Origin of the sequence: Pseudomonas sp. NBRC 111138 (assembly GCF_001320835.1) — a bacterium.
In the GTDB taxonomy this organism is placed as follows: Bacteria; Pseudomonadota; Gammaproteobacteria; order Pseudomonadales; family Pseudomonadaceae; genus Aquipseudomonas; species Aquipseudomonas paracarnis.
On record NZ_BCBO01000076.1, the window covers coordinates 1 to 51,752 of the forward strand.

The 51,752-nt window shown below is 57.8% G+C and carries 65 protein-coding genes, 1 tRNA gene and 2 pseudogenes (1 of these 68 running past the window's edge); 18 read left to right on the top strand and 50 right to left on the bottom strand.

Annotated elements, in window-relative coordinates:
* Nucleotides 1-117: 117 nt before the first annotated feature.
* Complete coding sequence (gene gabP, locus APH41_RS13955; protein ID WP_034125525.1) at nucleotides 118-1,509, bottom strand: GABA permease; 1,392 nt, start codon at nucleotides 1,507-1,509, stop codon at nucleotides 118-120.
* Nucleotides 1,510-2,064: 555 nt separating this feature from the next.
* On the opposite strand from gabP, the gene APH41_RS13960 reads away from it, so the two are divergent.
* The 5 genes from APH41_RS13960 to APH41_RS13980 all read left to right on the top strand — a co-directional run bounded on the left by APH41_RS13960 (nucleotide 2,065) and on the right by APH41_RS13980 (nucleotide 6,270).
* Nucleotides 2,065-2,838, top strand: coding sequence for an ABC transporter ATP-binding protein (locus tag APH41_RS13960; protein ID WP_010213906.1), 774 nt, complete (start codon nucleotides 2,065-2,067; stop codon nucleotides 2,836-2,838).
* A gap of 13 nt (nucleotides 2,839-2,851) precedes the next feature.
* The gene (locus APH41_RS13965; RefSeq protein ID WP_014716503.1) at nucleotides 2,852-3,604 is read left to right on the top strand and encodes an ABC transporter substrate-binding protein; all 753 of its coding nucleotides are present in this window, start codon (nucleotides 2,852-2,854) and stop codon (nucleotides 3,602-3,604) included.
* 74 nt (nucleotides 3,605-3,678) lie between these two features.
* A complete protein-coding gene (locus APH41_RS13970; RefSeq protein WP_005783890.1) occupies nucleotides 3,679-4,374 on the top strand; it encodes an ABC transporter permease in 696 nt (231 codons plus the stop codon).
* A gap of 38 nt (nucleotides 4,375-4,412) precedes the next feature.
* Nucleotides 4,413-5,102, top strand: a complete 690-nt coding sequence (locus tag APH41_RS13975) for an ABC transporter permease (RefSeq protein ID WP_032803763.1) — start codon at nucleotides 4,413-4,415, stop codon at nucleotides 5,100-5,102.
* Complete coding sequence (locus APH41_RS13980) at nucleotides 5,083-6,270, top strand: methyltransferase (protein ID WP_054919527.1); 1,188 nt, start codon at nucleotides 5,083-5,085, stop codon at nucleotides 6,268-6,270. Before APH41_RS13975 ends, APH41_RS13980 begins: the two co-directional genes overlap by 20 nt.
* 241 nt (nucleotides 6,271-6,511) lie before the next feature.
* On the opposite strand, the gene bcsQ is transcribed toward APH41_RS13980, so the two are convergent.
* Nucleotides 6,512-7,408, bottom strand: a complete 897-nt coding sequence (gene bcsQ / locus APH41_RS13985; protein WP_054896622.1) for a cellulose biosynthesis protein BcsQ — start codon at nucleotides 7,406-7,408, stop codon at nucleotides 6,512-6,514.
* A gap of 329 nt (nucleotides 7,409-7,737) precedes the next feature.
* Between bcsQ and APH41_RS13990 the strand changes: the two genes are divergently transcribed.
* From APH41_RS13990 to APH41_RS14000, 3 genes are all read left to right on the top strand, one after another.
* Nucleotides 7,738-7,813: transfer RNA gene (locus APH41_RS13990), tRNA-Thr, on the top strand.
* A gap of 598 nt (nucleotides 7,814-8,411) precedes the next feature.
* Nucleotides 8,412-8,954 carry a Panacea domain-containing protein gene (locus APH41_RS13995; RefSeq protein ID WP_054919530.1) on the top strand — a complete coding sequence of 181 codons (543 nt, stop codon included), beginning with the start codon at nucleotides 8,412-8,414 and terminating at the stop codon, nucleotides 8,952-8,954.
* On the top strand, nucleotides 8,945-9,412 hold the full coding sequence (locus APH41_RS14000) for a hypothetical protein (RefSeq protein WP_054919533.1): 468 nt from the start codon (nucleotides 8,945-8,947) through the stop codon (nucleotides 9,410-9,412). Before APH41_RS13995 ends, APH41_RS14000 begins: the two co-directional genes overlap by 10 nt.
* Before the next feature lie 279 nt (nucleotides 9,413-9,691).
* Here APH41_RS14000 and APH41_RS14005 read toward each other — a convergent pair whose 3' ends face one another.
* Nucleotides 9,692-10,459 (bottom strand): DNA adenine methylase, encoded by a 768-nt coding sequence (locus APH41_RS14005; protein WP_054919691.1) that lies wholly within the window; start codon nucleotides 10,457-10,459, stop codon nucleotides 9,692-9,694.
* A gap of 35 nt (nucleotides 10,460-10,494) precedes the next feature.
* Nucleotides 10,495-10,806 (bottom strand): annotated as a pseudogene (locus APH41_RS14010) (DUF4113 domain-containing protein); the annotation flags it as partial.
* Between APH41_RS14010 and APH41_RS28150 the strand changes: the two are divergent.
* Nucleotides 10,796-11,032, top strand: a pseudogene (locus APH41_RS28150) (SOS response-associated peptidase family protein); the annotation flags it as partial. The pseudogenes APH41_RS14010 and APH41_RS28150 sit on opposite strands and share 11 nt — an antisense overlap.
* Nucleotides 11,033-11,093: 61 nt before the next feature.
* The gene (locus APH41_RS14015; protein WP_156359052.1) at nucleotides 11,094-12,317 is read left to right on the top strand and encodes a hypothetical protein; all 1,224 of its coding nucleotides are present in this window, start codon (nucleotides 11,094-11,096) and stop codon (nucleotides 12,315-12,317) included.
* A 1-nt stretch (nucleotide 12,318) separates the two neighbouring features.
* Here APH41_RS14015 and APH41_RS14020 read toward each other — a convergent pair whose 3' ends face one another.
* The 25 genes from APH41_RS14020 to APH41_RS14145 all read right to left on the bottom strand — a co-directional run bounded on the left by APH41_RS14020 (nucleotide 12,319) and on the right by APH41_RS14145 (nucleotide 36,739).
* A complete protein-coding gene (locus APH41_RS14020) occupies nucleotides 12,319-12,810 on the bottom strand; it encodes a hypothetical protein (RefSeq protein WP_054919541.1) in 492 nt (163 codons plus the stop codon).
* Between the two features lie 310 nt (nucleotides 12,811-13,120).
* Nucleotides 13,121-16,252, bottom strand: a complete 3,132-nt coding sequence (locus APH41_RS29385; RefSeq protein WP_054919543.1) for a hypothetical protein — start codon at nucleotides 16,250-16,252, stop codon at nucleotides 13,121-13,123.
* Nucleotides 16,252-17,835: a hypothetical protein gene (locus APH41_RS14030; protein ID WP_156359053.1), complete on the bottom strand. Its 1,584-nt coding sequence runs from the start codon at nucleotides 17,833-17,835 to the stop codon at nucleotides 16,252-16,254. Before APH41_RS14030 ends, APH41_RS29385 begins: the two co-directional genes overlap by 1 nt.
* A gap of 81 nt (nucleotides 17,836-17,916) precedes the next feature.
* The gene (locus APH41_RS14040) at nucleotides 17,917-18,135 is read right to left on the bottom strand and encodes a hypothetical protein (protein WP_054919548.1); all 219 of its coding nucleotides are present in this window, start codon (nucleotides 18,133-18,135) and stop codon (nucleotides 17,917-17,919) included.
* A gap of 44 nt (nucleotides 18,136-18,179) precedes the next feature.
* On the bottom strand, nucleotides 18,180-18,428 hold the full coding sequence (locus APH41_RS14045) for a hypothetical protein (RefSeq protein WP_054919550.1): 249 nt from the start codon (nucleotides 18,426-18,428) through the stop codon (nucleotides 18,180-18,182).
* Nucleotides 18,429-18,431: 3 nt separating this feature from the next.
* Complete coding sequence (locus APH41_RS14050) at nucleotides 18,432-18,848, bottom strand: hypothetical protein (protein WP_054919552.1); 417 nt, start codon at nucleotides 18,846-18,848, stop codon at nucleotides 18,432-18,434.
* The gene (locus APH41_RS14055) at nucleotides 18,848-19,540 is read right to left on the bottom strand and encodes a hypothetical protein (protein ID WP_054919553.1); all 693 of its coding nucleotides are present in this window, start codon (nucleotides 19,538-19,540) and stop codon (nucleotides 18,848-18,850) included. Before APH41_RS14055 ends, APH41_RS14050 begins: the two co-directional genes overlap by 1 nt.
* Nucleotides 19,537-20,001 carry a hypothetical protein gene (locus tag APH41_RS14060; protein WP_156359054.1) on the bottom strand — a complete coding sequence of 155 codons (465 nt, stop codon included), beginning with the start codon at nucleotides 19,999-20,001 and terminating at the stop codon, nucleotides 19,537-19,539. Before APH41_RS14060 ends, APH41_RS14055 begins: the two co-directional genes overlap by 4 nt.
* A 10-nt stretch (nucleotides 20,002-20,011) precedes the next feature.
* A complete protein-coding gene (locus tag APH41_RS14065; protein WP_054919558.1) occupies nucleotides 20,012-21,832 on the bottom strand; it encodes an SGNH/GDSL hydrolase family protein in 1,821 nt (606 codons plus the stop codon).
* 17 nt (nucleotides 21,833-21,849) lie between these two features.
* Nucleotides 21,850-22,686, bottom strand: a complete 837-nt coding sequence (locus APH41_RS14070; protein ID WP_054919560.1) for a hypothetical protein — start codon at nucleotides 22,684-22,686, stop codon at nucleotides 21,850-21,852.
* Nucleotides 22,683-22,958 (bottom strand): hypothetical protein, encoded by a 276-nt coding sequence (locus tag APH41_RS14075; RefSeq protein ID WP_054919562.1) that lies wholly within the window; start codon nucleotides 22,956-22,958, stop codon nucleotides 22,683-22,685. The genes APH41_RS14070 and APH41_RS14075 overlap by 4 nt, the downstream gene beginning before the upstream one ends.
* Nucleotides 22,955-24,718 (bottom strand): DUF1983 domain-containing protein, encoded by a 1,764-nt coding sequence (locus APH41_RS14080; RefSeq protein ID WP_082430447.1) that lies wholly within the window; start codon nucleotides 24,716-24,718, stop codon nucleotides 22,955-22,957. Before APH41_RS14080 ends, APH41_RS14075 begins: the two co-directional genes overlap by 4 nt.
* Entirely contained in the window at nucleotides 24,718-26,334 is a 1,617-nt protein-coding gene (locus APH41_RS14085; protein ID WP_177333567.1) for a hypothetical protein, read from the bottom strand. The genes APH41_RS14080 and APH41_RS14085 overlap by 1 nt, the downstream gene beginning before the upstream one ends.
* On the bottom strand, nucleotides 26,331-26,876 hold the full coding sequence (locus APH41_RS14090) for a hypothetical protein (RefSeq protein ID WP_054919567.1): 546 nt from the start codon (nucleotides 26,874-26,876) through the stop codon (nucleotides 26,331-26,333). Before APH41_RS14090 ends, APH41_RS14085 begins: the two co-directional genes overlap by 4 nt.
* Entirely contained in the window at nucleotides 26,873-27,571 is a 699-nt protein-coding gene (locus APH41_RS14095) for a DUF6682 family protein (protein ID WP_054919570.1), read from the bottom strand. The genes APH41_RS14090 and APH41_RS14095 overlap by 4 nt, the downstream gene beginning before the upstream one ends.
* A 3-nt stretch (nucleotides 27,572-27,574) precedes the next feature.
* The gene (locus APH41_RS14100; protein WP_054919573.1) at nucleotides 27,575-28,255 is read right to left on the bottom strand and encodes a hypothetical protein; all 681 of its coding nucleotides are present in this window, start codon (nucleotides 28,253-28,255) and stop codon (nucleotides 27,575-27,577) included.
* 63 nt (nucleotides 28,256-28,318) lie between these two features.
* Nucleotides 28,319-29,257: a hypothetical protein gene (locus APH41_RS14105; protein ID WP_054919575.1), complete on the bottom strand. Its 939-nt coding sequence runs from the start codon at nucleotides 29,255-29,257 to the stop codon at nucleotides 28,319-28,321.
* A 47-nt stretch (nucleotides 29,258-29,304) separates the two neighbouring features.
* Nucleotides 29,305-30,246 carry a hypothetical protein gene (locus tag APH41_RS14110; RefSeq protein ID WP_054919577.1) on the bottom strand — a complete coding sequence of 314 codons (942 nt, stop codon included), beginning with the start codon at nucleotides 30,244-30,246 and terminating at the stop codon, nucleotides 29,305-29,307.
* 188 nt (nucleotides 30,247-30,434) lie between these two features.
* A complete protein-coding gene (locus APH41_RS14115; protein ID WP_054919579.1) occupies nucleotides 30,435-32,768 on the bottom strand; it encodes a hypothetical protein in 2,334 nt (777 codons plus the stop codon).
* Entirely contained in the window at nucleotides 32,761-33,114 is a 354-nt protein-coding gene (locus APH41_RS14120; RefSeq protein WP_054919584.1) for a hypothetical protein, read from the bottom strand. The genes APH41_RS14115 and APH41_RS14120 overlap by 8 nt, the downstream gene beginning before the upstream one ends.
* Nucleotides 33,111-34,793, bottom strand: coding sequence for a hypothetical protein (locus APH41_RS14125; RefSeq protein ID WP_054919586.1), 1,683 nt, complete (start codon nucleotides 34,791-34,793; stop codon nucleotides 33,111-33,113). The genes APH41_RS14120 and APH41_RS14125 overlap by 4 nt, the downstream gene beginning before the upstream one ends.
* Nucleotides 34,783-35,346: a hypothetical protein gene (locus APH41_RS14130; RefSeq protein WP_054919589.1), complete on the bottom strand. Its 564-nt coding sequence runs from the start codon at nucleotides 35,344-35,346 to the stop codon at nucleotides 34,783-34,785. Before APH41_RS14130 ends, APH41_RS14125 begins: the two co-directional genes overlap by 11 nt.
* A 39-nt stretch (nucleotides 35,347-35,385) precedes the next feature.
* Nucleotides 35,386-35,841 carry a lysis protein gene (locus APH41_RS14135; protein ID WP_054919591.1) on the bottom strand — a complete coding sequence of 152 codons (456 nt, stop codon included), beginning with the start codon at nucleotides 35,839-35,841 and terminating at the stop codon, nucleotides 35,386-35,388.
* A complete protein-coding gene (locus tag APH41_RS14140; protein WP_054919696.1) occupies nucleotides 35,838-36,284 on the bottom strand; it encodes a structural protein P5 in 447 nt (148 codons plus the stop codon). The genes APH41_RS14135 and APH41_RS14140 overlap by 4 nt, the downstream gene beginning before the upstream one ends.
* Before the next feature lie 5 nt (nucleotides 36,285-36,289).
* The gene (locus tag APH41_RS14145; protein WP_054919594.1) at nucleotides 36,290-36,739 is read right to left on the bottom strand and encodes a hypothetical protein; all 450 of its coding nucleotides are present in this window, start codon (nucleotides 36,737-36,739) and stop codon (nucleotides 36,290-36,292) included.
* Between the two features lie 79 nt (nucleotides 36,740-36,818).
* Here APH41_RS14145 and APH41_RS14150 point away from each other — a divergent pair, with 79 nt between their 5' ends.
* The gene (locus APH41_RS14150) at nucleotides 36,819-37,199 is read left to right on the top strand and encodes a hypothetical protein (protein ID WP_054919596.1); all 381 of its coding nucleotides are present in this window, start codon (nucleotides 36,819-36,821) and stop codon (nucleotides 37,197-37,199) included.
* A gap of 45 nt (nucleotides 37,200-37,244) precedes the next feature.
* Here APH41_RS14150 and APH41_RS14155 read toward each other — a convergent pair whose 3' ends face one another.
* From APH41_RS14155 to APH41_RS14165, 3 genes are read right to left on the bottom strand one after another with little or no spacing between them, the layout of a single operon-like run.
* Nucleotides 37,245-37,436: a hypothetical protein gene (locus APH41_RS14155; RefSeq protein WP_054919598.1), complete on the bottom strand. Its 192-nt coding sequence runs from the start codon at nucleotides 37,434-37,436 to the stop codon at nucleotides 37,245-37,247.
* Nucleotides 37,433-37,783: a hypothetical protein gene (locus APH41_RS14160; RefSeq protein WP_054919601.1), complete on the bottom strand. Its 351-nt coding sequence runs from the start codon at nucleotides 37,781-37,783 to the stop codon at nucleotides 37,433-37,435. The genes APH41_RS14155 and APH41_RS14160 overlap by 4 nt, the downstream gene beginning before the upstream one ends.
* On the bottom strand, nucleotides 37,783-38,154 hold the full coding sequence (locus APH41_RS14165) for a hypothetical protein (RefSeq protein ID WP_054919604.1): 372 nt from the start codon (nucleotides 38,152-38,154) through the stop codon (nucleotides 37,783-37,785). Before APH41_RS14165 ends, APH41_RS14160 begins: the two co-directional genes overlap by 1 nt.
* Nucleotides 38,155-38,242: 88 nt before the next feature.
* Here APH41_RS14165 and APH41_RS14170 point away from each other — a divergent pair, with 88 nt between their 5' ends.
* Both APH41_RS14170 and APH41_RS14175 read left to right on the top strand, forming a co-directional pair.
* Nucleotides 38,243-38,422, top strand: coding sequence for a type II toxin-antitoxin system HicA family toxin (locus APH41_RS14170; protein WP_054919606.1), 180 nt, complete (start codon nucleotides 38,243-38,245; stop codon nucleotides 38,420-38,422).
* A gap of 53 nt (nucleotides 38,423-38,475) precedes the next feature.
* Complete coding sequence (locus APH41_RS14175; protein WP_054919609.1) at nucleotides 38,476-38,904, top strand: type II toxin-antitoxin system HicB family antitoxin; 429 nt, start codon at nucleotides 38,476-38,478, stop codon at nucleotides 38,902-38,904.
* Between the two features lie 96 nt (nucleotides 38,905-39,000).
* On the opposite strand, the gene APH41_RS14180 is transcribed toward APH41_RS14175, so the two are convergent.
* The 18 genes from APH41_RS14180 to APH41_RS14265 all read right to left on the bottom strand — a co-directional run bounded on the left by APH41_RS14180 (nucleotide 39,001) and on the right by APH41_RS14265 (nucleotide 49,010).
* Complete coding sequence (locus APH41_RS14180) at nucleotides 39,001-39,216, bottom strand: hypothetical protein (protein ID WP_054919610.1); 216 nt, start codon at nucleotides 39,214-39,216, stop codon at nucleotides 39,001-39,003.
* Nucleotides 39,217-39,781: 565 nt separating this feature from the next.
* Complete coding sequence (locus APH41_RS14185) at nucleotides 39,782-40,018, bottom strand: hypothetical protein (RefSeq protein WP_054919611.1); 237 nt, start codon at nucleotides 40,016-40,018, stop codon at nucleotides 39,782-39,784.
* Between the two features lie 51 nt (nucleotides 40,019-40,069).
* Entirely contained in the window at nucleotides 40,070-40,582 is a 513-nt protein-coding gene (locus APH41_RS14190; protein ID WP_054919612.1) for an acyloxyacyl hydrolase, read from the bottom strand.
* 195 nt (nucleotides 40,583-40,777) lie between these two features.
* Nucleotides 40,778-41,095 carry an FxLYD domain-containing protein gene (locus APH41_RS14195; protein ID WP_054919613.1) on the bottom strand — a complete coding sequence of 106 codons (318 nt, stop codon included), beginning with the start codon at nucleotides 41,093-41,095 and terminating at the stop codon, nucleotides 40,778-40,780.
* Between the two features lie 189 nt (nucleotides 41,096-41,284).
* Nucleotides 41,285-41,830 (bottom strand): hypothetical protein, encoded by a 546-nt coding sequence (locus APH41_RS14200; RefSeq protein ID WP_054919614.1) that lies wholly within the window; start codon nucleotides 41,828-41,830, stop codon nucleotides 41,285-41,287.
* The gene (locus tag APH41_RS14205) at nucleotides 41,830-42,129 is read right to left on the bottom strand and encodes a hypothetical protein (protein ID WP_054919617.1); all 300 of its coding nucleotides are present in this window, start codon (nucleotides 42,127-42,129) and stop codon (nucleotides 41,830-41,832) included. Before APH41_RS14205 ends, APH41_RS14200 begins: the two co-directional genes overlap by 1 nt.
* A gap of 171 nt (nucleotides 42,130-42,300) precedes the next feature.
* Entirely contained in the window at nucleotides 42,301-43,683 is a 1,383-nt protein-coding gene (locus APH41_RS14215) for a DnaB-like helicase C-terminal domain-containing protein (protein ID WP_054919622.1), read from the bottom strand.
* Nucleotides 43,680-44,510 carry an ATP-binding protein gene (locus APH41_RS14220; protein WP_054919624.1) on the bottom strand — a complete coding sequence of 277 codons (831 nt, stop codon included), beginning with the start codon at nucleotides 44,508-44,510 and terminating at the stop codon, nucleotides 43,680-43,682. The genes APH41_RS14215 and APH41_RS14220 overlap by 4 nt, the downstream gene beginning before the upstream one ends.
* Nucleotides 44,494-45,231: a helix-turn-helix domain-containing protein gene (locus tag APH41_RS14225; RefSeq protein ID WP_054919627.1), complete on the bottom strand. Its 738-nt coding sequence runs from the start codon at nucleotides 45,229-45,231 to the stop codon at nucleotides 44,494-44,496. Before APH41_RS14225 ends, APH41_RS14220 begins: the two co-directional genes overlap by 17 nt.
* A complete protein-coding gene (locus APH41_RS14230; RefSeq protein WP_054919630.1) occupies nucleotides 45,228-45,464 on the bottom strand; it encodes a hypothetical protein in 237 nt (78 codons plus the stop codon). The genes APH41_RS14225 and APH41_RS14230 overlap by 4 nt, the downstream gene beginning before the upstream one ends.
* On the bottom strand, nucleotides 45,461-46,057 hold the full coding sequence (locus tag APH41_RS14235; RefSeq protein ID WP_054919632.1) for a hypothetical protein: 597 nt from the start codon (nucleotides 46,055-46,057) through the stop codon (nucleotides 45,461-45,463). The genes APH41_RS14230 and APH41_RS14235 overlap by 4 nt, the downstream gene beginning before the upstream one ends.
* Complete coding sequence (locus APH41_RS14240; RefSeq protein ID WP_054919635.1) at nucleotides 46,054-46,359, bottom strand: hypothetical protein; 306 nt, start codon at nucleotides 46,357-46,359, stop codon at nucleotides 46,054-46,056. Before APH41_RS14240 ends, APH41_RS14235 begins: the two co-directional genes overlap by 4 nt.
* Nucleotides 46,356-47,102 carry a Rha family transcriptional regulator gene (locus tag APH41_RS29185; RefSeq protein ID WP_082430448.1) on the bottom strand — a complete coding sequence of 249 codons (747 nt, stop codon included), beginning with the start codon at nucleotides 47,100-47,102 and terminating at the stop codon, nucleotides 46,356-46,358. The genes APH41_RS14240 and APH41_RS29185 overlap by 4 nt, the downstream gene beginning before the upstream one ends.
* Nucleotides 47,099-47,578, bottom strand: a complete 480-nt coding sequence (locus APH41_RS29390; protein WP_054919638.1) for a Cro/CI family transcriptional regulator — start codon at nucleotides 47,576-47,578, stop codon at nucleotides 47,099-47,101. Before APH41_RS29390 ends, APH41_RS29185 begins: the two co-directional genes overlap by 4 nt.
* On the bottom strand, nucleotides 47,575-47,913 hold the full coding sequence (locus tag APH41_RS14255) for a hypothetical protein (protein WP_156359055.1): 339 nt from the start codon (nucleotides 47,911-47,913) through the stop codon (nucleotides 47,575-47,577). The genes APH41_RS29390 and APH41_RS14255 overlap by 4 nt, the downstream gene beginning before the upstream one ends.
* Nucleotides 47,910-48,248, bottom strand: a complete 339-nt coding sequence (locus APH41_RS14260) for a hypothetical protein (protein WP_054919643.1) — start codon at nucleotides 48,246-48,248, stop codon at nucleotides 47,910-47,912. Before APH41_RS14260 ends, APH41_RS14255 begins: the two co-directional genes overlap by 4 nt.
* 274 nt (nucleotides 48,249-48,522) lie before the next feature.
* Nucleotides 48,523-48,717, bottom strand: coding sequence for a Cro/CI family transcriptional regulator (locus APH41_RS28160; protein ID WP_082430449.1), 195 nt, complete (start codon nucleotides 48,715-48,717; stop codon nucleotides 48,523-48,525).
* A complete protein-coding gene (locus APH41_RS14265; RefSeq protein ID WP_054919645.1) occupies nucleotides 48,714-49,010 on the bottom strand; it encodes a Cro/CI family transcriptional regulator in 297 nt (98 codons plus the stop codon). Before APH41_RS14265 ends, APH41_RS28160 begins: the two co-directional genes overlap by 4 nt.
* Nucleotides 49,011-49,116: 106 nt before the next feature.
* Between APH41_RS14265 and APH41_RS14270 the strand changes: the two genes are divergently transcribed.
* From APH41_RS14270 to APH41_RS14290, 5 genes are all read left to right on the top strand, one after another.
* Nucleotides 49,117-49,848 carry a LexA family transcriptional regulator gene (locus APH41_RS14270; protein ID WP_054919648.1) on the top strand — a complete coding sequence of 244 codons (732 nt, stop codon included), beginning with the start codon at nucleotides 49,117-49,119 and terminating at the stop codon, nucleotides 49,846-49,848.
* Between the two features lie 134 nt (nucleotides 49,849-49,982).
* Entirely contained in the window at nucleotides 49,983-50,303 is a 321-nt protein-coding gene (locus APH41_RS14275; RefSeq protein ID WP_082430450.1) for a response regulator transcription factor, read from the top strand.
* 118 nt (nucleotides 50,304-50,421) lie between these two features.
* Entirely contained in the window at nucleotides 50,422-50,874 is a 453-nt protein-coding gene (locus tag APH41_RS14280; protein WP_054919650.1) for a hypothetical protein, read from the top strand.
* Nucleotides 50,871-51,623 (top strand): hypothetical protein, encoded by a 753-nt coding sequence (locus tag APH41_RS14285; RefSeq protein WP_054919654.1) that lies wholly within the window; start codon nucleotides 50,871-50,873, stop codon nucleotides 51,621-51,623. The genes APH41_RS14280 and APH41_RS14285 overlap by 4 nt, the downstream gene beginning before the upstream one ends.
* On the top strand, nucleotides 51,620-51,752 hold the 5' end (the start) of the coding sequence (locus tag APH41_RS14290) for a hypothetical protein (RefSeq protein WP_054919657.1). Its footprint extends 152 nt past the window's final position; the window shows 133 of its 285 coding nt (coding positions 1-133); the start codon lies at nucleotides 51,620-51,622; its stop codon lies beyond the right edge, outside the window. The genes APH41_RS14285 and APH41_RS14290 overlap by 4 nt, the downstream gene beginning before the upstream one ends.

Below are 51,752 nucleotides of genomic sequence, written 5' to 3' on the forward strand. Positions count from 1 at the left end.
GTTAGGGCTTGCCCGCGATGGCGGTGTGTCAGTCGACGAATATATCGACTGGCAGTCCGTCATCGCGGGCAAGCCCGGCTCCCACATTGTTGCGCGGTGCGCTACCACCGTCTCTCGTCAGTTAAGCGCCGCAGCCCCTACTCTTTGGGCCTTGCGACGGCTCGCCACCACCAACCCCGCCAATACCACCAGCAAGCTCAGAACCCCGGTGGCGATGATCTCGACCCGGTGCGCTTCCTGGAACAGCATGATGGTCAACGTACCGACGATAAACACCATTACCGCGTACGTCAGGCCTGGGAACAGCCACATCTTGAAGACGATCTTCTCGCCCGCTGCCGCACGCTTCTGGCGCATGCGCAGTTGCGACACGGCAATCACCAGGTACACCAGCAACGCAATGGCGCCGGAGCTGGCCAGCAGGAATTCGAACACCGCCGCCGGAGCGACGTAGTTGGCGAATACCGCCAGGAACGCGGCGCCGGTAGACAGCAACACCGCCCAGTAAGGCGTGCCGCTCTTGTTGGTGCGCTTGGCCACGGCCGGTGCGTCACCGCGACGGCCCAGGGAGAACAGCATGCGCGACGCGGTGTACAGCGCCGAGTTGAGGCAACTGGTCACGGCAACCAGCACCACCAGGTCGACAATCAGCTTGGCGTTCGGGATACCCATGCGCTCCAGCACGGTCTGGTAGGAACCTACGGCAGCCAGGGTCGGATCGTTCCAAGGCACCAGGGACACCACGATGAAGATCGACAACAGGTAGAACAAACCAATCCGCCAGATCACCGAGTTGGTGGCCTTGGTGATTTGCTGGCCCGGGTTCTTCGATTCGGCTGCGGCGATGGTGACAATCTCGGTGCCCATGAACGAGAACATGGTGGTCAGGATCGCCGCCAATACGGCACCCATGCCGTTGGGCATGAACCCTTGGGTATCGAACAGGTGCGAAACACCGCTGACCTGGCTGGTGGGCAAGAAGCCGAAGATCGCGGCCAGGCCGAGGATCACAAAGCCCACGATCGCCACGACCTTGATCAGCGCAAACCAGAACTCAAACTCGCCGTAGTTCTTCACGCTGAACAAGTTGGTTGCGGTGAGCAGCAAGGTAATGACCAGGGTGAACACCCAGATCGCCACGTCGGGGAACCAGGCGTGCAGGATGGTCGCCGCCGCGTTGGCTTCCAGTGGAATCACCAGCACCCAGAACCACCAGTAGAGCCAGCCAATGGTGAAACCGGCCCAGTGGCCGATTGCCCGGTCGGCATAGGTAGAGAACGAACCGGTATCCGGTGACGCAACGGCCATCTCGGCCAGCATGCGCATCACCAGGACTACCAGCGTACCGGCGGCTGCATAGGCCAACAGCACAGCCGGGCCGGCAGCAGCGATCGCATGGCCGGAGCCGACAAACAAACCGGCGCCGATGACACCGGCAATCGACAGCATGGTGACGTGACGCGGTTTGAGCCCCTGTTCGAGGTCATTGGAGCTTTGCGTACTACTCATTGACACACCTTTGCGAGGAATTGCGAAAACGGTTCGCCCGGCTTGCAGCCTTTCTCGTGAAAAGAATCCAACAGGGCGTTCTTTATTTTTTACGCAAGATTTGCGCCAAAATATTTCAGAACCACAGTTGGCGGGGGCTGTAGGACAATTCACTACTCATCGCAAGTCATTGAGAACAATGGCATTCCGCTATAGCGTTACCGTGCGACTCACATTCATGGCATTGCGACGCACCAAAAACACACACAAAAAGTACGTGACGCCCCATAACCGGGCTGATATGGACCGTTTGCCCGGTTAACCCTTCCAACACCCGGCCAAAGCTGGCACCATCGCGCCCTTTTTTACGCGAAGCCTGTGGATCTTTCCGGGTCAAACGTCTGTAGGTTGTTGATGGCGCGACACACTGCTGCGCCGATGCGACACCCTGCCGCAGACCACCGGTTAACCGTCCGCAGCGCTGTTGGCTGTCATCCAAACGCTATGCTAGCTTGGCGCCTCGCCAGGAAGGCGGCCCAACAGCGAAGATCGCAACGAACACAATGAGGACCGCACATGGCCGAGGCCACGCCCGCGCTTGAAATCCGCAACTTGCATAAACGCTATGGTGAGCTTGAGGTACTCAAAGGTATCTCGCTGACCGCTCGCGACGGCGATGTGATCTCGATCCTGGGTTCCTCCGGTTCCGGCAAGTCCACCTTCCTGCGCTGCATCAACCTGCTGGAAAACCCGCACCAGGGCCAGATACTGGTGGCCGGCGAAGAACTCAAGCTAAAGGCCGCGAAAAACGGCGAACTGATGGCCGCCGACGGCAAGCAGATCAACCGCCTGCGCAGCGAAATCGGGTTTGTGTTTCAAAACTTTAACCTGTGGCCGCACATGAGCATCCTCGACAACATCATCGAGGCTCCTCGGCGCGTGCTCGGCCAGAGCAAGGCCGAAGCGATAGAAGTGGCCGAGGCCCTGCTGGCCAAGGTTGGTATCGCCGACAAGCGCCACGCCTACCCTGCGCAACTCTCTGGCGGCCAACAACAACGCGCAGCGATTGCGCGTACCCTGGCGATGCAGCCTAAAGTCATCCTGTTCGACGAACCGACGTCGGCGCTTGACCCGGAAATGGTCCAGGAAGTACTTAATGTGATCCGCGCGCTGGCCGAAGAAGGCCGCACCATGCTGCTGGTCACCCACGAAATGGGCTTCGCCCGCCAGGTATCCAGCGAAGTGGTGTTTTTGCACCAGGGCCTGGTCGAAGAGCAAGGATCGCCACAGCAGGTATTTGAAAACCCGCTTTCGGCGCGCTGCAAACAATTCATGTCCAGCAACCGCTAACGGAGCAACATGCATGCAGACCTATAAGAAATTCCTTCTGGCCGCGGCCGTCTCGATGGCATTCAGCGCCACGGCCATGGCAGAAACCTTGAAGATGGGGATCGAAGCGGCCTACCCGCCGTTCAACAATAAAGACGCCAGCGGTAACGTTGTCGGCTTCGACAAGGACATCGGCGACGCCCTGTGCGCCAAGATGAAAGTCGAGAAGTGCGAAGTGTATGTGTCCGACTGGGACGGCATCATCCCTGCCCTGAACGCCAAGAAGTTCGACTTCCTGGTGTCTTCGCTGTCGATCACCGACGAGCGCAAGCAGGCGGTGGACTTCACCGACCCGTACTATTCCAACAAGCTGCAGTTCATTGCGCCCAAAGCCACTGCGGATTTCAAGACCGACGCCACTTACCTCAAAGGCAAGGTGATCGGTGCACAGCGCGCAACGCTGGCCGGTACCTATCTGGAAGACAAGCTGCCGGACACCGAAGCCAAGCTCTACGACACGCAGGAAAACGCCTACCTCGACCTGACCTCCGGTCGCCTCGACGGCATCCTGGCTGACAAGTACGTGCAGTACGAATGGCTCAAGAGCAAAGACGGTTCGGCCTATGAATTCAAAGGCGACCCGGTGGTAGAAAGCGACAAGATTGGTATCGCCGTACGCAAAGGCGACCCGCTGCGCGAGCGCCTGAACAAAGCCCTGGCAGAGATCAAGGCAGACGGCACCTACAAGAAGATCAACGACAAGTACTTCCCGTTCAGCATCGAATGATCTGAACGGCCTGCCCGGCGCGCTCCTGCGAGCGCGCTGGCTTTTAGCAATGCCTGCCGCGATATGAAAACACCATGAATTTCGATCTCTACGGATTCGGCCCGGCCCTTGCCGCCGGCGCGCTGATGACCGTCAAACTGGCGCTCACGGCCCTGTGCCTGGGGCTGGTGCTCGGCCTTGCCGGCGCCTTGGCCAAGACCTCCCCGTACAAGCCACTGCAATGGCTGGGCGGTGCGTATTCGACCATCGTTCGCGGTATTCCCGAATTACTGTGGGTGCTGCTGATTTACTTTGGCACCGTCAACCTGATGCGTGCGCTCGGTGAGTTCTTCGGCAACCCCGACCTGTCGCTGAGTGCCTTCGCCGCCGGCGTCATCGCCCTGGGCCTGTGCTTCGGCGCCTACGCAACGGAAGTGTTCCGCGGCGCGATCCTCGCCATTCCCAAGGGCCACCGCGAAGCCGGTGTGGCGTTGGGGCTGTCGAAGTTTCGGATTTTCACCCGGCTGATCATGCCGCAGATGTGGCGCATCGCCCTGCCGGGCCTGGGTAACCTGTTCATGATCCTGATGAAAGACACCGCGCTGGTGTCGGTGATCGGCCTGGAAGAAATCATGCGCCACGCGCAGATCGGCGTGACCGTGACCAAGCAACCCTTCACCTTCTTCATGGTCGCCGCCTTCATGTACCTGGGCCTGACCGTACTGGCGATGACCAGCATGCACTTCCTGGAAAAACGCGCCGCCCGCGGCTTTGCAAGGAGCACCCAATGAGCGGCGACTACAGCTGGCTATCGCACTTTGACCTGGGCCTGAACTGGGCCGTGATCATCAAGTGGCTGCCGAAGTTGGCCCAGGGCGCAACCCTGACCCTGGAGCTGGTGGCAATCGCCGTGATCGCCGGCCTGCTGCTGGCGATCCCTCTGGGCATCGCCCGCTCTTCGCGCCGCTGGTACGTGAGCGCCCTGCCCTACGGCTATATTTTCTTCTTCCGTGGCACGCCGCTGCTGGTGCAGTTGTTCCTGGTGTATTACGGCCTGGCGCAGTTCGACGCCGTGCGCAACAGCTTCATGTGGCCGTATCTGCGAGACCCGTTCTGGTGCGCCACCGCCACCATGACCCTGCACACCGCCGCCTACATTGCCGAGATCCTGCGCGGTGCGATCCAGGCCATCCCGCCGGGCGAAATCGAAGCAGCGCGGGCCCTGGGCATGTCCAAGCCCAAGACGCTGTTCTACATTATCCTGCCACGCGCCTCGCGCATCGGCCTGCCGGCCTACAGCAACGAAGTGATCCTGATGCTCAAGGCCAGCGCCCTGGCCAGTACCGTGACCCTGCTGGAACTGACCGGCATGGCGCGCACCATCATTGCTCGCACTTACCTGCCGGTGGAGATTTTCTTCGCTGCAGGGTTGTTCTACCTGCTGATGGCCTACGTGCTGGTGCGCGGCTTCAAACTGCTGGAAAAATGGCTGCGCGTCGATGCATGCCAAGGACGTTGAGGCACGCTTCCAGGCACTGGATGCGTTCCTGACCGAACACCAAGGGCTGTGGCGACCACGGCCCTTTACTCAGTTGCAGTTGCCCTGGGAAACCGAGCATCCCGAGTTATCCCAGTGGCTGCGCAAGCGTTCGCTGGCCGAAGCTGAAGCCAGTCACAACCAACCCCACGACCTGCCCGCGCCCACACCTTTTCCACAGCTGGCCGCTCACGCGCTGCGCCTCGCTACTGTGGATAAGTTCCCCACGCACACCCTTGAGCCCGCTCGCCATCGTTTGAATGTCGACGTGCCAGGGCGCAAATGGCAACAGATCGAAGCCTTCGGCGCCGCACTGACTTTTACCCAAACGCCTGCCCACTGGCTGGACTGGTGCGCCGGCAAAGGCCACCTAGGCCGCCGCCTGCTGCAACCCGGCCAACGGTTGACTTGCCTGGAATATGACCCCGCCCTGATCGCCTCCGGCCAAGCCTTGAGTGATCGCCACGACCTGCCCGCAATCCATCATCTGCAAGACGTGATGGCGGATGTCGCGATCCAGCCCGAACACACGCCGGTCGCCCTGCATGCCTGCGGCGACCTGCATGTGCGCCTGCTGCAACTGGCCAGCGCCGCCGGCTGCAAACAACTGGCCCTGGCGCCCTGCTGCTACAACCGCATCACCGCCGACCGTTATCAAGCCCTCTCCGCCGCCGGGCGTGCCTCCTTGCTGCAACTGTCGATTGAGGACCTGGGCCTGCCACTGAGCGAAACCGTCACCGCCGGCAACCGTGTACGCCAACAACGGGACACATCCATGGCCCGCCGCCTGGGCTTTGACCAACTGCAACGGCAACTGCGTGGCTGCGACGACTACCTGCCAACACCTTCCCTGCCCGCCAGTTGGCTGGATAAACCCTTTGCCGACTATTGCCAGGAACTGGCAAGCCTCAAGGGCTTATCCACAGGCGAGCAGAACTGGCCAGCCCTGGAAGCCCACGGCTGGCAACGCCTGGCCGAGGTGCGCAACCTTGAGTTAGTGAGAGGCTTGTTTCGACGCCCATTGGAACTGTGGTTGGTATTGGACCGGGCACTGTTCATGGTGGAACAGGGCTACAACGTCGAGGTCGGCAGCTTCTGCGAACCATCGTTGACCCCTCGCAACCTGATGGTGCTGGCCGAGCGCGAATAAAGGGCAAAAAATCCTACAAACGCCCTGTGGATAACTCTGTTGATGAATACTTTGCAGAGGCCCTAGATATCGGCACTTCACACCCAAAGCTGGCCTGGTTATTTTTTGTTCACAAAATAAAGTGCACACAAAACAGGCAGTTGCCGCGTGCTGAGAACTGCTGCACAAAATGGCTGTTTCGTGACACCCGTTACCAACCGATTGTGCATAAGCATCTGGCGCCACGCGAATAACGGGCGCTTTATGCGGTCTGTTTTGGCGCCTTCAGCCACAGGCAAACCTCGTTGATATCATCACTGGCCAGCCGTTTCGCCACGTTATCCAGTGGGTCGGATGAGTAGGCCAACGCCTCGTTGATGGCCATATCGCGATGAACTTCCAACGGCTCTTTGCCCAAGCGATGCTTGAACGCCTCGACCATGTCCAGGCTGAAGGGGTTGCTCTCATCCACCTGGTTAATCACCACCTGCACAACCGGCGGGCGCTCGCCCTCAAGGTGCGGAGCGAGCAGCAGGTCCAGATGATCCAGGGTCCCAAGGCAAGCAGCGTCCGCCTGCACGATGACCAGCACCACATCGGCAACGCTCAACGCTTGATGGAAATAGACGTTATTACCCGCGGGCGTATCGATGATCACCGTGTGCCGCTCGCTGAGCCCCAGGCATCCAAGACGCTGCGCCAGCCAACCGGGCTCCTGCTTGAGCCAGCGCTCGAGGCTTTCCTGCTGCTGGATATCGATATCGCCGAAGGTCATCACCTGGCAACCGGCAAAGCCCAACTGCTGCAAGGGCGCCCATTGCCCATGCTCCAGACTGGTGCGGCCGATGCCGGGCAAGGTGGAACTGACCCCAAAGTGATGATGCAAGGCATTCTGCGGGTCCAGGTCCAGCGCCACCACCGACTCACCCAGGCGCTGCAACCCACTGCTCAAGGCCGTGACCAGAGTGCTGCGGCCCACACCGCCATTGATAGACACCAACGCCACTATTTTAGGGCGCAGCTCCGGGGCATTGAGGGGCTGTTGGTAAATACTTTCGTCAGGAACACTGCCGAAAAAGTGCATTCTTGCATTGATGCCGTCGGCATCATGGGTAACGTCTTTGCCAAACAACGCCAGAATTTCTTTGCTTAGGCTCATAGCCTGCTCCTCACGACGCAGCTTAAAGACGTGAAGGTCAGCAAGTGCGGGCACTTGCCGCAGGTCTTTTTATAGGCGCCCTTATTGGGGGCATTCTGTGACAAAGGGTTTGAAGTGTCATTATTTTGCTGTTTTTATGCTCGGCTTTTTAGATGGACGGTAGACAGTCAATTTAATGGCTTTTTCAGCGTGTGTTTTTCCACAGGCTTGCAACCTGTGAAAACGTGCCCAAGACAGCCTGATCGCAAGAAACCTCCGACTTTGCAAAAATAGTCAGAATTCAGGGGTTTACAGAACCTTTCCAATCGCTATAATCGTCGCCCTAACACGCCGGTATAGCTCAGTTGGTAGAGCAACTGACTTGTAATCAGTAGGTCCCGGGTTCGACTCCTGGTGCCGGCACCATACAAAACAAGGGCTTGCAGCGATGCAGGCCCTTTGTTTTTCTGTCAAACGTACAAATACGCGTACATTGTTTTCTGAGGCTCGTTAGATATCCACAGAGCCGGCCATCCGAAACATCGCGCCTATCCCCCTCGTCGGCTCCGCCATAGCACTCAGCCAGTCCTGTAAGCATTCTCCTACGCCACGTATGGCGAAAGGCTTCCACCCTTCGTTTGCACGGAACGACTGCGAGTCGCATACACTCGAAGGAACGCGCCACGTTTTCAAATTGCGCAAAATGTGGCGCGGGATTTCGATTGACTTATGTGACTACATAACGATAATCGCCGTCCAAATGTGCATAAGTCTGTGGATAACTGCGTTGATGCGGTTGTACAGCGAGCAGATACAGAGGCACACATGATTTGCTCAGCTCAGAAAGGAGCTGACGGCCCGTAGAATTCGCGACGTAGGGCGAGCTTTTTGTTCCTCTCTATATCGGTAAGGGGCACAGCCCGGATGCACTTTACTGTACAGATATACAGGTGTAGGATTGCGATTCGCATCCTATTCCGTAGTAGAAAGGACTCTAAATTGCTCACTTTAAGGAGGAGCGATCATGCAAGAAATATTCTCCCCTGAGGTAGCCGTGGACGTGATGCTGTATGTATCAACGCGGCTGAAAAACCCCACAATCCACGAAGTGCTGAAAATTCAATACTTCGCTGATAAGCTCCATCTGGCCCGCTACGGCTTCATGCCAAGCGGTGATAGCTATATTGCTATGGAGTTTGGCCCTGTAGGTACCAAGACCTATGATCTTATCAAGGCCGCACGCGGTGAGCGTACTCGCTTCATCCCAGCATCGTTTGTTGAGGCAACAACGGGCCATCTTCAGGTGAACGGTGCTGACGTTGTTGTATTGGGTGAGCCTGACCTTACGATGCTGTCAGAAGCTCAGATTGAGTGTCTTGATGAGGCTATTTCCGAGTACGGAAATATGGACTTCAAAAAACGCACGGACATCAGCCATGACGACGCCTGGGACAAAGGTCGGGCGCGAGTGAACAAATGCATGTCGACCCAAGATATCGTTGGCACCCTTCAAAATGCTGGCGAAATTAGAGAACACCTGAATTTACAGGAAGCAGGATGTCACTAGGGAATTTCTTTCCTGCGGACTTCGCACGGACGCAAATCGAACGGCAGCTTCAGCCAGGGATGGTAGTGAAATTCGAAGCTCAGATGGACGACGGGGAGCTTCACGAGAAGCGCTTCGTCATTCTCGATGCTACAGATAGCACCTTCACGTGCGTCATCAACAGCCAAATCTCAACTTTTATTACCAGCCGCCCCCATATGGCGCTTTGTCAGGTTCCGATTGATCAAGCCAATCATCTGTTCATGAGCTGGGACTCACATATTGACTGCTCCAGGATTAGGAAATACACCAAGTCCGAGGTGTTGGATCAATTATGCAAAAATCCAGCATGGATATTAGGCATGGTCAGTAATGACGTGCTCACTGAGATTTCAAGTGCGATTGGTAAGTCAAAAATGATTCCCAAAGCTATTTCAGCCCTTTGCTGCGCGTCCCTTGAGAAGGTGATCCAGTCTTAAAGATTGGAGGCCGCAATGGGCCGAGGCTTTTCGCTAGACCTCATTCAAGATTCCGTATTGCGATCTGTTGCCGCATCTGAATGCGGGCGCGTCACTGCACTAGTAGTGCACCCGCTTAATGAACAGCATGTAAGTTTCTACGAAAAGGCGGGGTTACTTCGCAGCCCCCAGCTATCACCGATAGCGATGATGCTCCCTCTCGCCTGACTGTTTATTTTCAGATAGCACCCTGGCCGCATGCATCTGCGGCCAGATATGCCACTGCGCTGATAGCGACCGCTACCAGTTCATGATCGCCAGCTCGCCTGTTTTTTCGGCTACTCCCTTCCGCGGGTTGGCCGTGCTGTAACGAATATCCATCGCCTCCATGCGAAACCCCTCAAACACCCGCCGGATATCGGGATGATCGTTGATGCTTACCATCACCTTGCCCTGGCAAGCGCGCATGAATTCGGCCATTCGCTCGTACTGGTCAAAGCCGAAGTCGGTGCCGTAGCCTTCGGTTTTCCAGTACGGAGGGTCCATATAGTGGAAGGTGTGGGGCCGATCGTACTTTTCAGCGCACTTCAACCACGGCAGGTTCTCCACGTAGGTTCCCGATAGCCTCTGCCAGGCCAGCGACAGGTTTTCCTCAATCCGCAGCAGGTTGATGGCCCGGCCGGTAGTAGCGGTTCCGAATGTCTGTCCCGTGGCCTTTGCACCGAACGCGTGGTGTTGGAGGTAGAAAAACCTGGCCGCTTTCTGGATATCAGTCAGCGTCTCGGCCACTGTCATCTTTTGCCACTCGAAGATCTGACGGGAGCTGAGTGCCCACTTGAACTGACGAACGAATTCCTCCAGGTGGTGCTGGACGACACGGTACAGGTTTACCAGGTCGCCGTTGAGATCATTCAAAACCTCGACCCTTGCGGGCTGCTCTCGCTTGAAGTACAGCGCAGCGCCGCCGGCAAACACTTCGACGTAGCACTCATGATCTGGGAACAGCGCCAGCAGGCGCTTCGAAAGGCGGCGCTTGCCGCCCATCCATGGAACGATTGGGTTTGTCATTTGCAGTCCTTTGCAATTGGTTTTGGTGGTGGTGCCTATTTGCAGCTGATCGTCCATAGCTGATCAAGCCGCGTTGTATAGCTCTGGCTCATCATCTCGCGGCGCATGCCCCAGCCCGGGTTCGACGGCACACTGGCGGCGCGAAGCGTGCCGCGCCCCCAGCGCTCGTTTATCTGGTCCAAAACCGTCATCACCCGGGTTGCCTCGGCTGGCTGCGAAGTTGCGAAAAGATCGTCGGTGTATTCGCCTTGTTGGCACAGGTTGAGCAGCATCACTTCGGCTTTGCTGTAGTTGAAACCTGGGCGGAAGATCCTGTCGAGCGCATCGACAGCGGCTTTCGTGATCATCACCGCCGACAGCGCCGGGGGAATGCTGGATATTCACGATCGCCGTCCGGTGGTATTGAAACCGGAACTGGCCCAGGAATGGTTGAATCCAGCCTTACCCATGGAACGCGCCGAGCATATGGTGCTATACCAAGGCGAGCCTGCCGAAATTTTCGAATGGTTCAAAGTCGGAAGCGACGTGGGAAATCCAACGAGCAATGACTGCTCAATAGTCAACCCGTTATAAAATTAAAGCGATCAGTGTCTAAAATGAATCTGCCTTCACCGTCTCAATCTAGGAGTTTAAATTGAGTTCAAGCTGGCTAAAAAAATCAACACCAACAGAGCTTATAAAAATAATACGTGAAAATTTTAGTGTCACGCCTGACGGTAGAACGGGCTACAACATGGAGTCCACATTCTACTTCGACGCACTTTTTAGTCTCGTTACCCACCACCACGACCTCGACAACGAAACACTTTACTCATATTTTAAGAGGTCTTTAATCTGCTGCTTCGAAAAAAATAAGATTCAGAAACCAGATGAAATACTTAGAGAGTTTGACAGGGCAGTTAACACAAGCAAATCCAAAATTAAAACATTCATACTAGTCACTTCAATAAACGTCAAAAAGATTTACCAGATCCCAAGAAAAACCGTACATAATTGCATTATAAGCTTTCATAACATCATCCCCAAAAAATACGCTTCTTCAAGATCAAAGCAAATCGAAAGTCAACCTGGCCATGACTTTTCCGAGCAGGATAATTTTACTTTCGTCACAATAGCTACAAAGGCGATAAACCCAGAGCATGCGTTCAGGAACGCTATGAGGTCGATGGACATAGTCAGGTCTTTGTTGCAAGTAGGATTCGTTAAAAACATGCAACTTCTTTCGAACAACAAAGAACACGAGTACCCGACAAAAAGCATAATTCAATATGGACAAGCTCACACACTACACTTTCAAAACGGAAAGTCAGCAAGCGATAATTTTTGGTACGAGCCTAACTATAAAAAAACAAATGCAATTTCATTAAGATCTCCTGAAAGAACTTACAAAGAACTATCGCACAGACTGCGCCAACTTAATAAATCCCCCTATTATGAGCACTGCCTATCTATAATTACCAGCTATGCAGATGCCACAGACAGCAAAGACACTGAGTTAAGGTTCATGAAACTATGGGTAACCTTAGAAAAGCTTACTATCACCGACAACTCTGAAAAAATAGCAAAAAGAGTGGCGTTCTTCTATGAGGAAAGAGCTTTACACGAAAGGCTAATGGAGTCTTTACGCTGCTCTCGAAACACACACATCCATGGTGGCAACAAGCCGATTAATATAGAACAAAAAAACTTTCAACTATGCAAAATAATTGATCACCTAATAAAATTCACACTAGCCAATGCATTCAAGCTGTCTAGCCGACAAGAAATACAAGATCTGATCTCGTTTCCAACTGAGAGCAAAACTTTAAAATCTCAAATCGCATCACTTAAAATGGTTCAGAAATTCATTGGTGAATAACTCAAGAGAGCACATTCTCATTACTCGATGATGCATGCTCAGGTTCACGCACCTCAGTGGCATCTTCTTTGAGGCGAGCTTCTTCGTCCAACCGTCGAGCTTCTGCCTGGTGCTGAATCTGGCGCCAGCGCGAGATCTGACGGTCGACAGCTTGGTCGTAGTCCAAGGCTGACATTTTATGTTGCGGGAAGTCCTGCACGGCATCCCACGCAGCCTGATCGAGGCGAAGCACGTCGCGGTGCATGGTATAGCGGAGCTGGTCGTGGAGGATGCACTGAATCACCCCCGGGAACACATCAGGCGCCGTTTCGGCCGGCAGGCCAATCAGCTTCAACGATGTGTCAAATGCTGCCGCCTTTGCGGTGAGCGGGGTCTGGACGTCCTGAAGCGTTCGACAATTCTGGACCGATTGATCCACCATCGCGCGCAACGATATGCAGTCGATCTGGGCGCCCTTGAGTCGTTCACTGGTGTCGCTCAGCAGCTTGGACATGGCCTCGTAAACGTGAATTACGGCCTTGCTCGGAGCCTTTGCGACGGTTGAACCGCACGCAGGGCATGAGCCGCCCTGGCGTTGCCCTGCGGGGCCGAACCACCCGCAACTGCATGAGCAAAGCGCCTGCCCAGCCAACGGCAGCGGATTCAGCCCGCGGATCGGCTCTCGCTCCCCGAGTTTCAAACGGTCCGGATCGGTGAAAAGTGACGAGTCTGGAGATTGTCCAGGCATCTGAAGTACCTATTGAATGGGGCCTCACGGCCGGATTAAATGGGGTGCGGCCCCTATGCAAGCAGGCCGCTTTCAATCAACTGACGAGCTGTTCCCGTTCCTGGGTCAGCTTGGCCAGCTCCTGCAGTTTGCGCTCAGCGCTCATGCCGCCGAGGCGCACCGCTGCCATTTTGGCGTTGATGGACTTCACCGTTGGCTTCGAAGTCACAGCTGCCAGCGGCTTTGCGGTGTCCCCAGCCTTGAGCCAGGCCTTGAACTCCGGCATTTTCATCTCGGTGACATCACCAACGCTCCAGTCTTTGTCGAAGTTTGACTTGTAGGCTTTGATGGCCGCTGCCTGGCTGGTGTAACCCAGCATGACCTTGTGCTCATCAAACTTGCCTGAGCCCTGGTCTTTCTGGTCCACGACGTACACGCGCTGGCTGAAAGGCTCAGGACCGACGTACACGTCGACCTGGTCGCCATCAGCACCGGTGGTGCGCTTGATGTAGCCGTAATGGTCGGACATGGAATGCGACCACTCCTTGCCATTCCCATCGACGCCTTTGCGCTCAGAACCGCGCGGGTTCTCGATGGCGATGTTCAGCCCCTGCAGCTTGATGTGCCCCTTTCGATAGTTGCCCGCTTCCTTCTGGGCAGTACTCGGTTCAGGAAGATCGTTGTCGGGAGAGGTGGCGGCACTTCGGGCGGCGAGCTCCAGCGCTTGGGCAGGGGGCAAGGCGGCTTGATCGTCACCAGCCTCCGGCAGAACGTCACCGGGCTTGGCGCCATCCTTGTCGCCATATTGGTCCGCCTGATCCTCATGCAGCTTTTCAGCGTACGCGCTGGCGCTCTCGGGATCTTTGAACATACCGAGGTGCTTACCGGTGCGCTGATAAGTCTGGATCGCCTCGTCGTCCGACATGATCCTGCCGTCATCGCTGACTGTCGGGATGAGTACTTCCTTGCCATCGATGCCGATCGACATTGACCGAACGGTGCTGATTGAGCCGTCAGCATTCCTGACCGTGGGCCTGGCGTTCAGATCGATGTTTCCGGGAGCGAGCAGACCTTGCTGCTTTGATCGACCCGACTCTGCTGGTTCGGGGATACCGTTTTCCAGACTCTGCTGGTTCTTGGACGATATTTCCGTCGACTCCGAGGATGGGATCTGAGCCTGATCCGGCACTTTGGGCAAATTTGGCTGACCTGCAGTAGCCGGAGGCCGGTCGACGGGTGCTGTAGCCTCAGAATTATCGTCATCCCCTCCACCAGCTTGCATCGCCTGGAGGTAAGGTGAAAAGCGTACGGCCAGAGCTTGTGCAGCAGCAGAAGAGGCGCCAGTGCTTGGATTTTCCGCAAGCCGAATCAAGGCATTCCGAACAGGCGCGCTCTCGTACAGACGTGCGAAACCACCGATCGCGCCGGCAATGGGTATCGCCTTCAGCCCGGCCGCAGTTGCGGCAGCGAAACCGCCGATACTGTAGTTTTGCTGCCCAGTGTTTGTCATCACGCCTGCCTGTCCTGCGCGCCGTGTCGAATCCAAAACCCGGCGCAACCCTTCAAGCTGTTGGCGATCAGCATCCCTGAAGAAAATATTAGCCTGGGCCGGCATCTTGTTCATGTTGTTGATAAAACGATCCGGAGATAGACCATCGGCGCCATGTGAATCTCTGAGAAGCTTTTGAATGATCGTCGCACGCGCAGCCTGCCTGCCTTCAGTATCGAGGCTCTGGAATAGGTTTCGCACCTCACTTGGCTTCCGACTGAAAAGCAAGCTCTCGGCCAGCTCAGGCGTGACATCTCCACGATCAAGCACTGACTTCATGCGTGACTTGCTTACTTTTCCGGCCTCTTCGCCGTAGATAGCATTCGCCTGACGAAGCTTGAGAACGTCTTGGACTGGCAGGTTCGCCTGCGCAACATCGCTCATGTCGTCATAAAGCGCCGACTGAAGGCGGGTCAGTAGTGCTTTCGCCCGGGTAGGCAACTGGCTCCTCGCGGCACCATCGAAAGACTTAACGATGTCTCGCAACGCTGTGCGGTTCTCCCGGAGTGAGGAGTAGGTTTGCGGCGCCGCGTTGAGCGTCTGCATGAACTGCTGGATTTCGTTCGCCGCCTCCGGGCTTCCTACAATTCCCGGCCGGTTTAGCTCGGCAAGAGCGTCATCCGCGGCTTGGGTCGTTCTGGCATACGGCACAACTCCTACCTGATCCAGCTGGGCCTCGTACCTGCCAATTCTGTTACCAGCAGCTTGACGTCGGCGGCCCACCCTTGCCTGAAGGCTTTCCATAATCTGATCAGCCTGGGGCGGCGGGTACTGATTATTGAGATCCTCAACCGCGGCTATCCGTGCTTCTCGCTGCGCTTGCCGCGCACCAGCCGTACCAGCGAACGGAATTCGCTCACCGGCTACCTGCGCGCTGCGTGACATGAACGTTTCAGGCGGAAATACATCAGAAGTCATCAATGGGATGTTGGTTTGCTCGGCTGCTCGAACAAGTTGAGCGTTTTCGCCCTGGGCAGGATTTCGCATTGCCCTGACTGCACGCCTACCAGCGTCCACAACACCGCCCGCGGCACTCGCTACAAACGGGGTTGCCGCGCCGAGTGCGCCAGCAATAGCAATATCGCCGCCGTCAAAATTACCGCCGGCATTTTCTTGCAGGCCCTCAAGCCCCGCCTGTGTAGCAGCGGAGCCCGCACCTAAAACCAATGCCTGACGACCCATGCCACCACCGGCCATTGCAGCCCCCCGCCCTGCTGGCGTGAATGCTGCACCAATACCTACAGCCTGTGCCACGTCGAGGCCAGTCAAACCTGGCTTGTTAATCACTGCCTGTACACCGGTCTTGTTGTTTGCAGCGATCAGGTTGCCTTTCTCGTCTTGAGAAATTCCGATATAGGGGGAACTGGACCGCAACATTTTGGCAATTTCGCCAGTATCAGTGGTAGTCGGCAGCGCCGCGAACAACGCAGCTTGCTGGCCAGCCGGGATATCAAGACCTTTGAAAAGCCCAGAATTTTGCAATTCTGGAAGCTCTTTGGTTGCGCGGGTTTGCCGATCCTCACCTGTGAACAGATTCTTCACCGACTGGAAAAAACCGCCTTCTTGAGGGGCTTCTTTTTCCGCGATCGGCGCAGATTCCCATGCGGATCTGGCAAGGCGGTTTTCTGGTTTTGCAACAGCGGCCGCTTCATGGAGCGGAGCATCTTCCCAAGCGGCCATTATGGTTTCACCCTTTGTTTTCCATTCGGATCGATGAACACCGTGCCGGATGGCAGGCGATTGTAATCATCGTCGTTTGCGATACGAGGCGACGCAGGCTGTTCTTGCCGAGGCGCAGCTTGAGCTTTTGGCATTTGCAAACCGCGCTGTTGGTCCACCTGCGGAATGACGGTGCCGATATCCAGTGGCTCAGCACGTGCGTTATGCCGGCGCTGCTGGATCATGTTGGTCTTGAGCTCCATTGCCTTTTCGTTCAGGGCACGGATTTCAGCCAGGCGCTGCTGCACCAGCGCCGGATCGTTGATGTTGGTGATGAGCTCATTCCAGGCCCGCTGGGCGTCACCGTCCGTCTGCACACCGGCATTGAGTCGCAGACTGGCGTTACGTAATTGCTCGAGTATCGAGTTGAGCGAGCCGTAGTTCCTCGACTCCTCGGTACTCATGCCCATCGCGTTGCGCGCCGCTGCGAGTTTGTTATTGACCGGGCCGAGGTTGAGCTTCCCGGATGTGATCTGCTCACCGATTTTCGACAACTGATCGTTCATGGTTGATGCCGCGGCGATCGCCTCCAGATCCTTGTCCTCGGCTTTTTGAACCGGCGCCGCAAGCGGCTTGCTCAGTTGATCTTTCGGGGCCAGCCCCATTTGCTGACCATACCGCAGCGCGGCCTGCCTGTTTTCAGGGGTGTTGAAAACTCCGCTCAGCAGTTTGTAGCCGGACACACGGTCAACCAACTTCTCAATGGGCACCTCGAGCACTTCGTCGTCCGCATCGTTCGCTGTGCCACGATTCTTGGTCATGGGCGCGGTGTATTTCTTTCCGTCATCACCGGTGACTTCCAGCTCAAACACCACCGTGCCCTCGGTCTGGCCGGGCATCACCTGAACAATGCGTTTTTTGCCCCCGCCCCCCTTCTGGATGTCAGGACCGAACACCCGATTTACGGCATCCAAGGCTTCCGGGGCATTGGAATTGAGCTCTCCGGTGAATACTTTGCCGGCGGTGGCCACGTCGCCTTGCATCGCGGGAGAAAGGACGTGCCGGGGGTCCATCCATGGGTTGCGCTTGAAGACTTCGAGGTCGTTGTCATCCAGGTCGCCGCCGGCGGCGATTTTGGCATAAGCCGATTTCGCTGTGAGCGCATCCTGCTGTTGCATCTCCGCCTTGTCCTGCCGGCCGATCTGGCGGGTCAGCTGCTGTTGTTGAAGGTCGAAGCGCTGATCCTCGCGCTGCATCCTCGCCGCCGCCTGACGTTGGCCCGCAACCTGAAGGCCATAGGTTGCCTGGAACTGACGATCTTGGCGCGCAGCGTTGTCGGCATCACGTTGGTGGAGGTATTCACGCTGCGCTTGGGTGTCGGCGTAGTTTCGCTGATCAGTTTCCCGGCGATACGCCAGGTCGTCTTTGCGAAGCCCCATTTCCTGCTGCTGGATCTCGCGGCCATACTGACGGTCCTCGGCCTGCTGGGCGAGCTGGGCCTGCTGGAGCGCTCTTTGATCCTTCTGCGCGAGCAGATTGCTTACCAAGCCAAAACCTTGGGTGAAGCCGTCCATCCCGCCACGGGTATCTAATCCGCCTGCCATTGTTGTCTCCCGACAATAGTATTTCCTGTGCATCAATCGGCTGATTGAATGCCGCAGTCCATTAGAAAAGGTTGTTTGTGATCACCGCTCCAGTTGATGCGAGCTGTTCAAAGCGAGGGAATCGATGCTTCCGCGCACATCCTCTACCCGCTCAGCAACCTGATCTAATCGCTCAACATTTAAGTCTGAGGCGACCCTGATCAGCTTAGGTAGGTCTTTCCTCAGCAGTTGTACCGCCTGACGGAGCAGCAGGTAAATGAGGAAAAGCAAGATGGCGATAATCCAGAGCGCAAGTTCCATGAGCGGTTCTCGAAGAATTAAAGATTCGAGTGTAGCGCAGCTATCTACATGAACGATCCTGCAAGAAATCCAATACCAGCACCGATAGCCGTACCCACCGGACCAAAGGCAGAACCTGCCATCGCTCCCGTGGTGGCCATTCCCACCTGACTTGATTGGGTATTGGCCTTGTTCTGTTGGTTCATCTGATCTTCGGCCAGTTTTGCCTGTTGCTGCTGCTGAGATAGCTGTGAGAGGCCTTGCATGGCCTCCCCCTGCATTTCCTGTTTCAGTCCGATCAGTCCATATCCCATGATTTAATTCCCCGGTTTCAATCCGCTGAGACCCATGCCGCCGGCCATGATTTGCTCTTGCAGATCGCGCGCCGAAACACGGGCGTTATTGCTCGCATCAACGGTTGCAGCAGCACGACCCAGCTGCATTTTCCTGTCCTGCGCGGCTTGCTGGGCGGGCGTCAGCATCAAACCCATGCCCTGCTGCTGCATCTGCAGGCCCTGGCTCGCGCTATCGAAGGTTTTGTTAACCGCGTTCGAAGCGGTCGCCGCCTGCTCACCGGCGAAAGACTCGCTGGTGGCGATGTTGGCCAGCTTGTCGACGTAGGGCTGAAAACGGGCCTTCCAGTCGTCCCACTGGGACCGACTCAACTGCCCCAGGACCGTGGAAGCACCCTGTTTTCCGGCGAACGCCGCATTCGGATCGACGTAATAAGGCATTATGTGTAGCTCCCGAAATTGGCGCCCCCGGTGGCGCTGTCATAGATATTTCCGCTCAGCCCTTTGGGGTTGAGAACCGTGGAATTTGTAACGGTTGTCTTTGCCGGGCCCATATTGTTGAGACCGTATGCAACACCGCCTGCCACGGCGCCCATGGCCGCGCCAGCGAGCTGCAGGTTCGCCGATTTACGGTTGAAGCTGGTGAAAGCGGCAGCTTGGGCATCTTGAGCTGCCTGGTTGGCTACGGTGTTCAAACCCGCCTGAGCTTGAGACGATTGCCCCTGGCCGATGGCCGCCACACTGCTGAGCCCGGCGATTTTCTGTCCTTTCTGTTCGAACTGTGCACGGGCCATGGTATCGCCGCCCGCCGCCCCCACGCTTGCGGCGAGATCGGCCTGGGCACCGACGGAACGGCCGCTGTTTGGATTCAGTCCGTACTGCTGGGCCATGCCTTGGTCGACCTGCTTCAGGCCCGACGCCAGGGCCTGTTGGGTGCCTGCGTTCGATTTACCGCGCACGTAGGCCATGCTGCCGGCGGAATCCATGTCATCCACGCGCTTCATGTACGCGTTTTCGACGGGCGCCAGCCGTTCCTGCGCGTAGTTCCACTTTTCCGCCGCCACCTGGGCCGCGAATTTCTGCTCAGGGGTATCCTGTACCGAGTTGTCCGCTTTCTTTCCGCCGCCGCTCATCGTGCAACTCCTTTGATCAGTTCCTGGTTGTAGGCAGAAAAGGTCTCGTCATGGAAAAACCGACGAATGCCGGCGGAAACCTCTGCCATCCAGGCGCTCCCGCCGATGAGGTACGCGCACTGCACCACCAGACCGGTAAGCTGGTCGCGCAGGACAAAGGCCAGGCTGCGGCCGTGGTGGTCGCCGTCTCGCTCGAGGGTGACGCTATCGCGCCAGTCTTGAAGAGCCCCTGCCATGAGCGGGCGCACGAAGTGCTCGAAGTGCCGGTAGAAAGGGTTGATGGGCAATTCGATCAGCGCCAGCCAGAAAGCCTGGTACACGTCATTGGTAGTGAGCGGCTTATCACCGTCCACGATGTCATCCAGGGTCTGGGAAATAGCGAAAAGCGTTTCGCAGAACGCGATCGCATCGGGATTACCCTGGAGCACCCTGGCGAGCATTTGCTCTTGTGTTTCACTCATTGATAAGCCCTCACGCGAAGATTCGTGCCAGGTCTACCTGACGAAGTTTGATCGTTGCGTCCTGCCCGGTACCGCTCTTGCAGATGATGGACAGACGGACCTTTAGGCTGGTGGGCACCTCGGCAATGGTCAGCGTCTGCGTGACGAGGGTGCCGGCGATGGTCCCAATTGGCATTGCGTTGACGAGCTCCTGGTTCTGCCCGATTTGGGCAATGGTGGTACCGCTCGCACTCACCGCGACGATTTGCAGGGCAACCTGCAGCACGCTGGTGTTCACGCTGATGAACTCCCAGCCGGCCACAGCGCGCAGTCGCTGCCCTGCCGCCACCTTCGACACGTCCACCGATTGTTCAAAGGTCAGGGTCGGTGTGGTTCCGCTGGGCATCCCGGTAATCCGCAAGACCTGCTTGAATCCAACATCTGCGGCCTCTTTCGAAGCCGCCACGGCCAGGCCGTTGAGATCCGAGCCCAACAGGGTGCACGACGAAGCCAGCTGGCCGGTGGCGTTGCTGCCATCCCCCAGCAAACCGTTCGTGCCGGTCAGAAGCGAATTCGGGATCAGGCTACCGCCGGGCACCAGCGCAGCGTCGAACGCAACATTCGACGTCGGAAGGATAGCGGGATAAGTAAACAGCCTTTTCAAGGCTTCTCCCACCTTTCGCCCGATGATCCGGGCGCCCATCGGGGTCGGGTGCAAGCCGTCACCGGTCATGCCTTCCTTGGGCCAGAAGTTTGAGCCAGACGCCGGATCAACCATCTCATCCCATGGGTTCACCACGATGACGCCCAGGCCCGGCGCGACGTTGAGGTACCAGTTATGCACCGCAAAATGGTTGGCGGTTTGCTGGGGTGGTAGCCCGACGTTCGCGCCAATTACCGGGGTTTCAGCAATGGCAATCACTACCTTGCCCCGCTTGAGCAGCGCGGCATAAAAGTACTCAAGGTTGCGAATCGTTTGGTCCAGGCTCATTCCATGAATCCGGTCGTTGCCGGTACCAAAGTGCACCATCACGTCGAAGGCGCTGCTATTTGCAATCACGTCGGTTTGTAGGCGGGCCAGCATTTGCGACGTGGTGTTCCCGTCAATACCTTTGTTCAAGGCCAGGGGAAACACTGCCAGGCCGCCAGTCTCGGAGACGGCCCAGTCGGTGAACCCTACGTTGCCCTTTGTACACTGGAAGGCGCGGCTATCTCCCAGCACCAGCACATCGGTCAGTAGCGGTTTATAGAGCCGAGCCAGTGCTTTCTGCACCGCGCCGTCCGCTCGAGCACCCTGCTCCGCAGTGGCAGCGCCAACGTCGCCCGCAGTAACTGTAAGCTTGCCGTTTTCATCAGGAACGACGTCATTGAGTTGCTTAACCGTCCCGGTGCCACCGCCACCACCCCCACCACCTGAACCTGCGATAACTGCCAGCCTGGCTGGACACGCGGCCATGGTGACGGTGCCGTAGCGATCAGTGAGTGGGTATTTACCGTCATTGTTTGGTCCGCCAGTCGCTGTCCCAGTGGCCCAGTCAGCAAACTCCGCCAGGCTGATCTGCCGGTCCTTCAAGAACTCCTCAACCTTCTCAAGCAGGTCTCTGACGTTTTGAGAGGTGGCAAACCGTAGCAGAACGTACGGCGCGCCGTTGACAGCCGCCGCCGGAGCAGCGTCGAGCGTGACACGGTTGTCGGTCTCGACTGTCACAAGTTCGAAGCATTGGCCGCTCGGGATAACCAGCACATCGCCCCTCGCAGCATTCGAAAGCCAGGCGGTGCCGGCGCCTGTCGCAATTAATGCGCCCGCGGCGATACTGACCGTCCCAGCGCGGTAGATATGAGTCTTAGCCATAATTATTCCTAAAGAATTTACGCGGGGCCCGGGCCGGGCGGCAGGACGATGCCCTCGTCGATTGGCCTTCGGGTTTCGATAAAAAGAAAGGGCATATGAATCAGCGTTCCTGAGCGGCCGGTAAGGATCTGGCGAAGCACTGGATCGCCAATCAATCCAGGGATGATCAACCTGCTACCGGCCACTTCGCCGTTGTACCGCATGAAATAGCCGGTACCGATGGAACTGACCAGCATCCACTCGTTGCGCGCGCCGAAGGTGTCCGACCCGATCCAGGCTTCCAAATACTGGTCGCTTAGCACCTGGTCTCGATGGTCGTAGTTCCAGACGCCGCTGGACCGCTTGTAACTGACAGCGTTGTTGCCGGAATCGAACACCACCGTCGTTGAACCCGGCGCCCAAACCCGCACACCATGGGTTTCACCGCTGATATAGCCACCGGAGAAAACGACCAAGAACTCACACATGTAGGCCCGGAGCAACGGGTACAGATCAGCATGGTTCTGTGGGTTGCCAGGAAGATTGGTGATGGTGAAAGCGACCACCACCCCCGTCCAGGCCCCAGGTGCGCCCTTTGCTGCGATATAGCCGATAACCGTATTCACCTGGGAGGCAACATTGCGAGGTCGAGCGAATACAAGCGGCGGGGTCGGACTGGTGGACACCCCGTAAAAGGTGTACTCGAAAAAAATGGCTACAGGCGGGATGCCGTCCTTGTCTTTGTAGAGACGGACGTCCGTCCAGCCACCATTGTCGATGTGTCCTGCGCCTTCATCGACCGCAATGAAAATCGGATTGTTCTCATCGACAGCAAGGTTTCCCCAATCATTGGTGACCCTGAAGCCGATGCTCATGAAGAAATTCCCAGTATCAGGAAGCACGACACTGGAGCAGCCGACCACGTCAACGTATTGCCGTTGATCACCACCAGAGGAACCGGTGACAATCCTACGTTCTCCGCGGGCATCAGGCTTATATCCAGCTTTAGGCCGTCATAGGGGGTCAGGTCGAGGCTGCCCCCTACGTTGTTTTGCGTCCGAATCGACTCCATTTTGCGAATGGTTCGGACTGTGCTGTCGAACGTGACCCGCTGATTCGCATCGCGGCAGCGAATAATCGACGTCATACCATCATCTCCCCGATTTCAATGCGCAAACCGCCGGCGGCGTCGTACCAGTGCTGGTACTGGTCCGTCATAACCATGCGCGTGCCACCCACCAGACCGTTCATGAATATCCCGGCCTGGGGATCGATTACGAACCGCGGCAGCCCGCCCGCCCCAATTTGAGAGCTGACGAGTTGCCCATACACCTGGCCGAACCCGATGGTGATGTTTGCTACGTCGATGGCGTCGGCGCGCAGTTGACCGCCAACGGTGGTGACAGGGGTAAAACCGTCATTGGCCGTGAGCTTCCCAATGCTGATAGGCCCGATCTGCGCCTGCTGGATGGATGCCTCCCTAACCAGCAGCGTGTTGATGTAAACCTTCTCACCGTCAATGGTGAACGGGTTCACATAGTTCGGCCCGTTCGCACCTGGCGTGGCGACCCAGAAGCGGTTGGCCAGGATGGCGAAGTCCGCGACAGTGCCATTGTTATAGGCGCCGAACCCGCTGATCAGGCCGTTCACATCAAGTCTGAGTGTGTATTGAGCCGACAAGCCTTCAAGCGCCGACGAGTGGGTGCTCAGGGTTTGCTCAATAGCTGCTGATTGGTCGTTGAGGTTGGTTTGCAGCGATGTGATTGCTCTCGCTGTGGCTTCAAACTCAGTGGCGATAGTCTGCTGGTCGCTCAGGTACTGCGCAGCCGTGGTGTCCATTCGCGACACCAAGCTTTCCATATTGCGGGCTTGGGTTTGCAGGGCGTTGGAGAAAGTCTCGCTGTATTGCACCAGCACAGACTCAGCCGTTTCAAGCCGAGAGGACATGCCGGTCAGCGCCTGGGTAGCAGCCTCCTGTAGGTTGATCCGGGCGGTGCGCTCAGTAACGATATCGACAGAGTTTTCGCCTATGCTGGCCTCCATCAGGTCGATCTGGTGCGCAATAGCCTGCTGGTCGGAGGTGATAACCTCCTGTAACTGGGTAATTGCAGCTTTGATATCGCTGCCGGTTTGCACCCGCATATCCGTGATTTGCCGGCGGATCTGGACGTTTTCGTCGTCCCGCAGGAATCGCTCTGCCGACGTCAGTAGCCTTGCCGACTGCGCCGCGGCATCCAGCATTGCTATTGTTTTATTCAACCCATCAAGGTCAATGGCTTTCGCCAGCGCTTTCGCGAGTTCGCTCTGATTGGTCTGGCTGGTGATCAGTTTGAGCAGGTACTCGATATCGAGCATCGCCTCGACTGCGGTACCGGCTGGACTATTGGGCGGCCCTTCGATGCCGGAGGTGGAAACCCAGGTGATCCAGTAAAAGTACACCTTGCCCTTTTTCGGATCATTGGGATCAACCGCATCCCCGCGCACCGGGTCGCTGTACATCATGCCCGTGGCTCGACTGATCAGCGTCGACTGGCCGAAGTTATCGGTTTCACTGCGGTAAATGTTGGTCAGTGAGTGGTTTCGATAGAGCTTGTAGGGATTGTCCCAGGTCAGCGTGTTCATGCCGAATACGCCGACGCCTTGGAACCCTACAGGGGCCGGTGGTATTGCTCGGTCTGGTACGCCTGGGCTTGGAACCAAACCGCCGTTACCACCTGGCTTCCAGCCTGGCCGGAGCGTGAACGCACCGCTTTCCAGCAAATCCCGGTAGGTCAGCTTCTTGTCGAGGCCATTCCCGCGATTCCCCTCGCCCGTCTCAATGATCTCAGTCAGAGCACTAAAAAACGGGCGCAACTCCGCCGAAACCTTGCTGCTGGGTGCAGGAAGGCTTGAGCGTTTTGTCGTCATTAGGTCAACTCAGAGGGTGTGTTCGCAATTTGGATAGAGAAAACTTCGGTCGAGCCGGACGCTTCCACCTGCCATTCGCGCGCATCCGCGAAACCCGGCGGCAGCCTGAACATCTGGTTACTGCCAATTTCGGCGTCGAGCGCAGTGGTGCCATCGGCGATCACCCGGAACTGGACCGGAAACGCCGCCGCCACCACCTTTCCGCAGCTGAAATTCGCCGAACCAGGTGGAAACTCGAATACCTTCGAGCGCCATCGGTAGGTCATCGGCGGCCCGCCTCGCCACTTGGCAATCGTGCTGCCCTGGATCAGATACAGAGTGGAGGCCGCAATGTCGTAGTAGGAGTTGGCCGCCTTGGCGTCAATGAACTCAATACCCTCGCCCGGGGCCAGGGCAAAGCACCCGCCATCGTAAAACGCCAGATAACGGCCTTCGTATCGGCAGGCATGGATCGATGCGGGATTCAGCGCTTGCCACTGCTCCGGCGTTAGCACCCCGTCGGTGATCAGCTGCGGCTCTCCGCCGGACACCGCCACCAGCCCCTCAGTCGACGCATAGACTACGTACTCGCCCATATCGACCACCGACCCCCTCGACACGCACACACGGTCTGCATCCGGGTCAGCAGCGCTCATCGCCGCAGGCGTTGTGCCGGTGACCAGTCGCGGACGTCCGGTGGTGGCAACCACCAGCCCGGCGGTGGTGACGCCGATCCCGACTATTTTGTCAGGAAAGGAAATTTGGTAATCAACCGGCCAGGCGTGCGGGTGATACGGCTCGCAAAAGCACAGCGTGTTGTCGAAAAACCCGGCAAATATGCCGTTTGGCATCTCGACCAGGCCGACCATCGCCGGATCTGGCATATCCCAGCTGAGCGACGGGCAGGCAATACCCAGCTCATCGCTGTTCATGTCGTCCACCCAACTGCCCTGGGCCACAGGGAAGTCAGCCAAATACAGGAATTCACCGCCGCTTTCCGACCGGTAGAGCCGCTTGGTGACGATGTTGTACGGCCCGTTGGGCGACGGCGGCAGTTGAACGTTGACTTTCCCAGGCAACTGGTCGCCCGCACCGTCCCAGCGGTTGATGATGTTCGACGCAGGGCTAGGTGGCCCTTCTTCGCCATAGGCTGAGACATAGGTCACCACATACGTCGCGCCCACGGTGGTGGTGGGCGGTGCTTCACCGCCGGCTGGCTCTGTCACCAATGGCGCGCTGACCGGAGCAGGGATGCCCAGCCGATAAAACCCGGATGGGTACGGCCCTGCGCCCTGAGTGGCGACACCGATGGGGGCCATCTTGGGAAAAGAGTCGCCGGTCCAGTACACCCGCGACCAAGCATCCTTCGCGAGCGGGCTTTTTGCTGCATTGACCTGCTGGCCATCGCCCCAGGCAAACCAGAACCCGGCGCCGTTGTTACCGAATGGGTACCGGTAGATGGATGACGGATTGATCACGCCGCCAATCCCAAGCACGGGCAGCGGCGCATTTTCAGCCCGCAGCGACCCCTTGCGCAGATTGACGTTGCGGGCCGCCTGGGCGTTGGTCGGCTGCAAAAGACGCGGGGTCAGCGCTGGCAACTCGCCCTTGAAAGACGTGATCGCAATCGATGTCATGGAAACCTCGGTGTTTTCATCCTTATGCTGCCGGACTGGTGGCCGGCGAGCGCCTCAGATCGGGCATTTGTGCAGAGGGCATAGAACGCTGCCTGATCCATCAGGGCGCGCTGCATATCGGACCAGGGTTTCTCGGGCATCTTGCGCAGCCAGTACTGGGCGCCGAGCATCAACGCCTCACAGTAACGGTCCAGCAGCCAGTCCGGGGGCACCGCCAAAGAGGAGCCAAACGTGGGCCGCACGACCACATCAGCGGTCAGTCCCGAAGGCCCACCGGTGACAATTACCGTGTCCGGCGAAGGCTGGAACACCTGGCAATAGGCAGGCCGGCCGTCCTGATACAGCGCCTGGATGCGGATAGGCTCCAGGCCAGGCCCGGCGGTGATCTGCTGCTCACCATCGGACAGCTGGATTCTGACTTTCCAAGCCGGCACCTCTGTGCACAGCTCGCGCAGCGCCCAGGCCACACCGTCACGGATAGAGGCGATTACCACCCCCGGCACGTTTGGCAGGATCTGGTCGACCAGCTGGCTCACGTTCATTGCTGCGGTACCTGTTGTTGGGACGTGGCGGCGACCGGCAGAGGCCCAAGCATGCGATCTGTCTGCACTTTCATACCCAGGGTAGCCTGGAACATCTGGAAGTGCATCGTTGCGCGGTTGAGGTTGGCCGCGTGTTCGGCGTCTTTCGCGTAGGCCCTGGAGAGGATGTAATCCACCAGCACCGGCGCAAACGAGTCATCCAGGCGGATCTTTTCAGCAGCGGAGTCGGTGGCCATCGCCTGGGCGTGCGGGTCTGGCACCGACGAGTAGATGATCTCCAGTTTGCTGGTGGCCATTGCCGGCGGGTAGACATAAAACTGGCGCGGTGCCGCCTCGTCGAAGATGTACTGCTCAATCTCCTCGACCTGCTGCTCGGCGTGCCACCGTCGCCTGGTTGAGTCGATAGCGCCTCGGGTCGTGAGAATCACACTCAGCCCACCGCCCGCGGGGGTGATGTTGCGCACCACCTCCAGCAGGCGCAGGCCGCCCTCGGGGATGGATTGCCTGGTGCCCGGGGCGCAAGTAATTTCGGCCGTGACAGAACTGGCATTGGGCTTGATGTTGCAAATTGCCGCATACCCTTCGTTCAGCCAATCCAGCAGCTCGGTGTTAGCCCACCGCGTGCCGTTGGATGTGACTTCCTGCAGGATCTTTTTGGCGCGGGTCAGGATGTTGCCTACAGTCGTCACGGCCACGGTTTACACCTCTTGCATGTAGGAAAGTTTCGCCAGCTCGGTAGTCCATACGAACTCGCAGCCGGTCCTGGTGTTGCGCAACAGACGATTGCCGGTAACCGGCACCGAACGCTCCTCCTCGTCGACGTCGTCGAGATCAGGCGCCTGGGCCTCGGCCAAAGCAGTGGCTGTTGGCGGGTCGCCTGCCACCAACTTCATGTTGATACCAGGGATGCTCATCTCATCGACGAGCGCCTGCGGGATGTACAGCTGGCCATCTTCGCCGTTCAAGGTGACCGGCCCGATGTGACGCCCGGGGCCAGGGTCGGCAGCGACCTGCACAGTTTCAACAGCGGCACTTTGGGCAGCTGCGTCGTCGCCGGCTGGTTGGTCGCCCTCCGACGCTTGATCAGCACCATCGCCCGATACCCCGCGCGCAGCGGAGTCAGTGTCGACGTCAGGATCGCCGGTGGTCTTGGGATCAGCGAGCCCAGCAGTGCCGGCATTGCCAGGCGCCAGATCAGGGTTCGGCGCGCTTTCGTCGTCAGCTTCATCAGCCAGGGCCTTCTCGAGCCCTGCGAGCAATTCGGAGCGAAGTGTGTCCTCGCTTTTGCGTTGGTCAGCCTTCAAGCCCAGGTCTTTGAGCATTTCAAGCAAGCCGTCTTTGTCGGCTGTTTTTGCCTTTTCAATCAATTCGCGAATCATGGTTTTCTCCGAGAAAAGCAAAAAGCGGCCAGGCGGCCGCTTATGGTGTGGAGATGAGGGTGATCAGCGGCTGCAGTACAGGTTGCCGATCGCTTTCGGGTCGATGACGCCGGAACCGAACACGTTCAAACCACGAACGAGCTTGCCGAAGTCGTTCGGGTTAGGCAGGGTTTCCATTTGGGTCATCTGGCTGGCAAAGGTGAGGCCTTTCTTGTGACCGAACATCACGTTGCTGGCCTTCTTGGTGGCCGCGACATCATCCACTGCTGTGGTGTTGTTGCTGATGAACACGGTGAAACGATCGAGCATGCCGACCTTGCCGTTGCGGAAGACCGAAGTGGAATCGCCCATAATGCTGGCGTCGCGCAAATCGGACTTTTTCAGCATGCCGTTCATCCAGGCGGGCAGAACCACCCAGCGGCCTTGCTCGGGAACGTTTTGCTCGTCGAGAACGGTGCCGCAGTCCACCAACACATCCAGGATGTTTTCCTTGGTGATCTGCACAGGCGCGCCAGCTTTGCCGAGGTTGATGCCGCCAGACTTGGCGCCGGCGTTGTCGCCGCGATTGGCCGCTGCAGCGTCGGCGTAGTGGCGGTTCAGCAGCTGGGTGTCGATAGCCACCTTCATCTGCTCACCGCCGTCGGTGCTGAACTCATCCATGAGTTTGATATCGGCCTGGTAAGCATCGACGTCGTTCACCTCGAACGCGAAGTACTTGCCCTGGTCAATCTGCAGCTGCACCTTGTCACTTACCGGCTTTTCGTAAGTAACGCCGCCGCCGATCACGTAGTCCTTGATGACAATCGACGGTACGGTGCGGATGTTGATGGTGTCGCCTTGATTCTTGATTTCGCCCTCATAGTCGGTGTTTGCGATCTCACCGAATACGGTTGCGGCATACAGCTTCTGAACCAACTTGCCGGACCAGAGCGCCGGGATGAAACCCGATGCACTGGTGGAGCTGTAGTTTGGATGCCCTGGGGCGCGTGCTGGACCTGCCATGGTGTTGCTCCTATTTCCTGACGCCTCGCGGCGTTACAGAGCGCGTGCTATCGCGAAATGCGACCGTTTGCTACCGCGTCTGAGATGTCCTGTTCAATCGCAGTCGCCTCGGCTTTCGTGTACCGCTTGCCCAGCGCCACATCCTTGTAGAACTCGTTGATTTCAGCATTGCTCCACCACTTACCCTCCGCCGGCGGCGTAGGATCGGTGCGAGTGGAGCGTGGCTGAACGTTTTCCGGTGGGATGGTGCGATCTGGGTTCGGTGCTGCCGGTGCGGGCTGCGCGTCTTTGAAGGCTTGGAACAGCGCGGCGACGCGGTATGCGTCGTTGGCTGTCTGGGCCTCGATCAAAAGCTGCTGCCGCTCTTTGCCGGTGAACGTGTCCATGTGGCTGAGCCACTCATGGAACGCGGGCAATCCGTTGATCTCAACAGCGTCAGGAATGCGCTGAATCAGTTGCCGGAAGAACTCTTCCTGCGCTTGCTCGGCTTTTTCCTGCTCGCTTTTCTGGGTTTTATGCTTCAGCCCTTCGAGTTCGGTTTTAATCGATTCCAACTCTGCGGGATTGGCGCCAGAAGCCTGGCCACCAGCCACTCGCTGGATAAGTGCTATGAGGTCCGGCCCGTAGCTCTCAATTTCCTCGGGGGTCAGATCCGACACTGCTCGCTGCACCGCATTGCCTGCGGGCTGCTGCGCTTTCGCCAGTTCTGCGGTCAGTCGGGACACTTCCTGTTGCAACGCGGGTACTTCAGCGTTGTATTTCCCTTGCATGACCTTGAAGCGTTGCTCCCAGTAATCAGCACCATCGTTACGGGCGGCGGGGGCCGGGTCCGTTTTGGCTGGTGCTTGTTGGTCTGAGATCACCGGCGCATTTGGATCTGCTGCCGGAGCCGCATCTGGTGCGGGGTTCTCGGCGGGCTTATTCAGCGCTTCCTGAATAGCCGTTGCTTCATCGATTTGCGCCTGTACGTTGCGGGGTAGCGTGCTCATTGATCGTATTCTCCTTGGGTAGAGCCGGCAGGTCCGGGCTTCTGGTGTGCTACTGGTTCCGGGCACTTGGCCAAATGACCGGAGAGTGGCCACAAAAAAACCGCCTCAAGTTGGGCGGCTTTTTCTGTAGCTACTGGATAGGCCGCGAGATGCTTGCCTGGATTCGCTCAAGCATCTCGCGGGATTCTTCAAACGTCTTGATCAGCTCCCTGGCCAGGCTCGCCCTGCCCTGAGCCCTGAATAAACCCTCCAGGTTGTTCACCCCCTCCAGGCTCTGCTGCGCCTCCATCAAATGGCTGCTCAGTATCTCCTTGAGGTGCTTCCATTCCGGGCTGTTGGTCAGGTTGACCAGGGCTTGCCACTGTTGGTTGCTGGGTTTCATTGGCTCCGCCACCTGCATGTTGAAGTTGGGCGACCACGGCACCGTTGCTCATACCGAGGCGCTGGGCCTCAGCACGGGTTTTCTCGGCCTTCGCGGTCAGTTCAGCTGTTTGGGCAGCGGTTTTCTCGGTTTCCGCTTCGACCTGCTGCCCCACCGCAGCGGCTTGCTGTTGCTGCTGTTGGGCCTGCTGCGCCTGCTGCTGCTCCTCCCGGGCCTTCATCTCGGCTTTCGTCGGGATCAGCCCTGGCATATCCAAGCTTTCGGCGACCTTGCGCAAGATTGCGGCCCTACCTTCAAGGCCGAGGATCTGCATGTCGGTCGGGTTGTTGGTGAAGCTCAGGAACTGAGTGCGCGCGTTCAGCGTTTGCTCGCGCTGTAGCATCGCGTTTGCGCCCCGGGCCACGACTTTGCAGTCGCCCTTGATTGCGTTGTTATCGGAGTACCGCATGTTGAACAACCACAGCGCTTCGACGACACGGCGAACCACTCCACGGTCGATGTGGCGGATCGCGTCCTTGATACCCTTGTTGGCCGACTCCATCAGCATCGATAGACCGCTGGCTGTGTTGCCTGCGCCACCGACTTTTTCGGCGCCGTAGATGTATCGCGGGATATTCGTCGCGTCGTCCGCGCGCTTCTCCCATGAGTCATAGACCGCTTGAAGCTCACCAGCCATGCTGACCGGCTGGTAAAAGCGAATCACCGGTGACGTCGCCCCTCCCTGCAGTCCTGCCGTCTGGCCGCTTTTCACCCGCCAGCGTTTCAGCGGATACATCTCGTTTGGGTTTTCACCCGGCTGCAAGCGGTCTTCATCAACTTCCACCTGCGGGCCGCTGGCAAACGCCATGTTGTTGGCCTGTGCCCGGGCTGTTGAGCCGCAGAAGTCCTGCACATCACTCATCAACTCAGGAATCGACATCCCCCAGAACGAGCCAGGCACGATCTGGAACGACGCCTTGTGATATGGCCGGCCGCCCAGAGGGTTGCGGTTGAACACGCACCGGATAACGTGATTGCCGATCAGGATCGCATCAACTTGGTACTCATCAAGCACGTCCGGCACCTGGGATGGATCAATGCCCCACTGCAGTAGCATCAGCCCCTGGGCTCCGCCCCAATAGTGCAGCCCCTCGATGGTTTCCCCGTTATTGATCATCCAGTCGCCGGCCTTGTCCTCAAGCCGCGCGCGCTGCGAATCAGTTGCGAGCCATTCACGCAGGCCGCCTTGACCATGCTCGGCAAGCACGGCACGAACCGCGTTGTCGCTGTAGCCGGGAACACCAGTGAGCGCGTTGAGGCGCGACCGTGTGTAGCGTTCGCGCTCGATGATGAATGCACCGTCATCGGTGTTCGTCGAATCTGGCGACGGATACATGTCGAAGGGCGAAACCCGGTGAAAAAGGGGTTGAATCTCCTCCGTTTCGATCATCTGCCAATTTTGGCCCCAGGCAATCTGCGGCACACGTTGAAGCAATGGCCCTTTAACAAATGCCGCCGGGTAGATGGTGAAGTCGTCGATGAACTCCTCGAGCGCGGTTTCCCAGCCTCCCTCGGCCAATTGGTCGGCGATAAGCGTTTCATGCGCCTCGCTCGCCTCCTTGGCCTTCTCCTGGATGAGCTCACGCAGCTTCGCTTCCAGCTCGGCTGGGTCAGGCATCGTCTGTGGCGGCGCATCTTGCCCCTGCTCCCCCTGCTGGGCCTGCTGGGCCTGCATCATCTGCTGGGCGAGCTTCTGCTGAAATGCAGCAAGAAACTCGGGCGGGATATCCGCCACCGGCGTTGGATCTAGCCCCCATGGGTGTCCATTGACCGGGATCAGGATGTCACGAATCCAGGAAGCGCCAGCGCGGCACTTGGTGGTGGTCAGCTTTGGGTAAATCTCGCTGCCGCCAGCCTCCCGGATCGCCTGGAGCTTCGTCTCCTCATGCTTTCCTTTCTGGCGCCGCGCGCAGTCCAGCAGCCGATCATCGATTTCACGCTTGGCGTTTTTGGCAGACTCGAAACACCGACGGATGTGCGCCGCCAAAGACGACTGCACCTGTAGAGCGCGCCGGCTTTGCAGCGCCTGCTCCTCAGCGGCGACTTCATCAGCATGCAGGTCTGCGGCGCTCCTGAATTGCAGCAAACCTAATTCAGCCATGGATCATTGCCTCATGAACGTTGTTGATTTCAGCCTGTCGGCCGGAGCGGCGCAGTTTCGCGCCGTGCTCCAGCTTCCGCAGGTTGGCCAGCAGATCCTGCATGTAGTTGACGGGGTCGGCCGCAAACTCGGCCAACTTGACGTTGAGTGTCACGCCCAGGTCGTGAGCCATCTCGAACTGCACCCGAACTGCAGGGTGTCCGCCATCCGGCTCCTTGATTTCTACCGCGTCGACTTGGACCAAGCCAATGTCTCGACGTAGCTGAAAGCTCTGGACGGTGAGCGGGGCAACCAGGCGGGCTATGACGTCGGCGACCTGCTTCCATTCAATAAACATAGTGGTCATGTGTGCGCGCTCCAGTTGCGTCGGGCTCGATCCGTGTTTGATGTTGTTGGCGCTGCGGGGATTGCCCCTGCCGTTGCCTCGAAGACTCCGCAGCGTGCCAGGGTTTCGAATGCCTTGGCCCCGTGGCTCGCCCAGTCGTGACGTGGCTGATCCTTATACACGCCCAACCTCAGATCCCACTCTTTCCGGTAGTTGTCGATGCAGTCGATCAGCCTTGATACGCCTGCGGTTCTTGGCTTGCCTGTATCGGCATCGCCAGTCGACGCGCGGGTGTCTTGCTCGTCCTCGGCGAACCAGCACAGCGGCAGGAAGTTACGCACCGCCTGCACGCCCTCGCTGTTGCGGGAGACGCGTGGGACGATCTGAAACGTAATCCCGTATTGCTTTGCCACGTCGATCCGGGACTTCCCTGTACCGATCTCGCGCACAACGATGTCGTGCGGGGCGTAGTGGGCACCGTAGGAATAACCCAGCTTTTTGAGCAGATCGCCGTAGTACTCCATGCCCTCGCCGGAATGCTCGATGTAATCGATGATGTGCACCTGGCGGCCCACCACCTGGAACAGCACGATGGACATAGCGTCCCCCATGCCCAAGTCCCAGGCAGTGAAAACCGGCAACGTAGGGTTTCGGGTCACCGCCTTGGTGATCCGGCCCTGTTGCCGCAGGAAACGCATCTGCGTGAGGTAGTAAGCACCCTTGATGCCTTGGTCGAAAGCTTCGTCAGGCGTGGCTGGGTATTCGCGCTTCATGTCGTCGTGGAGCGCTTCGGCCTTTTTGGCGTACCAGGCTTGCTGGGCGCGGTCGAGGCGGATTCCGTGTTTGGCTGCCAGCTCGGCGAAGTACTCCTGCAACCACTGCGGCACCACCACCTGGTCGAATGCCTCCAGGCGATACGTGGGGTCTTTGAACCAGGGGAAGAAGTGGAACTGCCAATCCATCACCGTCGGCGTGCGGCCGGCGTCTTTAATGGCCCTGGCCAACTCGCAGTAGGTGAAGAAGTAGCCTTCGCGGCCCTCGGCGGTGCTTTCAATGGTGACCCGGTTGCCCAGGCCCACGGCCTCAAACGCACCGGTGACGATTTCCTGGGCCTTGTCCGGGCTCAGCTTGCAGATCTTGCCGAACTCCGACACATGCAGGCGCTGGAGCGTGCCGCCCCGGAACGAGGTCGACACCTGGATGCTTGAGCCATTATCGAAGATGTAGCCTTGGTCCTTGTCACTGCGCGGTACTGGCAGGCGCATGCCGATCAGCTTGAAGATCGCCGACCAGGCCGGGTCGCCTGAAAGCTTTTCGTAGGCAAACCTGATCTTGTTGCGGTAGATCTCCTTGGCATCCGGCAGCGTGTGGCAGATGCAGCCGGCGCTGTAGTTCCTGGTGAATAGGCAATCGTCGAGCGCGTCGATCATCTCAAAGGTGGTAAAGCCCAGCTGCCGGGCCTTGAGGATGATGTCGCGGTTATGCTCGTTGAGGAACCGCTCGCGCTGCTGTTGGTTCGGCTTGAAGCGCTGAACCTTGCCGTTCTTATCCTTGATCTTGTACAGCGCGTTGAGCCTGTACCACTTGTTGCTCAGGGCCTTCAACAGTAAAGCCTTGCCCTTGAGCTGCTTGGCGAGGTGTAGGGCGATTAGCTCGTCACCCTCACGCACCAGGCGCTGGCGGTCAGTTTCATTCCCCATCACCAGCTGCCTCAGCCAGCAGATCCTCAAGGGATTTGCCTGTGCTTTCCCGTTCTTTGTCGGTGTCCAGGCCGTGGGCCTGGCGTTCGAGCTTGATCAGCCGCTCCAAGGACTGCGTGGCGTGGCCGATGCTCTTGCCGACGTAGTCCAGCGGGATGTCGATCTCGACCGGCTCACCCTTCTGGGTCATGACAGTGATCTTGCCGGCGGCGACCTGCTCATGAATGCGCTCGACATACTGCTGAGTGATATCGCGGGTTCTGGCAATCACCACCTGGTGGCCGCGTACCAGTTGGGCACCGGCCTCGGCGGCCTGCTCGACGATCTCGGCGTCGTTGGTTGCCTCTGCCACAGCAGCAGCGGCGGCGCGCCCGGTCTTCTCCCTGACACGCTGACGGATCATCTCAGACAGATCTTTCTGCCATTCATACTTGTCGGCACGGTTACGGATTGAGCTTTCCGACACATTGTGCCGCCGGCCCAGCTCGCGGTTCGTATAGCAGCCCGTCCGATAATCCCTCTCGACGGCTGCCCAATCACATTTAGCAGCCATGAGCGCTTCCTTAGCGTGAGTATCGGGGGTGTGCTGCGCTTACTGCCTTGGTGCCTGGCAGAAGGTGTTGATGTAGTCCTGTGCCGCGCGCAGGGCGATCAATCCTTCGTCACCGTCGTTGGCGATGGCGACAATTCTTTCTCCAGCCGCTGGGTCAAGTTCGGCTCGCGCTTTTTCATGACCCAGGCCGGAGGTGGCGGTGGTGGCTCCCACTGCGGGACAGGTGGCTTCGACTGACAACCGGCGAGCGCCAGTACCAACAGCAGTGCGAAGACGCTGATTATCGGCTTGGGCATTCTCCAACTCCTTTGTGTGGTCGGTGTCGAGCTGGGCCAGCAGTCGCTGAGTATTCCGGCGAGAATCGGCTGCTTTGTTCAGGGTCGTGACCAGGGATTCGGCGGTGGCCAAGTCCTCAGACTGAGACTGGATGCGCTGATAGCCGCCGTAAATGATGATCAGGCAGCCGATCAGGGCTGCGATCAGATAGCGGATCATGACAACGCTCGGCGGAGCCCTTCCGCTAAAACGGCCTCTGGATAAGCGAACCCTGCGCATTCATGGGCGATGATGCTGGACACCATTACGCCCAGCGTTGCCGGCTTCCGGACGTCGATCACGTCATTGGCACTCACGCCCATACGTCGAGCCACGGCCGCAATGTAGGCCTCGGTGTTGTTCTCATTGCCTGGTGCCCACCTGGTGATGGTTTCACGCACGGTGTCGATGCCTGGGCCGCCCACGCCGGGCATACCGTCCTTGCCGCGATAGTTGATCAGCAGCTTGCCCAGGGCGCGGATGCCGTTCTCTGGGGTGTCAAAGCGTGCAAACCGTGGGGATGGTACGCCGACTTCCAGACCAAGCTGCCCTTGCCAGGCATTGCGCGGGTTGTAGTCGATGTTGCCGGGGTTGTTGTTGCGCACGCCGCGAGGCGTAGTGATCGTGGTCATGGGATAGCCCTCGGCTCCACTGGAGCAATGGTGACGGTGCGGACCATGCCGCCCGTGTAGATGTCCCGCTTCATTGCGGCACGCACCGCCTCCTCCGCGCTTGCCCCCATATCCATTGCAGCCAAGGCGTATGGAGCGCCGCTGCCCATGGCGTCCGGGTTCGCTGGATCAAGATCCTGTTTCCATACCCCGGTCGTGTCGTCGTGACCGATCATCAACAGCTTGCCGCCGTCGACGACATAGCCTGAACACTCGACCGGCACCTTCGAGGGAGTGCCGAAGTAGGCGGCAATCAACGCCTTTTCGTCACATACGGCGCCTGCCAGGAAGAAGCTGACACCATCCACAACCAGGCACTTCGGTGCGTTGTCGGAGACGATGCGATCGTTACGGACCTGGCGGCCGTCATAGGCGATTACGCCGTCTTTGTAGGCAATGGTCGTCATAGTCAGTAACGCTCCGGGGTTGTAATGCTGGCTCGGTGCCGGTATTCATGAGGATCATTCAAAGCAAGGAGCACGCAGCGTGTCGAAATACAGACTCGAAGAATCGCGCCCAGACTGGTACAAGGGCTTAGGGCCTCTTTACCAAATCCACGATGAAACCGGACCCATTCGTCATCTACGGTGGGATTACGAGCCCACCGCTATCGCTGTTCTCGATGACTTGGAAAATGGCCGTGCGCTGTTGGCGGACATCAACTACAAGCTGAATGGCGCATCGCACAAGAGCGAGGCTCCTGCTCACTTTGCCGAGGACGAAGACGTCATCTACTTCTTCGAGGAAGACAAACTTCCAACGTCGGACAGAGGCCTCACCACTACAGAAGAAAAGCGTGCGGCTCTCTTGAAGAACGGTTATTCGGAGATCGTCATCTACTGGGAATCAGTACCGCCATCTGAATAAATATCCGCGCCACGATTTGGCGCATTCGAGAACGTGGCGCGGAATTCAGCTCGGCTGCCTGATCTTGCTGACGATGGATTGGGCAGACTCCCGCACCTCTGTCTCGCGACCGTCAAAGGTGCGGACAATTGCGTGGATGCCCCGGTATTGCGTGCTGGTTGAGGTCTCTTGCACATGAGCGATGGCGCTGGGGGCAAAGTAGTGGCTGTACCCGTTGTGGTCAGTCAGCTCGATCATGGTCGTTCCTCAGTCTGTGCCCGCGTCAGAGCCTCACCTGCTTTGTCTGCTGCTTTGCTGGCCGTGTCAGCTGCCTGAACGGCGGTGTGGGATGCCTCTTGCACCTTCACTGCTGCGTCCTGGGTCTTCTCTGCCAGGTTGGTCAGCCGCAGATCACGCTTGCCCAGGGCTGCGTCGTAGGCGGCGCGCACCTCGGTGAGTTGCTTGGTGTGTTCGGCAGTGGTTGACCACACGCCGGCTTGCCAGCCCAGGGTCGCGCCTCCGGCTACCAGCACGAGGGCAATCAGCCATCCTTCAACCCGACGCCACCAGTGACGGGCGATGAACTCCATTGCGCATCTGTCCATTAGTTGTCGTCTCCCAGCTTCGTGCGCAGGCGGTGGATCTCTTCGCTCTGCAGCGTGACGCGCTCGGTAAGTTGGCCGACTTGGCTGGTGAGCGCCTCGATTTTGCCTTCCATGCGCCCTACTGCTGCGGCGAGCTCGTTGCGCTCTTTCGCGAACTGGTCGGCTCTGGCCTCGGCGGCGTTGGCCCGGGCGCGCTCGGTGTCGAGCAGCTCATTCAGCCGGCGCACGGTGCCGATGTCGGCGTTATCCATTGCCCGGTCGGTCGCGTCTTTGGAGAGGAACTTCCTCAGCCAGAGCAAGCCACCAAGCACTACGGTGCCCGTACCACTCAGCCACGCGAGCGTCCCTGGGCCGAGGTCGTTTGGGTCCATCCGTCTCTCCAAATGAAAATACAACATAAGTGTTGTGTTAAAACAAAAGTGTTGTAGAATAAACTCACCCCAACAACGAGGCGAGGTGATGAAGTTCAGCGAGTTCAGACGATGGTTGAAGGCCCAAGGGGTGACCTTCGAAGCTGGCAAGGGAAGCCACTTCAAAGTAATCGCCCCAAACGGCAACAGGACCACCTTCGCGGATCACGGAAGCAAGGAAATGCCCGAACCGACCCGCAAGGCGATCATTAAACAACTGGGGCTCTGATGAGCCCCTTCACCACATCTGCACGCTGAGCGATCACCTCCAAAGGAGTGACCATGTACAACTACGCAATCCGCTTTGAGCAGGACGACAGCGCTCCCGGCCTGGCCGTGTTCTGCCGTGACCTGCCAGAGCTGAACAGCTACGGCGACGACAAAGAACACGCGATCCGTGAAGCGCAGGACGCGATTGAGAGTGCGCTATCCATCTACGTCGACGAGCGCCGAGCGATTCCAGCGGCATCAGCACCCCAGGCCGGCGAACACGTCATCCACTTACCAGCGGTGACCGTGGCAAAGATCGCCCTGTGGAATTCGATGATGGATCGGGATATGCGCAAGGCCGACTTGTGCCGGTTGCTGGGCGTTCACCAGGCCCAGGGCGATCGCCTGGTCGACTTCCTGCACACATCGAAGATGGAGCAGCTGGAAAACGCCTTGGCCGCACTCGGTAAACGCCTGTCGGTGTCTGTTGAGGCAGCCTGAATAGGTGCCAGGGCGAACCCTGGCGGTTTGTGCTTGTGTGTCGTCATCTCGACGATACGGCACGTCGCTGCAACGCCTCACGGCGTGGCGGTGCAATCACCCCTGTTCGGGATTCAGTGGCTGAGCAACTGCCGCCGCGGTGGTGACGGTCACTGAGCCTTGGTACATCGTTTTCAGCTCCGCGACATACACGGGCTGCTTGGGCGCCTGCTGGACCATCTGTTCAGCACGGGCGTTCGCCTCATCCTCGGTCGCGAACTGGGTCTGCAGCGGCGAGTTGGGAAAAGGCTGAGGGATCACTACATATGGCATGGTTTCACCTACTGAGTTTGCTGACGGGGACTATCCCGAATAAAGCGAATAGGCGCGGGCAACCGGACGCGATCCATGCTGCTGATCCGGCCTCTGCTCATCCTTGAGCATTCACCCACATAAAACTCGTTGATTGGCGGAATGCGGAGGAGTCGAACCCCTACCGTTTCCAGCAACACCGGGTTCAAACCGGCTTGCCTACCACTTGGCGCCGCCTTCCAGAAACGCAAAACCCCGCACGATGGCGGGGCTCTTGAATGGGTGCAGGTGGCTGGCGCAACTCTCCAGCTCTGGTGGGGCAGATCGCCGGGTCACGTACCCTGCCCTCTCATCGCGTAGCCGCCCATTGTCCGCACGGGATTAGACGACGCCTCTACCGACTTAGCCCAGCTGCCTGGGCGATAACCTGCATAAAACAATCGAGCTTCAGCTGCGCAATATGCGCAATTCCAATCACCTGCAAACTACGCACAACCCTCGTCGCTTCTGCTTTTGCGCAAGTTGCGCAGGTGCGCACTCACTGCGCAGAACTGCGCAGGGAACGAAGAACGCTTTTGAAAGCGTTTTAAGCGATATCAAGCTTGTAATCTTCAGCTTGCTCGTGGATCTCGTAGGGTTTGCCGAGCAGAACCCGCTGAACAGTGTCCGGATAGGTCGCTGAAACGAAAAGGTAGTAATTGGCAAGACTGGATCGTATTAATCGGTCGAGAAACTCCGGACTCAATTTAATCAGAATTACCTTCATGGGCGCCTCCTGCGCTTCGATGCTTTCAATCGCGTCCTGGAGATGCCCTAAATCCATTCCAGCCTCCACTTCAATGAGAACCCAGCAGGTGCCAGGTTCTCATGGAATTCATATCATGTGGCTGTAGAAAAGCGCATATGACTCGATGCCATCGTTGGGCTCTTTGATGCCTGCGTTGGAGTAGTGAGTCGCGCGAATACCCACCCGCTGCGTATCACCGAACTTCAGCCCAGCACCAATGCGATCCTCGAAATTGAAGGACGACCCAAACTTCTGGTCACCGGCCGTAGTCCCGGAGAACACTGCCACGCCAATCCCAGCTTCGATAAATGGTTTGATGTCGCCATGACCAAACTCGTAAACGAACACTGGGGAGAAGGATATAGAGTGGCGAGCGCCAGCCTCTTTCCCAGACTCCCAGTATGTGTAACCCAAGTCCCAATAACCGGTCAGCTTACCTGTAGAGCTTTCCAACCAAGCCTTGTCCCAGTTGAATCCCAGGGCAGTACGAGCAGTCAAACCACCTTGGCTCGTAGCGCCGAGAGCGCCAGAAAGTTCCGCCGCTTGAGCGCCGTAAGAAACCGCGCAAAACAGCAAAGCCGGAAGGAGTATTTTCTTCATTTTGTGACCATTAAGTTCTGAGAAAAGATCAAAAACCTGCCTACGGCACTATGAATCAATGTGCCATCAAATGGTTCTCAAAAAAGACCTGGATGGCGCTTATGTCATCATTAATGGCAAAAAAACGGGCACGCTAGAATGCAGAATTTTCCCAATAAAAAACCCGGCGCTTGGCCGGGCTTTCGGAAAGCATAATCAGTAGATCTCTACGCTGCTGAGCTTTGCTTGAGCAAAGGGCATTGCCGTAGGTGCAGAAAACTTCCAATTTTCCCCCGGGCCAATATCCGAACCGTGTGCAATTGTGTTGCCGATGACGTTACCGGCCGCGTCATAGAGCTTGAATTTCACAAACACAGAACCCAATGGAGCATTCGTGTTGTTGTGAGCCATGCCCATCACCGCGTTGTATCCTTCCGGCGCTGTACCTGCATGGATATTAGACAATGTTACCCGGTCTTCAGAAATTACAGCTGTGGAGATGAGAAGTGCTGCAATTGCGAGGATCTTTCGCATCGGTAGTGCTCCATTTTGGATAGAGCTCAACCTTTGCCCAGTCCCATGAGCGCTGTCAACTATGGCAAAAGCACGAGCTTAAACTGCCATAAAAAAACCCGACGCAATGGCCGGGTTTTCTTTGTTTGGCTGTCATCCTGTGATACACCAAACCGCAGGTTCGAAATCTACGCGGTCATTCGGCCACTGTCAAGCCGCCTCCCGACACAACAGGCCGCGCTCTTCGAGCAGGGCCTCAACCGCGAAGTGTGCGGCCGTAACCTGGCCATCGAGCCAAGCCTTGGTAATCGAACGCCAGCGGCGCAAGGTTCTCTCAGGCGTGCCGTCAGCATCCCAGCTATGGAGCACGTAGAACGACGAGGGCAGTCCGTTGCGGCGCTCGGGAATCATCCATGCCATGACGCACTTGGTCTTGAACAGCTGATGAGCAGGGCTCACAACCCTGGGTGTTAAATACGCGGCGGCATCTCTCACCTCGTTCTGGTTGATCGAATACTTGCCGACCAGCGCCTGCCACTGGACCTCAGACAGCTCTCGCTTGATGGTAGACCGGGTCATCGAATCCTGCGTCAGGCGCTCTTCCGGCGATAGTTCGTCGCTTACCGATCCGGTGAGCAGTTCATCGTCGAATGTCGCCTTGTACTTGCGCTGCCACGACGCCTTCTTGGTACCGTCGTGGATCTCGATAGACATCACCCGGCTGATGCAATGCGCTGCGTCTCGATACACGCTCATCAGGCAGCCCTCCGAATCCGGCGCGGCGGCGGGTTGTCATCCAAACCGAGGATATTGCGCAACAGCTTGTCCGCAGACTTGCTCTTGGCGTTACCTTCGGACACCCAGCGCTTGCAGTAATCCCCGAACTCGATGTTGACCCTGGTGGCGTGCCAGCTGGCGACCATATCCAGAAGGCAGGCCAATGCAGCAGCACCGCCAACCTTCTCCTGGGCAAGGCCTTCCCCGGCAATCTTCAAAAACTTGCGCTCATGATCCAGCAGACTTTTGCGCGGCAATGCCGCCGTTACGTTACTCATTTGCGGCACTCCCGAGGCTTTTATAAACCTCCATAATCACAATTTGCTGATGCGGGGCGCAGGCCTCGCAAGCCGTGGGCTGTAGCTGAAAACGCGGAAATTGGAATCTAACGCCTGTCTGCTCGGCATTAGCGCTTCCTGCGATGCGGTCTAACACTCCGGTGGCGATCATCATTTCTTCCTCCCCCTGTACTGCTCAGAGAAGGGGCGATTGATCTCCACCTCTTCCTGGGTGGGCTCACGGCCCGCAAAGTTAACGAAACGTCCGTATTGGCCCTGCTGCTGCACAATGCAACTGCCTACCCGGGCGTGCCTGCACTTGGTCATGAGCATCTCAGTCAAGCCGTTCTGCCCCTCCTCGGTGTCCATGTCCCGGTGAACCAGAATGATGCAGCTGGCGTCAGCTTCCACTTCCCCCGAGTCTCGAAGGTCACTCGACTGAGGCTTCTTGCCTGTGCGTTTCGTGGATTCCCTGTTGAGCTGGGATAGCAGCACCACCGGGATATCGAGCTCCTTGGAAATTCGCAGAAAAGCCTTGCTGATGGCGCCGACCTCTTCACTCCGCGTCCGACCTTTCGTTTCAGCTTTGACCAACTGCAAATAGTCGACGACGATCCCGCCCAGGCCGTGCTCGCGCTGGCATCGGCGTGCCTCAGCTCGAATACTCGACGGGGTTTGCACTGGGTCTTCAACCACGAATAGCGGCGCGCCATTCGCTTGAGCTACCGCACCGACCATCGCATTCCAGTCTTCGTCTCGCATTCCGCGGTTGCTGGCTGGCTTGGAGAGCCGCTGCAGCTCAATACCACCGAGCGAGGCTATTGCGCGAAGCCCCAGTTCTTCGCCAGGCATTTCCAGCGAGAACACCAGCCAGGGGTCATTCCTTTTGATCGCGTTGTGCTGAGCAGCCTGGAGCGCCAGGGTAGTTTTCCCGCTACCGGGCAGCCCGCCAATGATGGTGATTTTTTTCGGTCGTATCCCATCCGCCAGTTCGTCGAGATCAACCAGACCAAAGGAAGGCCAGTCCGGTATCAAGCCGAGGTGCTTGTTGTTGACGGTGTTGGCAGCGTCACCCATCCACTCATCGAGACGGCGATATTTTGGCTCATCGCCTTCGAGATCGCGCACGTCAGCCATGGCCTGCTGCGCGCTCGCGATGATTTCGGGGAAGGGCTTGCTTGCGCTTGCTCCCTGCTCGATCTCGCGCGCGACCGCAACCAACTGGCGAAGCACTGCGCGCTCCTTTATCACCCTCGCGTAGGTCTTCCAGTTCGCCACCGAAGGCACGCCGCGGGCAATTTCACCTGCGTAGCCCAGAGTGGTTTGTCCGCTTGGCAGAAAGCTCCGGCTGAAACTAACGGTGACTACGTCGATCGGCATTCCAGCCTGGTGACAGGTCTGCGCCTCCTCGAAAAGAGCTGCGTTATCGTCGAAATAGAAGTCCGCGACAGTGAGCGAGCCGAAAATGTCATCCACCAGTGATTTATCCAGCAAGAGCGCACCAATCACGCCCTGCTCTGCTTCCAGACTGAATAATTCGCGCGTGTCGATCATGCTCGCCCCCGTGCCGAACCCCAGGTGAAGCCGGCCAGCAACGCGCCGTTTTCGCGGAGTCGATCCAGTGCGCGGGCGCCGATGTACTGCTCCAGGCTCGGCAGGGGTTTGCCGTCCACGTCGGTGGTGGGTTTTGCCGGTAGATTCGATACCAGCACCGTGGGTTTTAAGAGCTGGTATCGCTTATCGATCACCTCATGCAGCACCCCAAGCTCATACGCGGTGCCGGCCTGGGCGCCTACCTCATCAATCACCAGCAGGTCGAAACTCGACAGTTCGTCGATCACGTCGCCTTCGGTGTAACCAGAGTCGCGCGCCATAGAGCGTTTGAATACCCGGATTATCTCCGCGGCGGTGGTGATCACCGCAATGGCCTTCATCTCGATGACCCGACGAACGATGCTGCAGGCCAGGTGCGTCTTGCCGGTGCCGATATTGCCGGTCATCAGCAGATTGCGGCCGGCCTTGAAGTGCTGAGCAAACTCATTGGCATATCCCTGGCACTTCTCCAGCGCCGCGGCCATCTCCGGGGTCGTTGCGCGGTATGTCGAGAAAGCACACTCGGCAAACCGTGGCGTGATACCCGACCCCACAAGCGCGCTGTTCAGACGTTCGGCGGCGAGGTTGGCCAATGCTTGCGTATGCTCTTCACTGCCCACCTCGGCTATACGCAGCCCGTGGAACTGGCACTGCTTGCATGGGCGGGTCTGCATTGATCCATCGAACTGTTCGACTTCACTTCGGGTTTCCACTTCAGGGTGCTGCGGACAGCCACCCTCGAACGTACGCATTTCAGGCTGGCGACGGAAATTAGAACGCTGGGCCATTGCCGCCTCCTTGGTACATATCCGGGGTGTGGTTGGGCAGGTTGTTGAACGCCTGGCCTCCGGCGGCTGTTGCTGGCTTAAGCACGTCCGTCCAGCGTTCGCCGTTGAGCCAGGTCGACGCCATAGGCACGTACTGGCCGTCATCCTTGGTCCAGTCGCGAGAAAGGCGGTGATTGCCAAGAGCGGTCATCAGTGTGAGGCGTAGATCAGCGTCAGGCTTGAGCTTGTCCCAGGCCTTGCGTGCGTCCTTCTTCGATTTCTTGTTCGGGTACAGCTTCCAGAACAACTCGAAGGCTTCAGCCGATTCCACTTCCGATGCACACAAGGTTTTAGGTTCCTTGACTGGTTCAGAAGAGTGACTGGTTCTGGGGGCAGCTCCTGCCCCACCCCCTGGGTTATCTCCTGCCCCAGGTGGGTTATCTGGTGCCCCACCCACTGGGGCAGGAGCTGCCCCACCATCAAGCGACAAATGGAAAACGTTCGACTGATTCAACTCGCCCTTTCGACGGTACTCCCGGCGAAGAAAGCCAGCTTTTTCCAGTTCTCGAATATGCAGCTTCACCGTCGAGCGGCCAATCTCGCACTGATCGGCAATGTGCTGATAGGAAGGCCAGCATTCGCCTTGATCGCTGGCGTTGTCGGCCAGCTTGACCAGCACCAGCTTGCGCAGCGGGTTTCCGACCTTGGTTTTCATGGCCTTAACCATCAGATCCATACTCATATGTCCAACTCCCGCGTTACCCGGGCAATGAACGCGTCATAGGTCTCGATCATGACGACGCCACGGTCCTCCAGGGCGCCGCGGGCAGCCTTGGCCATGCCGTAGACCTCCCAGCGGTCACGCTCGGGCAGATGGCGGCAGTTGGAATAGCAGGGCCAGGGGCCGGCGACCACTTCGGCAGTGGCAGTCGTAACTACCGGGATTCCGGTAGTTGATTCCATGGGAGTGGTCATTGCAGCGTCTCCGAGCCTGGAGCATTGGCAATTGGCGTCTCGCCGCAGGCAATCGAAGCCACGCCGCCCGACAGCCTCTCGATCAGGACAACAAGCGCCCCCATGGCGTCAAGCGAGTGTGCGCGGGCGAGATCCAGCTCAATGAGTTTCGGGCAGTTACCCTTGATGTGCTCATGCGATCGATTGACGTAGTTGAATCCGACCTGAGCCAGATCTGCAGTCGAAAGGGCTGTGAATGCTGCGGTTGGTAGCGGGCTGAGCGCTGGAGGTCGAACGGGAATAGGCAGGGACTTGACTTCAACGCCATCCATCAAGCATTTCCTTTGATGGTCCAGGTGGTCAGCAGATACCGTCTGTACGTCATGCCCGGTTCTACGGCGAAACATCACCGCGAGCGCCATGCACGCCTCCATCAGTCCAATATGGGTGTCGTCTCGCTCATGGATCTCGCCGCCCTCAGATACAAAATCGACTGCGTCTGCCAGCTTTTCGAAGGACATGAGCATGAGTGCCGCGTCTTCAAACTTTTCGAAGTGGGCCTCATTGATGATCTCAACGGGTGCCGGTGTTGGAAAATTCAAGACTTTGCTCATAGCGCACGCTCCAGGCGTTCGACGAGCATGCGCATCTTGCGCTTCAGCTTGGTCGTGAGGTCACGCTGAGTTTTCCACCGCGTGTAAGCCACATCCGTGAAAGCAATTACTCCTTCGAACTCTTTATCGTGGGGGTTCACGCGCTTGTTGCTGTCGGCGAAGGGCCGCCCGTAGGCATCGAAGTACACGCGGTACATGCTGTTCAATTCGCGACGCAGCGAGTTGCGCTTGGTCTCGGCCAGTTGATACTCAACCGCCGACTCGGCGATCTGTGCCATGAGTTGTTCGTGGGAAATTTTCATGCTTGTTCTCCGTCGGCGCCAAACAGGACGGCCAGATCAATTTGGTAAACGTCTGCCCAGGCAGCTGCGGGCCAGGAGCGAACCCAGCCATAACGCGGATCGTGGACTTTCGGGGCTTGCACTCCGTTCTCAGCGCACCAGTTCTTCAGCGGGCGGAAACCCTGCTTGCCGAACTTGCGCTTGCAGACCTTCTCCACGGCGGCGACCGTGGCCTGCCGCAGCCCGCGTCCGAGCTCTTCCTTCAATTGGTTGGCCTGGCGAACAGCCGCCGAAGCTGTGGCCATCGCTGTCGCTTCACGGCGCGAACCGATCTCAGCCTTGGTTTCAATGGCGTAGTCACGCTGCTCGATTGCTAACTGCTCGGAGCGTTTCGATGCCAGCAGGTGTTCCAGGGCGCCGATATAGTCCGCCGGCAGCGCCGGGCCGCGTTGGTTGCGCTGCTGGACCAGATCCCAGAACTCGCGCACCAGTTTCTTCTTGAATGCTCGAACGATGTCCGTATTGCGCATGTAGGTCAGCAATAGCGTTGATTGGGGTTCTGTAAGCAGCGCAATCTCCCGCGTTTGCATTCCACCGGCAGTTTCAAAGGGTTCTACCTCGAATCGGACCCTCCCGAACTCGCCCAGATCGCCCTGGTACTTCCGGACCAGGGCGATCACGCTGGCGTGCTCGTTCTCCGTGCCCGCAGCAATCGCCGTCGTTGACGTGACGGCATCGCCGTCTTTGATGATGACGATGGTCATTGGCGAGTCCTCCGACCTGGCGCAGGGAAAACCTTTGTCTCGACAGCGGTAACGCTTCCATCTGGCATTTCCAGAACCTGGATCTGCCTCTTTAACTTGATGGCAGTATTCAGCGCTTGCTGAGTGATGCCTAGCTGGCCAGCGGCATCCATTTGTCGACCCTTCGAAAACTCAGCCAGCGGTACGCCGGTACCTATTCCGTGCGCGCCACGATTTGGCATCTCTGCGTTTTGTGGCGCGGATTCGCCGAGAACCTTGAACTGGTCGATGGCGCTATAAACTCCGCCGAAGCCGGTGTCGCTGAAGTACTTCGCCACCTCAAACAAGGCGCCAATCCCTTTTCCGCTGTCGTGCAGGTGATCCAGGTGCATGGCCTTGATCAGTGCGTGCTGCCACTCGAGCACATCTTTGGCTGCGCACAGCTGAAACTCCGCTTCTTGCGAAGCCTCTTGCATGGTTGGTAGTGGCCCGTTCATTTGGTGGCTCCCTGGTGGGGGATGTTCTGCAGCTTGTATGCGGCAGCAGCGCCGGCCTCGGCCATGGACATGGACAGGAGCGCCAGCGAATTGATAAGCCAGCCGGCATTCATGGCGACTTCATCAGACAAGTCGCCGCGATTTGCTGCATGCGCGATGAGCTCACCGATAGCGGCAACTCCGCTCAGTGTGCTGAGCTGGAAGTTGTCGTTGGTGTTCTCTACGCACTGCAGCCGTTCGACCTGGGCAGGCGTGAGCTTTGCCCCTTTCGCGAAGGTAGATGGGAACTCGCGTTCAACGTCGACCAGCAACTGGTTCCACATTGGAGGCTTCACTGGTCACCTCCTGAGCTTTCGATCTCGGAGGGAAGACCGCGCTGGACGGACCAGAGAAGCGCGCTGACGCTATCGGCCACAAACTTCAAGGTGGCCATGCCATCGCAATAAACCATCTCGCCGTAATTCAGGCTGTCGTGCATGTGCTGGCAGATCTGGCCGAGACCAGATGCGAGTGTGCGCGCCTGCTGGATGGCGTCTCTCGAGCCGATGCCCGCGACAACCTGGAGCATGTACTCCCCTTTAACTTCAATAGGGGTTTCGCAAAAACCGACCTCAGTTGTGAGGGAGTCTTGCGCCACAAGTGAACAAGTGGTATTTTTTGGGTGTGACATATCGTTCTCCAGAACGAAGAAGTACCTAAGCGCTTGCGTCAACAAGTGCCGATTGAGAACTCGCTGCCAGGCGGGTTTTCTGCTTTCTGGGATTCAGAAAGTCAGAATTTGAAGCAGACGCACTATCAGGGCGGGCCTGTGGTTTGTTGCTCTGGTGCGTCTGCGTGTTTCATTCTTGATTTCCTTCTACTGGGGTTATATCCAGCTCACATAGAATACTTCAGGTATCTAGCCAAAGTCCGGCCAGTCCGGCGCATCCGAGGAACACACCTCGTTAGCGTCCAGGAAACTTGCTGATTTCTTTTGCCGATGCCGATCCATCTGCCGCCAGATCCACAAAAATGGTCCTGCCTGACGCGATAGCTTTTGATAGAGCGGGCCCTGTGCAACCAAGATTTATCGCCGCCTGTTTCCTGCCTTTGTGCTGAATAAAATCTTCAAGTGGAATGCCGCTTGATACGGGAGTCATTGAGTCGCCTGCTGGGTACTGGATGGATTCACAGCACCACCAGTGGACTGGCTTACTTTGGCGATCTGACCCAAAATTTCTTCAAGGTCGAGGCGTGGTTTTTCTCGGTCGCCACCAGAGGGGAACCCCTTGAGTTCAAAGCCGCTAAAGCGACCGGGTTGGTCTTCGGAAACGAGAATTAAGCGACCAGACTTTATGGCCTTACTAATCGCGGCCTGGCTAGACCCCAAAACCTTTGCGGCTTCGTCCTGGCCGTGCTGATCAACAAATTCGTGAAGCTGGATAGGCGTCATACGCTCACCTGAAAATGGCTTATGACACAAAGAATAACCATGAGTATTAAAAATGTCCACACTGATGGTTTTTGATTTTCAATACTTATGGTTTTAACCTGAGCCCATGAAGAAAAGAACTCTTAGCCCAGAACTGGCAGCTGAATGCGAGCGACTGAAGAACATCTATCGGTCTAGCAGTCGCAGCCGAGGCGTCACCCAATCAGCGATGGCTGACGCCTTGAATATCTCCCAAGCGGCTGTCAGCCATTACTTGAACGGACAGAACCCGCTTAACACCAGGGTCGCCGCAGTTTTCTCTCAGATGCTTGAGGTACCGGTCAGGGCTTTCAGCCCGAGGCTTGCAGATCAGATTGAAGAGACCGTCAAAGCTGCTCAGATTGGAGAAATGGCATCGAGGGATACCCCCAACATAAGCCTCACTGCTCAGCCAGCAATGTCATATAAATATCCAGTGATAAGCTGGGTCGCTGCAGGTAATTGGGCGGAGGCTGTTGAACCTTTCCCACCAGGCTTTGGTGATCGCTACGAGCTGACGGACTATCGGGCGCACGGTCCAGCATTCTGGCTCCAGGTTAAAGGAGACTCTATGACATCGCCGTCAGGATTGAGCATTCCTGAGGGGATGCTGATCCTAGTCGACACTGAGGCCGACGCTCAGTCAGGAAAGCTGGTAGTCGCAAAACTCACGGAAAGCAATGAAGCTACTTTCAAAAAGCTTGTCGAGGATTCCGGGCGAAAGTTTTTGAAACCGCTTAACCCCGCATATCCAATGGTGGCTATAAATGGGAACTGCAAAATAGTAGGCGTAGTGGTCAGAGCGATGTACCGCCTCTGAGGCCTCAAGCAACACGCTGCCCGCCAATGAGCGGGCTTTTTTTCGCTCACACAAAATAAATAACCATCAGTATTGACTGTGAATTATAACCGCTAGTATATTTACTCCATCGCTACCCGCATGGAGCCACTGACATGAACACCACCACCATCAATTTTGCAGGCTTTACTGGCTTCCTTGGCCGGGGCGCCGCTCCGCGCGAATTGCAGTGCTTAATGGCGGTGGCGTCAGGTCAGACTTCAAAAGAAGCCGCTCGAGATCTTGGCGTTTCTCCAGACACAGTCGACAAGCGCCTCTTGGCACTGACAACCAAGCTTGGCGTAACGCGACGCGCTGCACTCGTTGCTAAAGCCTTCTCGCTCGGCCTGATACAGACTGATTTCGCCATCTCGCCCAACCCTGGGCCGCAGCAACAAAATGAGAGCGAGCAGTTCCAGGGCACTTTTATCGCCTAACCAAAACCTGTTTTAGCGAAAGCCAACACCGCGGCCGGGATTCGCTCGGCCTGAAAAAGACGATCGGGTGACCGATCACCCGAACCAGAGATATCCAAATCAACTGCAGGAGCTGGACATGGAACGTAAAAAATTCAACCTCTGGAGGCTGCTCCGGAATGTGACCATCGGCGCAGTTTCTGCTGCCGTAATCAGCGCAGTACTCATGATGACGGCGCCGGACGTGGTCAGCCCTTCGTGCGGCGAAAATGCGATGTTTGCTTTTTTGTTCATCGCTCTGTCCGTCGGCATGTACGGCATCTTCGCCATGATTAAACTCGCCGATCCAGTTGGTGGTAACCAAGCGGCCGTTGAATTTAGCGCGACGACAGAATCGATGCATATCGACGATCGCGTGAAAATGGCTGCAATTGTTCGGCGCTACGAATTCCTGCGCGACGTCGCATTCAATCTGGCGCTACCGATCAAGGTGCGAGACATCTACGGCAACCTGCTGGTGAAAGACGACCTCGACAACGAGCTCGATCGCGTAATGAAAGCATTTGCCGTCGGCGCGGATGCACACCCATGAAGCGCCGCCAAATATCCCCCTCTGCCCTGCCCGCTATCGGCCAACCATTCGCGGGCGGCTTCTACGCCGGGCGGATCTACTTCGATGGCGCCGAGTTTGCACTCATCGACGCTGGCCGCGAGTACGAAACCGCCTCTCACTGGTGGGACCAAGAAGGCCCCAAGCCTCGAATCCGCGGCACCCAAAGCCGGTACGACGGCATGGCCAACACCAAGGCCATGGCCGAAGAAGGCAGCGCTATCGCCCGCAAGGTGCTGGGGATGAACGTGCGCGGCTCCTGGGGCTGGCACATCCCATCTATTGAGGAGCTGAACTTGTTGCGCTCCAACCTGCTTCAGCTTGAGGACTGGGGTCGCGACAGTCTCGGCCCGATAAAAGATGCGCCCAATGCATTCGCGTGCACGCACACCTACTGGTCTAGCACGCAGAAGGAAGGATCGGCCACCGCCTGGTGCATGCATATGCTTCCCTGGAGCTATCCCGACAGCAACTGGATCAGCCAGGAAAAAGGCATCCGCCCGGTGAAGGTGCTGCAGATAAAAACCGACGCCTTTGTGCACGACCCGGCGAGTGATGCGCGGACCATCAAGAAGATTGCCGCCCAGGTCGACCTGCAAGGCTTGACCGCCAGCCCTGCGGTGGCCGAGGTGCTGGGCCAGTTCATCAACGAGGACACCGGCCGCTTCTATGGGCGAACCGATGACCTGCTAGCCCAGCTTGCGATGATCGCCGGGGAGGCCCGACCATGAAAACCATCATCACCACGATCCTGCTGCTGATCGCTGGCCAGGCCTCGGCCGGTGAGCAGGTGATCGACGTGCAGCACGACAGCGTGCGCGGCGTCACCTGCTGGATCATCGCCGGCACCGGCATCAGTT

What these genes read in the sequence shown, in the direction of transcription:
- APH41_RS14160 (WP_054919601.1), bottom strand. Translation starts at nt 37,783, where the DNA reads ATGGACAGATGCGCAATGGAGTTCATCGCCCGTCACTGGTGGCGTCGG.
- APH41_RS29185 (WP_082430448.1), bottom strand. Translation starts at nt 47,102, where the DNA reads ATGACCATCGTCATCATCAAAGACGGCGATGCCGTCACGTCAACGACG.
- APH41_RS14080 (WP_082430447.1), bottom strand. Translation starts at nt 24,718, where the DNA reads ATGACGACAAAACGCTCAAGCCTTCCTGCACCCAGCAGCAAGGTTTCG.
- APH41_RS14055 (WP_054919553.1), bottom strand. Translation starts at nt 19,540, where the DNA reads ATGAGCGGCGGCGGAAAGAAAGCGGACAACTCGGTACAGGATACCCCT.
- APH41_RS14125 (WP_054919586.1), bottom strand. Translation starts at nt 34,793, where the DNA reads ATGGGGAATGAAACTGACCGCCAGCGCCTGGTGCGTGAGGGTGACGAG.
- APH41_RS14195 (WP_054919613.1), bottom strand. Translation starts at nt 41,095, where the DNA reads ATGCGAAAGATCCTCGCAATTGCAGCACTTCTCATCTCCACAGCTGTA.
- bcsQ (WP_054896622.1), bottom strand. Translation starts at nt 7,408, where the DNA reads ATGAGCCTAAGCAAAGAAATTCTGGCGTTGTTTGGCAAAGACGTTACC.
- APH41_RS13980 (WP_054919527.1), top strand. Translation starts at nt 5,083, where the DNA reads ATGCATGCCAAGGACGTTGAGGCACGCTTCCAGGCACTGGATGCGTTC.
- APH41_RS14030 (WP_156359053.1), bottom strand. Translation starts at nt 17,835, where the DNA reads ATGGCAGGCGGATTAGATACCCGTGGCGGGATGGACGGCTTCACCCAA.
- APH41_RS14180 (WP_054919610.1), bottom strand. Translation starts at nt 39,216, where the DNA reads ATGCCATATGTAGTGATCCCTCAGCCTTTTCCCAACTCGCCGCTGCAG.
- APH41_RS14265 (WP_054919645.1), bottom strand. Translation starts at nt 49,010, where the DNA reads ATGACGCCTATCCAGCTTCACGAATTTGTTGATCAGCACGGCCAGGAC.
- APH41_RS14085 (WP_177333567.1), bottom strand. Translation starts at nt 26,334, where the DNA reads ATGACATCGATTGCGATCACGTCTTTCAAGGGCGAGTTGCCAGCGCTG.
- APH41_RS29390 (WP_054919638.1), bottom strand. Translation starts at nt 47,578, where the DNA reads ATGAACGGGCCACTACCAACCATGCAAGAGGCTTCGCAAGAAGCGGAG.
- APH41_RS14175 (WP_054919609.1), top strand. Translation starts at nt 38,476, where the DNA reads ATGTACAACTACGCAATCCGCTTTGAGCAGGACGACAGCGCTCCCGGC.
- APH41_RS14020 (WP_054919541.1), bottom strand. Translation starts at nt 12,810, where the DNA reads ATGTCCAAGCTGCTGAGCGACACCAGTGAACGACTCAAGGGCGCCCAG.
- APH41_RS28160 (WP_082430449.1), bottom strand. Translation starts at nt 48,717, where the DNA reads ATGACTCCCGTATCAAGCGGCATTCCACTTGAAGATTTTATTCAGCAC.
- APH41_RS14280 (WP_054919650.1), top strand. Translation starts at nt 50,422, where the DNA reads ATGGAACGTAAAAAATTCAACCTCTGGAGGCTGCTCCGGAATGTGACC.
- APH41_RS14165 (WP_054919604.1), bottom strand. Translation starts at nt 38,154, where the DNA reads ATGGACCCAAACGACCTCGGCCCAGGGACGCTCGCGTGGCTGAGTGGT.
- APH41_RS14190 (WP_054919612.1), bottom strand. Translation starts at nt 40,582, where the DNA reads ATGAAGAAAATACTCCTTCCGGCTTTGCTGTTTTGCGCGGTTTCTTAC.
- APH41_RS14135 (WP_054919591.1), bottom strand. Translation starts at nt 35,841, where the DNA reads ATGATCCGCTATCTGATCGCAGCCCTGATCGGCTGCCTGATCATCATT.
- APH41_RS14065 (WP_054919558.1), bottom strand. Translation starts at nt 21,832, where the DNA reads ATGGCTAAGACTCATATCTACCGCGCTGGGACGGTCAGTATCGCCGCG.
- APH41_RS14230 (WP_054919630.1), bottom strand. Translation starts at nt 45,464, where the DNA reads ATGACCACTCCCATGGAATCAACTACCGGAATCCCGGTAGTTACGACT.
- APH41_RS14170 (WP_054919606.1), top strand. Translation starts at nt 38,243, where the DNA reads ATGAAGTTCAGCGAGTTCAGACGATGGTTGAAGGCCCAAGGGGTGACC.
- APH41_RS14040 (WP_054919548.1), bottom strand. Translation starts at nt 18,135, where the DNA reads ATGGAACTTGCGCTCTGGATTATCGCCATCTTGCTTTTCCTCATTTAC.
- APH41_RS14145 (WP_054919594.1), bottom strand. Translation starts at nt 36,739, where the DNA reads ATGACGACCATTGCCTACAAAGACGGCGTAATCGCCTATGACGGCCGC.
- APH41_RS14105 (WP_054919575.1), bottom strand. Translation starts at nt 29,257, where the DNA reads ATGGCAGGTCCAGCACGCGCCCCAGGGCATCCAAACTACAGCTCCACC.
- APH41_RS29385 (WP_054919543.1), bottom strand. Translation starts at nt 16,252, where the DNA reads ATGGCCGCTTGGGAAGATGCTCCGCTCCATGAAGCGGCCGCTGTTGCA.
- APH41_RS13995 (WP_054919530.1), top strand. Translation starts at nt 8,412, where the DNA reads ATGCAAGAAATATTCTCCCCTGAGGTAGCCGTGGACGTGATGCTGTAT.
- APH41_RS14045 (WP_054919550.1), bottom strand. Translation starts at nt 18,428, where the DNA reads ATGGGATATGGACTGATCGGACTGAAACAGGAAATGCAGGGGGAGGCC.
- APH41_RS14205 (WP_054919617.1), bottom strand. Translation starts at nt 42,129, where the DNA reads ATGAGTAACGTAACGGCGGCATTGCCGCGCAAAAGTCTGCTGGATCAT.
- APH41_RS14070 (WP_054919560.1), bottom strand. Translation starts at nt 22,686, where the DNA reads ATGAGCATCGGCTTCAGGGTCACCAATGATTGGGGAAACCTTGCTGTC.
- APH41_RS14100 (WP_054919573.1), bottom strand. Translation starts at nt 28,255, where the DNA reads ATGATTCGCGAATTGATTGAAAAGGCAAAAACAGCCGACAAAGACGGC.
- APH41_RS13970 (WP_005783890.1), top strand. Translation starts at nt 3,679, where the DNA reads ATGAATTTCGATCTCTACGGATTCGGCCCGGCCCTTGCCGCCGGCGCG.
- APH41_RS14260 (WP_054919643.1), bottom strand. Translation starts at nt 48,248, where the DNA reads ATGTCACACCCAAAAAATACCACTTGTTCACTTGTGGCGCAAGACTCC.
- APH41_RS14050 (WP_054919552.1), bottom strand. Translation starts at nt 18,848, where the DNA reads ATGCCTTATTACGTCGATCCGAATGCGGCGTTCGCCGGAAAACAGGGT.
- APH41_RS14185 (WP_054919611.1), bottom strand. Translation starts at nt 40,018, where the DNA reads ATGGATTTAGGGCATCTCCAGGACGCGATTGAAAGCATCGAAGCGCAG.
- APH41_RS14115 (WP_054919579.1), bottom strand. Translation starts at nt 32,768, where the DNA reads ATGGCTGAATTAGGTTTGCTGCAATTCAGGAGCGCCGCAGACCTGCAT.
- APH41_RS13965 (WP_014716503.1), top strand. Translation starts at nt 2,852, where the DNA reads ATGCAGACCTATAAGAAATTCCTTCTGGCCGCGGCCGTCTCGATGGCA.
- APH41_RS14110 (WP_054919577.1), bottom strand. Translation starts at nt 30,246, where the DNA reads ATGAGCACGCTACCCCGCAACGTACAGGCGCAAATCGATGAAGCAACG.
- APH41_RS14215 (WP_054919622.1), bottom strand. Translation starts at nt 43,683, where the DNA reads ATGATCGACACGCGCGAATTATTCAGTCTGGAAGCAGAGCAGGGCGTG.
- APH41_RS14120 (WP_054919584.1), bottom strand. Translation starts at nt 33,114, where the DNA reads ATGACCACTATGTTTATTGAATGGAAGCAGGTCGCCGACGTCATAGCC.
- APH41_RS14240 (WP_054919635.1), bottom strand. Translation starts at nt 46,359, where the DNA reads ATGAAAATTTCCCACGAACAACTCATGGCACAGATCGCCGAGTCGGCG.
- APH41_RS14275 (WP_082430450.1), top strand. Translation starts at nt 49,983, where the DNA reads ATGAACACCACCACCATCAATTTTGCAGGCTTTACTGGCTTCCTTGGC.
- APH41_RS14005 (WP_054919691.1), bottom strand. Translation starts at nt 10,459, where the DNA reads ATGACAAACCCAATCGTTCCATGGATGGGCGGCAAGCGCCGCCTTTCG.
- APH41_RS14235 (WP_054919632.1), bottom strand. Translation starts at nt 46,057, where the DNA reads ATGAGCAAAGTCTTGAATTTTCCAACACCGGCACCCGTTGAGATCATC.
- gabP (WP_034125525.1), bottom strand. Translation starts at nt 1,509, where the DNA reads ATGAGTAGTACGCAAAGCTCCAATGACCTCGAACAGGGGCTCAAACCG.
- APH41_RS14060 (WP_156359054.1), bottom strand. Translation starts at nt 20,001, where the DNA reads ATGAGTGAAACACAAGAGCAAATGCTCGCCAGGGTGCTCCAGGGTAAT.
- APH41_RS14130 (WP_054919589.1), bottom strand. Translation starts at nt 35,346, where the DNA reads ATGGCTGCTAAATGTGATTGGGCAGCCGTCGAGAGGGATTATCGGACG.
- APH41_RS14155 (WP_054919598.1), bottom strand. Translation starts at nt 37,436, where the DNA reads ATGATCGAGCTGACTGACCACAACGGGTACAGCCACTACTTTGCCCCC.
- APH41_RS14220 (WP_054919624.1), bottom strand. Translation starts at nt 44,510, where the DNA reads ATGGCCCAGCGTTCTAATTTCCGTCGCCAGCCTGAAATGCGTACGTTC.
- APH41_RS13960 (WP_010213906.1), top strand. Translation starts at nt 2,065, where the DNA reads ATGGCCGAGGCCACGCCCGCGCTTGAAATCCGCAACTTGCATAAACGC.
- APH41_RS14200 (WP_054919614.1), bottom strand. Translation starts at nt 41,830, where the DNA reads ATGAGCGTGTATCGAGACGCAGCGCATTGCATCAGCCGGGTGATGTCT.
- APH41_RS14075 (WP_054919562.1), bottom strand. Translation starts at nt 22,958, where the DNA reads ATGACGTCGATTATTCGCTGCCGCGATGCGAATCAGCGGGTCACGTTC.
- APH41_RS14285 (WP_054919654.1), top strand. Translation starts at nt 50,871, where the DNA reads ATGAAGCGCCGCCAAATATCCCCCTCTGCCCTGCCCGCTATCGGCCAA.
- APH41_RS14225 (WP_054919627.1), bottom strand. Translation starts at nt 45,231, where the DNA reads ATGAGTATGGATCTGATGGTTAAGGCCATGAAAACCAAGGTCGGAAAC.
- APH41_RS14000 (WP_054919533.1), top strand. Translation starts at nt 8,945, where the DNA reads ATGTCACTAGGGAATTTCTTTCCTGCGGACTTCGCACGGACGCAAATC.
- APH41_RS14090 (WP_054919567.1), bottom strand. Translation starts at nt 26,876, where the DNA reads ATGAACGTGAGCCAGCTGGTCGACCAGATCCTGCCAAACGTGCCGGGG.
- APH41_RS14270 (WP_054919648.1), top strand. Translation starts at nt 49,117, where the DNA reads ATGAAGAAAAGAACTCTTAGCCCAGAACTGGCAGCTGAATGCGAGCGA.